Annotated in this window: 60 protein-coding genes (2 of these 60 cut by a window edge); 19 read left to right on the top strand and 41 right to left on the bottom strand. The window is 56.5% G+C overall.

The annotated features are described in order from the left end of the window. The 7 genes from ACMWKK_RS12500 to hinT form a co-directional block, all read right to left on the bottom strand. Positions 1-1,281, bottom strand: partial view of an NAD(P)/FAD-dependent oxidoreductase gene (locus ACMWKK_RS12500; protein ID WP_032639686.1) — the 5' portion only. Its footprint begins 24 nt before the window's first position; only the first 1,281 of its 1,305 coding nucleotides appear in the window; it begins with the start codon at positions 1,279-1,281; the stop codon falls past the left edge of the window. Positions 1,282-1,519: 238 nt separating this feature from the next. Beyond that, complete coding sequence (gene ycfP, locus ACMWKK_RS12495) at positions 1,520-2,062, bottom strand: alpha/beta hydrolase YcfP (protein WP_112781863.1); 543 nt, start codon at positions 2,060-2,062, stop codon at positions 1,520-1,522. A 34-nt stretch (positions 2,063-2,096) separates the two neighbouring features. Then, positions 2,097-3,122: a beta-N-acetylhexosaminidase gene (gene nagZ, locus ACMWKK_RS12490; protein ID WP_047716251.1), complete on the bottom strand. Its 1,026-nt coding sequence runs from the start codon at positions 3,120-3,122 to the stop codon at positions 2,097-2,099. 11 nt (positions 3,123-3,133) lie between these two features. After that, positions 3,134-3,958: a thiamine kinase gene (gene thiK / locus ACMWKK_RS12485; RefSeq protein WP_161656396.1), complete on the bottom strand. Its 825-nt coding sequence runs from the start codon at positions 3,956-3,958 to the stop codon at positions 3,134-3,136. Continuing rightward, a complete protein-coding gene (gene lpoB, locus ACMWKK_RS12480) occupies positions 3,939-4,586 on the bottom strand; it encodes a penicillin-binding protein activator LpoB (RefSeq protein ID WP_045326975.1) in 648 nt (215 codons plus the stop codon). Before lpoB ends, thiK begins: the two co-directional genes overlap by 20 nt. A gap of 10 nt (positions 4,587-4,596) precedes the next feature. Continuing rightward, positions 4,597-4,971, bottom strand: a complete 375-nt coding sequence (locus ACMWKK_RS12475; RefSeq protein ID WP_045326974.1) for a YcfL family protein — start codon at positions 4,969-4,971, stop codon at positions 4,597-4,599. Position 4,972: 1 nt separating this feature from the next. Further along, complete coding sequence (hinT, locus tag ACMWKK_RS12470) at positions 4,973-5,332, bottom strand: purine nucleoside phosphoramidase (protein WP_006809243.1); 360 nt, start codon at positions 5,330-5,332, stop codon at positions 4,973-4,975. 349 nt (positions 5,333-5,681) lie between these two features. On the opposite strand from hinT, the gene fhuE reads away from it, so the two are divergent. After that, positions 5,682-7,871 carry a ferric-rhodotorulic acid/ferric-coprogen receptor FhuE gene (gene fhuE, locus ACMWKK_RS12465; RefSeq protein ID WP_112781865.1) on the top strand — a complete coding sequence of 730 codons (2,190 nt, stop codon included), beginning with the start codon at positions 5,682-5,684 and terminating at the stop codon, positions 7,869-7,871. A gap of 119 nt (positions 7,872-7,990) precedes the next feature. Here fhuE and ptsG read toward each other — a convergent pair whose 3' ends face one another. From ptsG to yceD, 14 genes are all read right to left on the bottom strand, one after another. After that, complete coding sequence (gene ptsG, locus ACMWKK_RS12460) at positions 7,991-9,424, bottom strand: PTS glucose transporter subunit IIBC (protein WP_008500788.1); 1,434 nt, start codon at positions 9,422-9,424, stop codon at positions 7,991-7,993. 297 nt (positions 9,425-9,721) lie between these two features. After that, the gene (locus ACMWKK_RS12455; protein ID WP_045326972.1) at positions 9,722-10,516 is read right to left on the bottom strand and encodes a metal-dependent hydrolase; all 795 of its coding nucleotides are present in this window, start codon (positions 10,514-10,516) and stop codon (positions 9,722-9,724) included. Positions 10,517-10,526: 10 nt separating this feature from the next. After that, positions 10,527-11,531, bottom strand: a complete 1,005-nt coding sequence (gene holB / locus ACMWKK_RS12450) for a DNA polymerase III subunit delta' (protein WP_045326971.1) — start codon at positions 11,529-11,531, stop codon at positions 10,527-10,529. Continuing rightward, positions 11,528-12,169, bottom strand: a complete 642-nt coding sequence (gene tmk / locus ACMWKK_RS12445) for a dTMP kinase (protein ID WP_047716234.1) — start codon at positions 12,167-12,169, stop codon at positions 11,528-11,530. Before tmk ends, holB begins: the two co-directional genes overlap by 4 nt. Next, positions 12,159-13,181: a cell division protein YceG gene (gene yceG / locus ACMWKK_RS12440; RefSeq protein ID WP_045326969.1), complete on the bottom strand. Its 1,023-nt coding sequence runs from the start codon at positions 13,179-13,181 to the stop codon at positions 12,159-12,161. The genes tmk and yceG overlap by 11 nt, the downstream gene beginning before the upstream one ends. 2 nt (positions 13,182-13,183) lie before the next feature. Beyond that, positions 13,184-13,993, bottom strand: a complete 810-nt coding sequence (gene pabC, locus ACMWKK_RS12435; RefSeq protein ID WP_045326968.1) for an aminodeoxychorismate lyase — start codon at positions 13,991-13,993, stop codon at positions 13,184-13,186. 121 nt (positions 13,994-14,114) lie between these two features. Beyond that, positions 14,115-15,356: a beta-ketoacyl-ACP synthase II gene (gene fabF, locus ACMWKK_RS12430; RefSeq protein ID WP_032639670.1), complete on the bottom strand. Its 1,242-nt coding sequence runs from the start codon at positions 15,354-15,356 to the stop codon at positions 14,115-14,117. A gap of 91 nt (positions 15,357-15,447) precedes the next feature. Continuing rightward, positions 15,448-15,684 (bottom strand): acyl carrier protein, encoded by a 237-nt coding sequence (gene acpP, locus ACMWKK_RS12425; protein ID WP_003857954.1) that lies wholly within the window; start codon positions 15,682-15,684, stop codon positions 15,448-15,450. 154 nt (positions 15,685-15,838) lie between these two features. Next, complete coding sequence (fabG, locus tag ACMWKK_RS12420) at positions 15,839-16,573, bottom strand: 3-oxoacyl-ACP reductase FabG (protein WP_045326967.1); 735 nt, start codon at positions 16,571-16,573, stop codon at positions 15,839-15,841. Between the two features lie 12 nt (positions 16,574-16,585). Then, positions 16,586-17,515 carry an ACP S-malonyltransferase gene (gene fabD / locus ACMWKK_RS12415; RefSeq protein WP_045326966.1) on the bottom strand — a complete coding sequence of 310 codons (930 nt, stop codon included), beginning with the start codon at positions 17,513-17,515 and terminating at the stop codon, positions 16,586-16,588. A gap of 15 nt (positions 17,516-17,530) precedes the next feature. Beyond that, positions 17,531-18,484, bottom strand: a complete 954-nt coding sequence (locus ACMWKK_RS12410; protein WP_112781866.1) for a beta-ketoacyl-ACP synthase III — start codon at positions 18,482-18,484, stop codon at positions 17,531-17,533. 6 nt (positions 18,485-18,490) lie between these two features. Continuing rightward, entirely contained in the window at positions 18,491-19,525 is a 1,035-nt protein-coding gene (plsX, locus tag ACMWKK_RS12405; RefSeq protein ID WP_059517976.1) for a phosphate acyltransferase PlsX, read from the bottom strand. An 80-nt stretch (positions 19,526-19,605) separates the two neighbouring features. After that, on the bottom strand, positions 19,606-19,779 hold the full coding sequence (gene rpmF, locus ACMWKK_RS12400; RefSeq protein ID WP_003857964.1) for a 50S ribosomal protein L32: 174 nt from the start codon (positions 19,777-19,779) through the stop codon (positions 19,606-19,608). 16 nt (positions 19,780-19,795) lie between these two features. Next, the gene (gene yceD / locus ACMWKK_RS12395) at positions 19,796-20,317 is read right to left on the bottom strand and encodes a 23S rRNA accumulation protein YceD (protein WP_014883375.1); all 522 of its coding nucleotides are present in this window, start codon (positions 20,315-20,317) and stop codon (positions 19,796-19,798) included. Positions 20,318-20,457: 140 nt separating this feature from the next. Here yceD and ACMWKK_RS12390 point away from each other — a divergent pair, with 140 nt between their 5' ends. After that, the gene (locus ACMWKK_RS12390) at positions 20,458-21,042 is read left to right on the top strand and encodes a Maf family protein (RefSeq protein ID WP_112781867.1); all 585 of its coding nucleotides are present in this window, start codon (positions 20,458-20,460) and stop codon (positions 21,040-21,042) included. A gap of 78 nt (positions 21,043-21,120) precedes the next feature. Here ACMWKK_RS12390 and rluC read toward each other — a convergent pair whose 3' ends face one another. Further along, the gene (rluC, locus tag ACMWKK_RS12385; protein WP_112781868.1) at positions 21,121-22,068 is read right to left on the bottom strand and encodes a 23S rRNA pseudouridine(955/2504/2580) synthase RluC; all 948 of its coding nucleotides are present in this window, start codon (positions 22,066-22,068) and stop codon (positions 21,121-21,123) included. Positions 22,069-22,640: 572 nt separating this feature from the next. On the opposite strand from rluC, the gene rne reads away from it, so the two are divergent. Next, complete coding sequence (gene rne, locus ACMWKK_RS12380; RefSeq protein ID WP_112781869.1) at positions 22,641-25,763, top strand: ribonuclease E; 3,123 nt, start codon at positions 22,641-22,643, stop codon at positions 25,761-25,763. 41 nt (positions 25,764-25,804) lie between these two features. Here the strand turns inward: rne and ACMWKK_RS12375 are convergent, their stop codons facing one another. Beyond that, entirely contained in the window at positions 25,805-26,707 is a 903-nt protein-coding gene (locus ACMWKK_RS12375) for a LysR family transcriptional regulator (RefSeq protein ID WP_404851927.1), read from the bottom strand. Positions 26,708-26,852: 145 nt separating this feature from the next. Between ACMWKK_RS12375 and ACMWKK_RS12370 the strand changes: the two genes are divergently transcribed. Next, a complete protein-coding gene (locus ACMWKK_RS12370; protein WP_406542805.1) occupies positions 26,853-28,067 on the top strand; it encodes an MFS transporter in 1,215 nt (404 codons plus the stop codon). 74 nt (positions 28,068-28,141) lie between these two features. Here the strand turns inward: ACMWKK_RS12370 and flgL are convergent, their stop codons facing one another. From flgL to flgB, 11 genes are all read right to left on the bottom strand, one after another. Further along, positions 28,142-29,095: a flagellar hook-associated protein FlgL gene (gene flgL / locus ACMWKK_RS12365; protein ID WP_045326959.1), complete on the bottom strand. Its 954-nt coding sequence runs from the start codon at positions 29,093-29,095 to the stop codon at positions 28,142-28,144. 14 nt (positions 29,096-29,109) lie between these two features. Beyond that, positions 29,110-30,750 (bottom strand): flagellar hook-associated protein FlgK, encoded by a 1,641-nt coding sequence (gene flgK / locus ACMWKK_RS12360; protein WP_045326958.1) that lies wholly within the window; start codon positions 30,748-30,750, stop codon positions 29,110-29,112. Positions 30,751-30,825: 75 nt separating this feature from the next. Continuing rightward, a complete protein-coding gene (flgJ, locus tag ACMWKK_RS12355; protein WP_024909017.1) occupies positions 30,826-31,779 on the bottom strand; it encodes a flagellar assembly peptidoglycan hydrolase FlgJ in 954 nt (317 codons plus the stop codon). Then, positions 31,779-32,876: a flagellar basal body P-ring protein FlgI gene (locus ACMWKK_RS12350; RefSeq protein ID WP_032639652.1), complete on the bottom strand. Its 1,098-nt coding sequence runs from the start codon at positions 32,874-32,876 to the stop codon at positions 31,779-31,781. Before ACMWKK_RS12350 ends, flgJ begins: the two co-directional genes overlap by 1 nt. Before the next feature lie 12 nt (positions 32,877-32,888). After that, entirely contained in the window at positions 32,889-33,587 is a 699-nt protein-coding gene (gene flgH / locus ACMWKK_RS12345) for a flagellar basal body L-ring protein FlgH (RefSeq protein WP_045326956.1), read from the bottom strand. A 57-nt stretch (positions 33,588-33,644) separates the two neighbouring features. After that, positions 33,645-34,427 (bottom strand): flagellar basal-body rod protein FlgG, encoded by a 783-nt coding sequence (flgG, locus tag ACMWKK_RS12340; protein ID WP_008500810.1) that lies wholly within the window; start codon positions 34,425-34,427, stop codon positions 33,645-33,647. An 11-nt stretch (positions 34,428-34,438) separates the two neighbouring features. Beyond that, entirely contained in the window at positions 34,439-35,194 is a 756-nt protein-coding gene (locus tag ACMWKK_RS12335; protein ID WP_406542804.1) for a flagellar basal body rod protein FlgF, read from the bottom strand. 20 nt (positions 35,195-35,214) lie between these two features. After that, positions 35,215-36,423, bottom strand: coding sequence for a flagellar hook protein FlgE (gene flgE / locus ACMWKK_RS12330; protein WP_112781872.1), 1,209 nt, complete (start codon positions 36,421-36,423; stop codon positions 35,215-35,217). 26 nt (positions 36,424-36,449) lie between these two features. After that, positions 36,450-37,160, bottom strand: coding sequence for a flagellar hook assembly protein FlgD (gene flgD / locus ACMWKK_RS12325; protein ID WP_045326953.1), 711 nt, complete (start codon positions 37,158-37,160; stop codon positions 36,450-36,452). An 11-nt stretch (positions 37,161-37,171) separates the two neighbouring features. Continuing rightward, positions 37,172-37,576 (bottom strand): flagellar basal body rod protein FlgC, encoded by a 405-nt coding sequence (gene flgC, locus ACMWKK_RS12320; protein ID WP_008500814.1) that lies wholly within the window; start codon positions 37,574-37,576, stop codon positions 37,172-37,174. A gap of 3 nt (positions 37,577-37,579) precedes the next feature. Continuing rightward, entirely contained in the window at positions 37,580-37,996 is a 417-nt protein-coding gene (gene flgB / locus ACMWKK_RS12315) for a flagellar basal body rod protein FlgB (protein ID WP_112781873.1), read from the bottom strand. Between the two features lie 157 nt (positions 37,997-38,153). On the opposite strand from flgB, the gene flgA reads away from it, so the two are divergent. From flgA to flgN, 3 genes are all read left to right on the top strand, one after another. Beyond that, positions 38,154-38,813: a flagellar basal body P-ring formation chaperone FlgA gene (gene flgA, locus ACMWKK_RS12310; RefSeq protein WP_112781874.1), complete on the top strand. Its 660-nt coding sequence runs from the start codon at positions 38,154-38,156 to the stop codon at positions 38,811-38,813. 93 nt (positions 38,814-38,906) lie between these two features. Continuing rightward, entirely contained in the window at positions 38,907-39,200 is a 294-nt protein-coding gene (flgM, locus tag ACMWKK_RS12305) for a flagellar biosynthesis anti-sigma factor FlgM (RefSeq protein WP_032639635.1), read from the top strand. 4 nt (positions 39,201-39,204) lie between these two features. Further along, positions 39,205-39,630: a flagella biosynthesis chaperone FlgN gene (gene flgN / locus ACMWKK_RS12300; protein WP_112781875.1), complete on the top strand. Its 426-nt coding sequence runs from the start codon at positions 39,205-39,207 to the stop codon at positions 39,628-39,630. A 59-nt stretch (positions 39,631-39,689) separates the two neighbouring features. On the opposite strand, the gene murJ is transcribed toward flgN, so the two are convergent. From murJ to rimJ, 4 genes are all read right to left on the bottom strand, one after another. Further along, positions 39,690-41,225, bottom strand: a complete 1,536-nt coding sequence (murJ, locus tag ACMWKK_RS12295; protein WP_112781876.1) for a murein biosynthesis integral membrane protein MurJ — start codon at positions 41,223-41,225, stop codon at positions 39,690-39,692. A gap of 129 nt (positions 41,226-41,354) precedes the next feature. Beyond that, the gene (locus ACMWKK_RS12290; protein ID WP_112781877.1) at positions 41,355-42,278 is read right to left on the bottom strand and encodes a Gfo/Idh/MocA family protein; all 924 of its coding nucleotides are present in this window, start codon (positions 42,276-42,278) and stop codon (positions 41,355-41,357) included. A gap of 2 nt (positions 42,279-42,280) precedes the next feature. Then, positions 42,281-42,931 (bottom strand): YceH family protein, encoded by a 651-nt coding sequence (locus ACMWKK_RS12285; protein WP_112781878.1) that lies wholly within the window; start codon positions 42,929-42,931, stop codon positions 42,281-42,283. Between the two features lie 9 nt (positions 42,932-42,940). Beyond that, positions 42,941-43,525 (bottom strand): ribosomal protein S5-alanine N-acetyltransferase, encoded by a 585-nt coding sequence (gene rimJ / locus ACMWKK_RS12280; RefSeq protein WP_045326947.1) that lies wholly within the window; start codon positions 43,523-43,525, stop codon positions 42,941-42,943. Positions 43,526-43,761: 236 nt separating this feature from the next. Between rimJ and mdtH the strand changes: the two genes are divergently transcribed. From mdtH to ACMWKK_RS12235, 9 genes are all read left to right on the top strand, one after another. Further along, the gene (gene mdtH, locus ACMWKK_RS12275; protein ID WP_045326946.1) at positions 43,762-44,970 is read left to right on the top strand and encodes a multidrug efflux MFS transporter MdtH; all 1,209 of its coding nucleotides are present in this window, start codon (positions 43,762-43,764) and stop codon (positions 44,968-44,970) included. A 123-nt stretch (positions 44,971-45,093) separates the two neighbouring features. After that, on the top strand, positions 45,094-45,654 hold the full coding sequence (locus tag ACMWKK_RS12270; protein WP_032639620.1) for a lipoprotein: 561 nt from the start codon (positions 45,094-45,096) through the stop codon (positions 45,652-45,654). A gap of 126 nt (positions 45,655-45,780) precedes the next feature. After that, on the top strand, positions 45,781-46,827 hold the full coding sequence (pyrC, locus tag ACMWKK_RS12265) for a dihydroorotase (RefSeq protein ID WP_112781879.1): 1,047 nt from the start codon (positions 45,781-45,783) through the stop codon (positions 46,825-46,827). Between the two features lie 74 nt (positions 46,828-46,901). Then, complete coding sequence (gene dinI / locus ACMWKK_RS12260) at positions 46,902-47,147, top strand: DNA damage-inducible protein I (RefSeq protein WP_028012694.1); 246 nt, start codon at positions 46,902-46,904, stop codon at positions 47,145-47,147. A gap of 274 nt (positions 47,148-47,421) precedes the next feature. Next, on the top strand, positions 47,422-47,676 hold the full coding sequence (gene bssS, locus ACMWKK_RS12255; RefSeq protein ID WP_003858012.1) for a biofilm formation regulator BssS: 255 nt from the start codon (positions 47,422-47,424) through the stop codon (positions 47,674-47,676). 116 nt (positions 47,677-47,792) lie between these two features. Further along, complete coding sequence (solA, locus tag ACMWKK_RS12250; protein WP_112781880.1) at positions 47,793-48,911, top strand: N-methyl-L-tryptophan oxidase; 1,119 nt, start codon at positions 47,793-47,795, stop codon at positions 48,909-48,911. A 60-nt stretch (positions 48,912-48,971) separates the two neighbouring features. Further along, on the top strand, positions 48,972-49,085 hold the full coding sequence (locus ACMWKK_RS12245; RefSeq protein ID WP_032639612.1) for a YceO family protein: 114 nt from the start codon (positions 48,972-48,974) through the stop codon (positions 49,083-49,085). 208 nt (positions 49,086-49,293) lie between these two features. Further along, positions 49,294-49,860, top strand: a complete 567-nt coding sequence (locus ACMWKK_RS12240) for a cytochrome b (protein WP_112781881.1) — start codon at positions 49,294-49,296, stop codon at positions 49,858-49,860. Position 49,861: 1 nt separating this feature from the next. After that, complete coding sequence (locus tag ACMWKK_RS12235; protein WP_112781882.1) at positions 49,862-50,440, top strand: YceI family protein; 579 nt, start codon at positions 49,862-49,864, stop codon at positions 50,438-50,440. A 41-nt stretch (positions 50,441-50,481) separates the two neighbouring features. Here ACMWKK_RS12235 and ACMWKK_RS12230 read toward each other — a convergent pair whose 3' ends face one another. After that, positions 50,482-51,531: a rhodanese-related sulfurtransferase gene (locus tag ACMWKK_RS12230; RefSeq protein ID WP_045327124.1), complete on the bottom strand. Its 1,050-nt coding sequence runs from the start codon at positions 51,529-51,531 to the stop codon at positions 50,482-50,484. A gap of 221 nt (positions 51,532-51,752) precedes the next feature. On the opposite strand from ACMWKK_RS12230, the gene ACMWKK_RS12225 reads away from it, so the two are divergent. From ACMWKK_RS12225 to ACMWKK_RS12215, 3 genes are all read left to right on the top strand, one after another. Next, positions 51,753-52,679, top strand: a complete 927-nt coding sequence (locus ACMWKK_RS12225) for a Kdo(2)-lipid IV(A) acyltransferase (RefSeq protein ID WP_112781883.1) — start codon at positions 51,753-51,755, stop codon at positions 52,677-52,679. Between the two features lie 142 nt (positions 52,680-52,821). Then, complete coding sequence (mdtG, locus tag ACMWKK_RS12220; RefSeq protein WP_112781884.1) at positions 52,822-54,039, top strand: multidrug efflux MFS transporter MdtG; 1,218 nt, start codon at positions 52,822-52,824, stop codon at positions 54,037-54,039. A gap of 97 nt (positions 54,040-54,136) precedes the next feature. Further along, entirely contained in the window at positions 54,137-54,511 is a 375-nt protein-coding gene (locus ACMWKK_RS12215) for a MysB family protein (protein ID WP_023311118.1), read from the top strand. 6 nt (positions 54,512-54,517) lie between these two features. Here ACMWKK_RS12215 and ACMWKK_RS12210 read toward each other — a convergent pair whose 3' ends face one another. Further along, positions 54,518-54,745, bottom strand: a complete 228-nt coding sequence (locus ACMWKK_RS12210) for a YceK/YidQ family lipoprotein (RefSeq protein WP_112781885.1) — start codon at positions 54,743-54,745, stop codon at positions 54,518-54,520. Between the two features lie 84 nt (positions 54,746-54,829). After that, positions 54,830-55,715: the 3' portion of a glucans biosynthesis glucosyltransferase MdoH gene (gene mdoH / locus ACMWKK_RS12205; protein ID WP_045326937.1), read on the bottom strand. 1,643 nt of this gene lie beyond the right edge of the window; 886 of the gene's 2,529 nt are visible here — the last part of the coding sequence; its start codon lies off the right edge, out of view — the gene reads right to left on this strand; it ends in the stop codon at positions 54,830-54,832.

The raw sequence follows: 55,715 nt of genomic DNA, 5'->3' as shown, positions 1-55,715 counted from the left end.
GATCACGCGGTTGATTCTGCCCACCAGCATCATCAGCCCGGTTTTAAAGTAGCCGTGCAGCGCAATCTGATGCATTCGGTACAGGGAGATATACACGAAGCGGGCAATGCGCCCTTCTACCATCATTGAGCCGCGCATCAGGTTGCCCATCAGGCTGCCGACGGTTGAGAAGTTTGACAGTGACACCAGTGAACCGTGGTCTTTGTAGACATAGGCTTTCATTGGCTTGCCTTTGTACTGCGCCAGAATATTGTGCAGCACCAGGCTTGCCATCTGGTGAGCGGCCTGCGCGCGCGGCGGCACGAATCCTCCCTCAGGACGGGCACAGGAGGCGCAGTCGCCGATGGCAAAGATTTCAGGATCGCGCGTGGTTTGCAGCGTAGGCTCCGTCACCAGTTGATTAATGCGGTTGGTTTCCAGGCCGCCGATATCTTTCATAAAGTCAGGGGCTTTGATGCCCGCCGCCCAGACCATCAGATCCGCTTTGATGTACTCGCCGTCTTTGGTGTGCAGGCCGCCTTCGTCGGCGCTGGTCACCATGGTCTGGGTCAGTACCCGCACGCCCAGCTTGGTGAGTTCATTGTGCGCCGCACCGGAAATACGCGGAGGCAGCGCAGGCAGAATGCGCTCACCGGCTTCAACCAGCGTGACGTTCAGCGCGTCATTTGTTAACCCTTTGTAACCGTAGCTGTGCAGCTGCTTCACCGCATTGTGCAGCTCCGCAGAGAGCTCAACGCCCGTCGCGCCGCCGCCGACAATAGCGATATTCACCTTACCGTTTGCACCCATATTGCTGGTGTACTTCAGGAACAGGTTCAGCATTTCCTGATGGAAACGACGCGCCTGGTGCGGGTTATCGAGGAAGATACAGTGCTCTTTCACGCCCGGCGTGTTGAAATCGTTGGAGGTACTGCCCAGCGCCATGACCAGCGTGTCATACGCCAGCTTGCGCTCGGGAACTAACAGCTCCCCTTTTTCATCACGCAGTTCTGCCAGAGTGATGGTTTTGCTTTCACGGTTGATGTCCACTACCGAGCCCAGCTGGAACTGGAAATGATGGTTGCGCGCGTGCGCCAGATAGCTGAGCGCGTCCACGCCCTCATCCAGAGAGCCGGTCGCCACTTCGTGCAGCAGCGGTTTCCACAGGTGGCTGTGGTTACGATCCACCAGCGTGATTTTGGCTTTTTTACCGCGACCCAGCTTCTTACCCAGCTGCGTAGCCAGCTCCAGCCCGCCAGCACCACCGCCTACAATCACTATCTTTTTCAATGGCGTAGTCAACGTGACCCCCTCAAATTATTAACCAATTGTTAATTAAAAGTTATAAAAATAACCCTTAATTAACAACAGGTTACAGCACTGAAACCATTCAGGTGCATTGAGAATACCACGTCAGGCGCATTGGTCATACCAAAATTGATATGCATCAAGTTTTGATGGCTTAAAAGTAGACAATTCTGGGTAAAAAGAAAGCCCGGCACGCTTTCGCGGCCGGGCTTAGATGCCTGCTCACACGGGGTTAACCCAGCGTTTTAAACGCTTTGATACGCTGCAGGTGCGGGGAGATGTTTTTGAACTTGTGAGTCTGCTCTTCGTCCCAGACGATTTCATAGTAATGATGCAGCAGTTCTGCTGACCGGTGGCTGTTGAGCGCCTCATCATTACGCGACAGGATGACCAGACAGCGGTCACGGTTTTTCTCACGAAAATTGCTGACGCACTTGGTCGCAATGTCGGCATACTCTTCCGGGCGGTCGATCTTGCCTTCCATGTTTTCGTTCGGGAAAAGGTTGGGATTGAATACCACCTGGCGGATGTCGCACAGGAAGCCAATCCGCTCCGCCCAGTAGCCGCCCAGCCCCACGCCGCAAATCAGGGGGCGATCGTCGACGTTGAGCTGCAGCATCTTGTCCACCTCTTTAAGCAGATGCTGCATATCATGCTTCGGATGGCGCGTGCTGTAGCTGATTAACCGTACATCCGGATCGATAAACTGCAGCTGCAGCACCTTCTCATGATTACCAGGACTGTTTGAGTCAAAACCGTGTAAATAGATGATCATCGTCTTCTCACCACGCTACGCCTTCCGGGAGGGTTTACAGGCTGGCTTTATGTGCCTGCCAGCGCTCATTCAGGTCTTCAAGCCGGGCGTTGACCGTCTTCCAGCGCGCCGAATCCATCAGCTCCTGACGGCTAAATGAACCTTTATGATACAATTGTGTAACACGCTCTGCATTGATCGGCGACAGGTTATCCAGCACGCTAACGGCACCTTTACGATTATTGCAGACCAGGATCATATCGCAACCCGCATCCAGCGACGCCTGACCGCGTTCAGCGTAGCTGCCCATAATCGCGGCGCCTTCCATCGATAAATCGTCAGAGAAGATCACCCCATTGAAGCCCAGCTCCTGGCGCAGAACGGTTTTCAGCCAGTGCGGAGAGCCGCTGGCTGGGCGCGGGTCAACGTCGCTGTAAATCACGTGCGCGGGCATAATGGCATCCAGCTTGTTATCGGTGATAAGCGATCTGAACACCGACATATCTTTGGCGCGAATTTCCGCTTCCGGGCGCGGATCGCGCGGGGTCTCTTTATGGGAATCCGCCGTCACCGCTCCGTGCCCCGGGAAGTGTTTCCCGGTGGTTTTCATCCCGGCATCGTGCATGCCGTCAATGAACCGGGTCGCCATGGCCAGCGCAATACGCGGATCGTCATGGTATGAACGCTCGCCGATGGCAGCGCTGATATGCCCTACATCCAGCACCGGGGCGAAGCTGATGTCGATATCCATGGCAATCATTTCGCTGGCCATCAGCCAGCCGGCCTCCTGTGCCAGCTTGCCGCCCTCTTCCGTGCCGAGCAGCGCAGCAAAAGACTGGGCGGCGGGCAGGCGGGTAAAACCGTCGCGAAAACGCTGCACGCGTCCGCCTTCCTGATCGACGGCGACCACCAGATGATTGCGCGACGCGGCGCGGATCTGACGCACCAGCTCGCGCAGCTGCGCCGGATCGTGATAGTTGCGGGTAAACAGGATCAGGCCACCCACCAGCGGATGCGCCAGAATTTCACGCTCCTCCGCATCCAGCTCAAACCCTTCTACATCCAACATGACTGGACCCACATCCACCTCTCTTATCCTTTCGTTTGTAACTGACGCCAGGCATCGTCTGCCAGCGCAATAAATTGTTTGTCTCTGGACTGCCGATAGCGCATTTCAAACCAGCCCGCCATTAACATGACGACCCAGAGTCGCCAGCGTTTGACCTGACGCCTCAGCAGGTCGGGATCAATATGCGCTACCCGGGCGTAGTCACCGATGAGCCTCTGCCGCGCGGCATCGCTCTCTGCCCACACTGCCGCCAGCTCCAGCGCCACATCGCCATCCCCGGCATATTCCCAGTCGACAAGCCTGACGCCTGCTGGCGTATGAATAATATTTCCGGCATGAACGTCCATATGCAGCGGCGAGAGCCGAATCGGCTGCGGCTCGCCGGTTTTACGCAACCGCCTGAGAAGCGCCAGCCACGCGGGCGTGCGTCTGTCAGGCGAAGCCTGCTGCCAGTAACGTTCAAGCAGCGGGTATAGCGTGATCCGCCATCCCAGACGCCGCTGCCGGTGCAGATGATACAGCATTGCCGCAAGCTCGGGCGTGTCCGGCAGCGCGCTTTTAACGTCACCGTCCAGATAGTCGACGGCCATCCAGCCCTGGCTGAAAAAACGTGGGGCAGGCACGAGATCTGACGGAAGACGCTTCAGGGCGCGAAACTGACGACGGAAGTGGGAGGCTGGCGCGTCGGGGTCGTGATGGTGCCGCAACACCAGACGTCGTTCGCCATGGGCGATAATGCAACTCGCGCCGCCAAGCCCGGAGTGGGCCTGCGGCGCGATAAGGCGGTACTGAGGAAAAAAGCGCGTCAGAATCTCTTCACGCGTGCTGTCATTGTTGCGTAACCGCACCTTTACCTGACCAGATAATTTCGCCTGTCTGAACCAGCATCAGCTGCATCTGCAGGGCTGGTGTGTTCACGTTACCGGTGGCGTTAGAGTAAAGCACATACTGCGCGCCAACGTTACGGGCAATGCCGATCGCCTTGCTGCGCGTGCCCAGGCTATCCTGCGGCGACAGGCCCAGCTGCTGTTTGGCTACCGCGAGCTGCTGAGCCGAGACCAGCGTAAACTTGCCGTTGTTAGCCAGCGCATTGCGCAGGGTTTCCGTCGCTTCGCCCGCGTTCAGCGAACCGTTGGTGCGGTTGTTCACGCTGTCGACCAGCAATACGCTGCCCGCCGTCACGCCCTGTGCCTGCAGCATTTTGCCGACCATAGGCTGCATCGCCCCGTTCCAGTCGTAATGGCGAACGCGCGGCGTAGGCTGTGACGTCTGGTCCGGATGCTCAATCGGGCCTGGCTGTGCCGGTATTGACGGTACGGACGGCACGGTTGGCTGCGGCTGCGTTGGCTGCGTCGGCTGTTCCGTACCCGGCTTCGCCTCTTCCACAGGCGCAGGCTGTTCAGTTCGGGTCACACACCCTGCCAGGAACAGAGCGAAAGCTGTGACGAGCGCATAGCGGCTCAAATTTTTAATCAAGATTCACCCCTCAGAGATAAAGATAAAGTCTCACCTTATGTGCACCCAGATAGTTGGCGCTGCCATAGAGCGTTACCGACGATCTGGCCGGAATGGTGACGCTGCGCGGCGCCTCCAGCGGATGCATTTCGAGACCTCTTACGTCATACCAGAAAAAACGGTAGTGGACCGTCACGGGTTCGTGTCTTTCATTAAAGAGCGTAGAGGAGGCAGATGAGTTGATTTCACTGATGGTCAACGCGGGCTGTTGCGCCGTGATGCCTGCCGCAAGCACGGAAGATTCCATGACCAGCGTCTGTTCATCATTCACGGGGATCGCCGGACGCGAGCTGCATCCCACCATCATCATCGCCATTACCAGCGCTGCAATACGCCCTTTAAGCATGTCAAAGACCTTTATGTGCCAGCATCGGTCCCAGAGGACGTCCACCCAGCAGATGCATGTGAATATGGTAAACTTCCTGACCACCGTGACGGTTGCAGTTCATGATCAGACGATAACCGTCTTCTGCAATCCCTTCCTGTTCAGCAATTTTCGCGGCCACCGTCAGCATACGACCTAACGCCACTTCGTGCTCGGTTTTTACGTCGTTTACAGTCGGAATCAGAATATTGGGAATGATAAGGATGTGCGTCGGCGCCTGAGGGGAAATGTCCCGGAAAGCCGTCACCAGTTCATCCTGATAGACGATATCCGACGGAATTTCGCGACGGATAATTTTACTGAAAATCGTTTCTTCAGCCATGACCTTTTCCTTTTTTGTTTAATCTGGCGCAATGCGTCCGCTGTAAACACACTCTCTGAATGAGCGTGTGACACAATTCAAGAGTATGAGCGAGTTTCTCCTGTCCTTTCAACCTCCTCCCTCGATTTCTTTCCTGAATGGCCATCAGCTGACTGAAGAGTGACCGCTCGCGGAGCTAAACGGGCTGAAACATTATTTCAGATCGGGTCGACACATCTGTTTACAGCATTAATAGCAATGCGTATATTTCGCATTTGCATTTTCATGCGCATTTTTAACATAGAAAACGACGCCAGCCCGTTACTGCGGGACTGACGCATCCCCCCTTCACCGTTATAAGGGTTTGATCATGTCTTTCATTACTCACTCCAGGGATGGGCAACATCAGCCTGCCGCAACGCCTTCGTTGCTGGCAGCCTGCATCGCTATGGCATTGACGCCAGCCGCCTCTTTCGCTGCATCAGCGACTGAAGACACCGTTGTCGTTGACGGCGGTTTTGACAATACACAGGATCCTTCCGCAAGCCAGGAGCAGGATTACAGCGTAAAAACCACGACTACCGGCACCAAACTGTTGCTGGTTCCCCGCGATATCCCGCAGTCCGTCAGCGTGATTAGCCAGCAGCGCATGGCCGATCAGAACCTGCAATCTATCGGCCAGGTGTTAACCAACACCACGGGCGTGACGGCGCAGGTCCAGGACAGCGACCGTACCGTATTTTACTCGCGCGGATTCTTCGTCAGTAACTACGCCTATGACGACCTGCCCACCTCCATCAGCGAGGTGTGGAACTTTGGTGATACCGCCGCCGATACCGCCATCTACGACCGAATCGAAGTGGTGCGCGGCGCAACCGGCCTGATGTCCGGTACGGGCAACCCGGCTGCGTACGTCAACATGGTGCGAAAGCATGCGGATAGCAGTGAATTCAAAGGGAATGTCTCGGCCAGCTACGGCAGCTGGGACAAGCAGCGCTACGTGCTGGATCTCCAGGCTCCGCTGGTGGAGTCCGGTAAGGTGCGGGGCCGCCTGATTACCGGTTATCAGGATAACGACAGCTTCGTGGATAACTATCACTACCGAAAGAAATTCCTCTACGGCGTGATGGATGCGGACGTCACCGACAGTACGACCCTCTCTGTGGGATATGAGTATCAGGAAAGCAACACCGACAGTCCCACCTGGGGCGGGCTGCCGACGTGGTACAGCGACGGAAGCAAAACCGATTACAATCGTAGCCAAACCGTTGCACCAAAGTGGGCTTATTCGGATAAGGACAGCACGCGCATCTTTGCTAACCTGACCCAGCGCTTCGACAACGGCTGGGAGGCGCACATTAACGGCATGCATGCTGAAACCAACTTCGACAGCAAGCTGATGTATATGTCCGGCTATCCGGATAAAGAGACCGGCGCGGGCATGGTGGGCTATGGCGGCTGGAACCGTGGCGAACGTAAACAGGATGCCGTGGACGCGTTCCTGCGCGGCGATTTCGACCTCTTTGGCCGCCAGCACGAAATGATGTTCGGCGGCAGCTTCAGCCGCCAGCGTAACCATTATGACAATTCAATGCCTGACGCGGTTTACGGCATGGTTGATGTGGGCAACTTTAAGAACTGGAACGGAAACATTTCCGACCCGCAGTGGACGCCGTGGAAGCTCTACAGTCAGGACGATATCCGCCAGTCCTCAGCGTATACCTCAGCCCGCTTCTCGCTGGCCGATCCGCTGCATCTGATCCTCGGCGCGCGCTATACCAATTATAACATTCGCTATAATCCGGCAGGCTCTCCGGACACCCGTCTGCAAAGCACCAAAGATGACGTAACCCCCTACGCGGGCCTGGTCTACGACATCAATGAAGACTGGTCGACCTACGTCAGCTATACCTCTATCTTCCAGCCGCAGGACAAGCGGGACGCCAGCGGACGCTATCTCGACCCCACCACGGGCAAAAGCTACGAAGCCGGTGTGAAAGCAGACTGGTTCAACACCCGCCTGACCACCTCGCTGGCAATATTCCGCATTGAACAGGATAACGTGGCGAGCAATACCTATACCTACATGCCGAGCGGCGAATCCATTTATGAATCGCTGGACGGCGTGGTCAGTAAAGGGATCGAGTTCGAGCTGAACGGCGCGTTAACCGATAACTGGCAGCTGACCTTCGGCGCGACGCGCTACATTGCTGAAGATAAGAACGGCAACGCGGTAAGTTCCGATCAGCCACGCACAACCATGAAGCTGTTCACCCGTTATCAGCTGCCTATGCTGCCCGCGCTGACCGTAGGCGGAGGCGTAAACTGGCAGAACAAAGTGTGGACGGATGTGGATGGCGCGCCGGCGGGCCGCAGCCGTGCAGAGCAAGGGAGCTACGGGCTGGTTAACCTGTTTAGCCGCTATCAGGTCACCAAAGATTTCGCCGTTCAGGCGAACGTCAACAACCTGTTCGACAAGGAGTACTACGATTACGTCGGCTCTTATGTGGTTTACGGCGCGCCGCTGAACGTCTCGGTGAGCGCGAGCTACGACTTCTGAGCGTTAAGCCGGGCCTGCCCTTCACGTAGGCCGGGTAAGGCGCAGCCGCCACCCGGCATCACAAACCGCACTAATAAAAAAGGCAGCCATTCGGCTGCCTTAGTCTCCCCGGTCACAACTTAGTTGTTGCGGATGTACTCATCCATTTCGGTTTTCAGGTTATCGGATTTGGTACCGAAGATTGCCTGAACACCAGAACCTGCAACAACCACGCCCGCTGCGCCCAGTTTTTTCAGACCCGGCTGGTCCACTTTCGCTACGTCGGCAACGCTCACACGCAGACGAGTGATACACGCGTCCAGGTTAGTGATGTTCTCTTTACCACCGAACGCGGCAACCAGTGCTGGCGCCATTTCGCTGGTCGCACCTGCTTTGCTGTCTTCAGTTGCATCTTCACGGCCTGGGGTTTTCAGGTCCAGTGCTTTGATCAGCACGCGGAAGATGGTGTAGTAAACAACGGCATAGCACGCACCGACGATTGGGAACAGCCACAGTTTGCTGCTGTTACCAGACAGAACGATGAAGTCGATCAGGCCGTGAGAGAAGGACGTACCGTCACGCATACCCAGCAGGATACAGATTGGGAACGCCAGACCCGCCAGAATCGCGTGGATAACGTACAGGATCGGCGCAACGAACATGAAGGAGAACTCGATCGGCTCGGTGATACCGGTCAGGAACGAGGTCAGCGCTGCGGAGATCATGATACCGCCCACTTTTGCACGGTTCTCTGGTTTAGCAGAGTGCCAGATGGCAATCGCAGCAGCCGGCAGACCGTACATTTTGAACAGGAAGCCACCAGACAGTTTACCTGCAGTTGGGTCGCCCGCCATGTAACGTGGGATATCGCCGTGGAATACCTGACCTGCCGCGTTGGTGAATTCACCAATCTGCATCTGGAATGGAACGTTCCAGATGTGGTGCAGACCGAATGGCACCAGGCAACGCTCGATGAAGCCGTAGATACCAAACGCCACAACCGGGTTCTGGTAAGCAGCCCACTGAGAGAAGGTCTGGATCGCGGAACCGATTGGTGGCCAGATGAAGGACAGGATCACGCCAGTGAAAATCGCTGCCAGACCAGAAATGATCGGAACGAAACGCTTGCCCGCGAAGAAGCCCAGATACTCAGGCAGCTTGATGCGATAGAAGCGGTTGAACATATACGCTGCAATCGCACCGGAGATGATACCGCCCAGAACACCGGTGTCAGCCAGGTGTTTCGCGGCAATCTCTTCTGCCGGTAAATGCAGAACCAGCGGCGCAACCACAGCCATGGTTTTCACCATGATGCCGTAAGCTACCACTGCAGCCAGCGCAGATACGCCGTCGTTATTGGTGAAGCCCAGAGCCACACCGATCGCGAAGATCAGTGGCATGTTAGCAAAGACAGAACCGCCTGCTTCGGCCATCACGTGGGACACTACGGCTGGCAGCCAGCTGAAGTTAGCAGAACCGACACCCAGCAGGATACCTGCGATAGGCAGTACGGATACTGGCAGCATCAGCGATTTACCGACCTTTTGCAGGTTAGCAAATGCATTCTTAAACATAATTGAGAGTGCTCCTGAGTATTTGTGCTTTTTTTACGCTTTCACGCATTGGCCCGGGGGGAGTACCGTGCCGTGGACAGGACATCTAAGCGCCCTTTATTTATTACACAGAGTAAAATAATTCCCTCTGAGTTTGTTTGACGGCTATCACGTTTCAGCTTAAGGCGGTCGAAAAACTTGCAGTTATTTACAAAAAGCATGTCTGGATGTGTCTAAAAACACCCTCACCGCCCCAAATGAGGCGGTGAACTTTACTCGCTTTGTTTATTAATTACGAGCCTAAAAAAAACAGGTGTATCAGACAGATTGCAGGCGGGCGGGGTCAATATGGAACAGCGTGGAGAAGTTTTCCGTCGTGACGCGGGCCAGCTCTTCGATGCTGACGCCCTTCAGTACGGCCATGTACTCCGCCACGTCTCTCGTCATCGCGGGCTGGTTCTCTTTACCGCGATGCGGAACCGGCGCCAGATACGGAGAATCGGTCTCCACCAGGATGCGATCGAGTGGGACATAACGGGCAGCATCACGCAGCTGCTCGGCGTTACGGAACGTCACGATCCCGGAAAACGAGATATAAAACCCCAAATCAAGCAGCTTACCCGCCGTTTCTCTGTCTTCTGTGAAACAGTGTAGTACGCCACCGCAATCCGTCACGTTTTCTTCCCGGAGGATCGCCAGGGTATCCGCTCGCGCATCGCGGGTGTGGACGATAACCGGCTTGTTCAGCTCGCGGCCAATACGAATATGGTTGCGGAAGGACTCCTGCTGGCGCGGTTTGGTTTCCGGCGTATAAAAATAGTCCAGCCCGGTCTCGCCCATTGCCACTACGCCCTCTTCTGCCGCCAGTCGGCGCAGATCCTCAACGTCGTACGCCTCGTCCTGATTCAACGGGTGCACGCCGCAGGAGAACACCACGTTATCGCGAACGCCCACCAGCTCGCGCATGGTGCGATACCCCGGCAGCGTCGTCGCCACCGCAAGGCAGAATTTCACATCGCGGGCAGCGGCTTTTTCCAGCACGTCATCCACGTTTTTATGCAGGGATTGATAATCCAGGCCATCAAGATGGCAGTGTGAGTCGACTAAAAACATAATGTCTCTCTCAGAGATGGGAAACCGGCGGCGTAACGCCGGGTTGCAGGTAGTGTTCAATACGCAGTAACTGGTCGGTCAGTAAAAGCTCGCGATTAAGACCCGTCACGGTTAAAAGCTGTTCACGGCTGTGGCAAACTTCATGAAGCACCGCGCGCAGAATCGCCCCTGAGAGGCGGTTCGCCAGCGTATTGACCAGCGGCCACGCGTCCGGATTGGTCAGCAGCGTTGCCCCCTGCTGGATTTTAAGCGCATCCAACAGCAGGGAGGCCAGCCAGTGCAGACGCTCCACCACCCGATCGCTGTTCAGCGCGGGCAGTAAACTGAGCCAGTCACGGTTATCGAGCGCCGCTTCGACGGCCCGGCAAAGCGTTTCTCGCTCTGACCAGACGTCAGGTTGCAGCAGCGCCAGCGCCGCCGCGGGCGCACCGCTGCTCAGGCGTAACGCGGTCAGCGCGCTTTCTTGTGACGTTGTCACCTCGCGCGCAAGCCAGCTCAGCGCCCACGATTCCTGAGGCACCGCCAGGTGATGAAGACGACAGCGGCTGCGCAACGTCGCCAGCAAGCGTCCCGGGTCACGGCATGAGAGGAAGAACCACGTTTTTACCGGCGGCTCTTCCAGGGTTTTTAGCAGGGCGTTAGCCGCCGCCTCGGTCAGCAGCGTTGCGTCTTTAAGCCAGACCACCTTCGCGCCGCCCAGCCGCGCGTGTTCATACAATTTTTCACTGACTTCACGCACGGCATCAATACCGAGCGCGCTTTTGCCCTTCTCAGGCTCAAGCGTATAGTAGTCAGGATGCGTGCCCGCCTGCATCAGCTGGCAGCCGCGGCATTTGCCACAGCTCTTGTGCCCTTCCGGCTGCTGACACATCAGAAAACGGGCGATGGCGTAAATCAGCGCATCGTCGCCCATTCCCGGCAAGGCCTGAATCAGTAACGCATGATGCCCCCGACCCGCCTGATAGCTGCCGATCAGCTGTTCAAAGTGCGGGCGCAACCATGGATACCATTTCATGCCTGCTGCTCCTGCACCCACTGCGTAACGGTTTGCTGAATGTCACGCGTAACGTCGTCCAGGGATTGCGTTGCGTTGATGGTGCGAATGGAGCTGTCCTGTGCGGCCAGTTCAAGATAGCGCGCGCGGGTGCGGTTAAAGAAATCAAACGACTCCTGTTCAATGCGATCCAGCTCGCCGCGCGCGCGGGCGCGCTTGAGGCCCACTTCCGGGGTCACATCGAGATAGAGCGTCAGGTCGGGGCGAAAATCACCTAATACGGCATTGCGCAGCGTTGCCAGCATGGTCTGGTCAATACCGCGACCTCCGCCCTGATACGCCTGAGTGGACAGATCGTGACGATCGCCAATTACCCACTTGCCGCTGGCCAGGGCAGGCTTAATCACCGTCTCAACCAGCTGAACGCGTGCCGCGTAGAACATCAGCACTTCGGCTTTGTCAGTGATAACCTCGTCGCCGACGGATTTAATATCCAGCACCAGGCTGCGCAGCTTTTCAGCCAGCTGCGTGCCGCCCGGCTCGCGGGTGAATACCATGTCCACCACGCCAAGCGCGTTGAGCGTATCCACCACCACGTTGCGGGCGGTGGTTTTACCCGCCCCTTCGAGTCCCTCAATGACAATGTATTTACTGCGCATTTTTTTCCTTAAGTGCCTTCAGATAGTCCTGAACGGAGCGATTGTGGCTGGCAAGGTTGGTGTTAAAGGTATGCCCCCCTTTTCCATCAGCCACAAAATAGAGATACGGTGTTTTCGCCGGATGCGCGGCGGCGTTGAGCGACGCTTCGCTCGGCGTGGCAATCGGGCCTGGCGGCAGGCCGCTAATCACGTAGGTATTATACGCCGTTGGCGTCTCGAGATCTTTCCTCGAAATCTTTCCGCTGTAGCTCTCGCCCATGCCGTAAATAACGGTAGGGTCGGTTTGCAGACGCATGCCGATGCGCAGACGGTTGATAAATACTGACGCCACGCGATCGCGCTCCGCTGGCACGGCCGTCTCTTTCTCGATGATCGAGGCCATGGTCACGAACTGGTTCCGATCGCTGTAAGGCAATCCTTCCATTCGGCCTTCCCAGGCGGCATCGACGGCGGCGACCATTTTTTTGTGCGCCCGCTTCAGGATCGCCACATCGGTCGTGCCGGCCGTGTACATCCAGGTGTCGGGCCAGAACCAGCCTTCCACCCATTCCGGGTGTTCAAGCTTCAGCGCTTCAGCTACCGTCTGATAGCTGTCGTCTTTTAACGTATGTTTGATATACGGCGCATCGCGCAGCTGTTTGAGGTAATCGCTCAGGCGCATCCCTTCCACAAACCGCAGGGGGAACTGGGCTTCTTTGCCGCTTTCCAGCAGCTGCAGCATCTCTCTGACGGTCATTCCCGGCGTAAAGCGATAGGTCCCGGCCTTGAAATGTGACAGCTCCGGTTCAACGCGCAATAGCCACTGGAATACCCGTGGACGATTAATGATCTTGTCGCCATAAAGCTGTTCCCCAAGCGCCTGACGGCCGGTTCCTGCTTTCAGGGTAAAGATCGTTTCGTCTTTAACCAGGATCTTGCTGTTCGCCAGCTGGCGAACTTTCCATACGCCAGCTCCGCCAGCGACGCCCAGCGCAACGATGAGGATAAGGACAAAGCGCAACATTTTTTTCATGACTATCTGGTTTGCTCACATATCGGGGCTAAAAACTGAAACAGCTCGCGCGAAGACCAGCGTTGGTGGCCATACGCACGGACCGGTACAACAGGCATCAGCGCATTGCAAATGATGACTTCATCCGCGGTCTGTAGGGCGGCTTCTCCTGCGCTAACTTCGACAACGCGAAAGCCAGAGCGTGCCAGCCGATCCAGACAAAACTGACGCATTAATCCATTTACGCCAGCGTGTTCCAGCGACGGCGTAAACACCTCTTCCCCCTGCCGCCAGAATAAATTAGCCGCACAGCATTCCGTAATGAACCCTTCGCTGTCAAGAACCAGCGCCTCATCGGCGTCTGTCTGTTCAAGTTGAGTACGAATGAGCACCTGCTCAAGGCGATTGAGATGCTTAAGCCCGGCCAGCATCGGGTTTCGTCCCAGCCGTATTGGGCTCAGCGTCAGCGTGACGCCGTCCTCTCGCCAGCGAGAGTAGTGCGCGGGATAAGCAGAAACGGAGAGAATACGCGTGGGGTTAAGACACGCTGCGGCGCTGTAACCCCGGCCACCGCTGCCGCGGCTGATGATAACCTTGAGTACGCCGCCAGGCTTGCCGGATGCGAGCTGGCACATTTCCTGGCGCAGTGCGTCCCAGAGCGTAAAGGGGATCATTAGCGTTTCACAGGCATGCTGCAGGCGACGAATGTGCGCCTCAAGCAGGCAGACCTCGCCGTCCAGAATGCGCGCCGTCGTAAAGCAACCATCACCGAACTGTATCGCCCTGTCGCTGGCAGGCAGCGTGTCCTGCTCAAGGCCATTGATTAAAAACATGGTGGCTCCTTATGCGTGGGCGTTTAGTCTGGCAGGATGTCATGCAGCCGACAAGAAGATTAGGCTGAATAAAAAAAGGCCCGGCAAGCGGACCTTTTTAAACGCTATCGGGACGTCAGGATCAGATCTTTTTGAAGATCAGAGAACCGTTGGTGCCGCCGAAGCCGAAGGAGTTACACAGGGTGTACTCCATACCGCTAACCTGACGCGCTTCGTGAGGCACGAAGTCCAGATCGCAACCTTCATCCGGGTTATCCAGGTTGATGGTTGGCGGCACAGCCTGATCGCGCAGCGCAAGGATGGAGTAGATGGACTCTACCGCACCCGCCGCACCCAACAGGTGACCGGTCATGGATTTCGTCGAGCTGACCAGTACGCGGCTGGCAGATTCGCCGAAGATAGACTTAACCGCCTGAGCTTCCGCTTTATCGCCTGCAGGCGTAGAGGTACCGTGCGCGTTCACGTAGCCAATTTGTGCTGGGGTAATACCCGCATCACGAATCGCGTTTTCCATCGCCAGCGCGGCACCCGCGCCGTTCTCAGGAGGAGACGTCATGTGATACGCATCGCTGCTCATACCAAAGCCAACGACTTCAGCATAAATTTTCGCACCGCGTTTTTTCGCGTGTTCGTACTCTTCCAGTACGATCATGCCCGCCCCGTCGCCCAGCACGAAGCCGTCACGGTCTTTATCCCACGGACGGCTCGCCGCCTGCGGATTATCATTACGGGTAGACAGCGCACGCGCCGCACCAAAACCGCCAACACCCAGTGGGGTACTGGCTTTTTCAGCACCGCCCGCAACCATAGCATCTGCATCGCCGTACGCAATAATGCGCGCGGCCTGGCCGATGTTATGTACGCCAGACGTACAGGCGGTCGCGATAGAAATGCTTGGCCCACGCAGGCCGAACATGATGGTCAGGTGACCCGCCACCATGTTAACAATCGTGGACGGAACGAAGAACGGGCTGATCTTACGCGGGCCGCCATTCATCAGAGATGTATGGTTTTCCTCAATCAGGCCAAGACCGCCAATCCCGGAGCCAATAGCGGCGCCGATACGGGTTGCGTTCTCTTCCGTAATCTCAAGGCCAGAATCCTGCATGGCCTGAACGCCAGCGACAATTCCATATTGAATGAAGGCATCCATCTTGCGCTGTTCTTTGCGCGAGATGATCTCTTCACAGTTAAAATCCTTTACTAAGCCAGCAAATTTCGTTGCATAGGCGCTAGTATCGAAATGGTCGATTAGGCTGATGCCGCTCTGACCGGCAAGGAGAGCTTTCCAGGTGGACTCTACGGTATTGCCGACAGGAGACAACATGCCAAGTCCGGTCACAACTACACGACGCTTAGACACGTTTGTCCTCCAGGGAGGGATAAAAAAAGAGATTCGTGGGACTAAAAAAGATAAAACTCAGGCGGTCGAATGACCGCCTGGAGATGTTCACTTACGCCTGGTGACCGTTGATGTAATCAATGGCAGCCTGAACGGTGGTGATCTTCTCAGCTTCTTCGTCCGGAATCTCAGTATCAAACTCTTCTTCCAGAGCCATTACCAGCTCAACGGTGTCAAGAGAATCTGCGCCCAGGTCTTCAACGAAGGAAGCGGAGTTCACAACTTCTTCCTGCTTAACGCCCAGCTGTTCGCCGATAATTTTCTTAACGCGTTCTTCGATAGTGCTCATACTCTTAAATTTCCTATCAAAACTCGCTTTCGCGATGGTTTTCGTAGTGTATAAAATGTTGAAAAATTTGCAACTAAATCCCGGCAGTTCTTACCACGATTTTACGTTATTTTGAGGCCATTCGCCCTAATAACGCAAATATTTTTGATCGTGATTAAACCATGTACATCCCGCCGTTGACGTGGAGGGTCTCACCAGTGATGTAACCCGCTTCGTCAGAGGCTAAAAATGCAACCGCACTGGCGATTTCTTTTGGGTCGCCAAGACGACCCGCCGGAACTGCCGCCAGCGTACCCGCACGCTGATCGTCCGTCAGCGCACGCGTCATGTCCGTTTCAATAAAGCCCGGAGCAACAACGTTTACCGTAATACCGCGGGACGCAACTTCACGCGCCAGCGACTTACTGAAACCGATCAGACCCGCTTTCGCCGCAGCGTAGTTAGCCTGACCAGCATTTCCCATGGTACCAACCACAGAACCGACAGTGATAATACGACCATGACGCTTTTTCATCATAGCGCGCATTACCGCTTTTGACAGACGGAATACAGATGACAGGTTGGTTTCGATGATATCGTTCCACTCGTCGTCTTTCATTCGCATTAACAGGTTATCGCGAGTGATCCCGGCATTGTTTACCAGAATGTCCACTTCGCCAAACTCTGCGCGAATATTTTCCAGAACAGATTCGATAGATGCAGGTTCAGTCACATTCAGTACCAGACCTTTACCGTTCGCACCCAGATAGTCGCTGATGGCCTTAGCGCCATTCTCGCTGGTTGCTGTACCAATCACCTTCGCGCCGCGCGCAACCAGTGTTTCAGCAATTGCACGCCCGATACCGCGGCTTGCGCCAGTGACCAGGGCGATTTTTCCTTCAAAACTCATGGTATTCCTCTTTTATTGCGAGAGTGCCGCTGACATGGCTTCCGGCTCGTTAATCGCCGAGGCTGTCAGGGTGTCAACAATACGTTTTGTCAGGCCGGTGAGGACTTTACCTGGGCCGACTTCATACAGATGCTCAACGCCCTCCGCGGCCATAAACTCAACGGTTTTGGTCCACTGTACCGGGCTGTAGAGCTGGCGAACCAGCGCATCGCGGATCGCTTCCGGCGTGGTTTCGCATTTCACATCGACGTTGTTCACAACGGAAATCGTCGGTGCGTTAAACGTAATTTTTTCGAGCTCAACCGCCAGCTTCTCAGCAGCAGGCTTCATCAGTGCACAGTGGGACGGCACGCTGACCGGCAGCGGCAGCGCACGCTTAGCACCGGCTGCTTTACAGGCCGCACCCGCACGTTCAACCGCTTCTTTATGACCGGCAATAACCACCTGGCCCGGCGAGTTGAAGTTTACCGGAGAGACAACCTGACCTTCAGCAGACTCTTCACACGCTTTTGCAATGGCCGCATCATCCAGACCGATGATGGCTGACATGCCGCCCGTGCCTTCTGGCACCGCTTCCTGCATGAATTTACCGCGCAGCTCCACCAGGCGTACCGCGTCAGCAAACGCGATCACACCGGCACACACCAGCGCAGAGTATTCGCCCAGGCTGTGACCGGCGAGCAGGGCTGGCGCTTTACCGCCCTGCTGCTGCCAGACGCGCCACAGCGCAACGGAGGCGGTCAGCAGCGCGGGCTGCGTCTGCCAGGTTTTGTTCAGTTCTTCGGCCGGCCCCTGCTGGGTCAGCGCCCATAAATCATAACCCAGTGCATCAGAAGCTTCACGGAAAGTCTCTTCAATGACCGGATAGGTTGCTGCCATTTCAGACAACATCCCAACGGTCTGAGAGCCCTGGCCCGGGAACACAAAAGCAAATTGCGTCATTTTTTATTCCTTATACTAGAAACGAACCAGCGCGGAACCCCAGGTGAACCCGCCACCGAAGGCTTCAAGCAAGACCAACTGGCCCCGTTTGATTCGTCCATCGCGTACCGCTTCATCAAATGCGCACGGTACCGACGCCGCAGAGGTGTTGCCGTGACGGTCCAGCGTCACCACAACGTTATCCATCGACATGCCCAGCTTTTTCGCGGTCGCACTGATGATACGCAGGTTCGCCTGGTGCGGCACCAGCCAGTCAAGCGCGGAGCGCTCAAGGTTATTCGCTTCCAGCGTTTCATCGACAATGTGCGCAAGCTCAGTCACTGCCACCTTGAACACCTCGTTCCCTGCCATGGTCAGGTAGATCGAGTTATCCGGATTCATGCGATCGGCGTTAGGGAGCGTCAACAGTTCGCCATAGCTGCCATCAGCATGCAGATGCGTAGAGATGATGCCCGGCTCTTCGGACTGCCCCAGCAGCACCGCGCCCGCACCATCACCAAAAATAATGATCGTTCCGCGATCGGTCGGATCGCAGGTACGCGCCAGCACGTCAGCACCGATTACCAGCGCATATTTAACGGCACCGGATTTCACGTACTGATCGGCAACGCTCAGCGCATAGGTGAAGCCTGCGCACGCGGCAGCGACGTCAAACGCCGGGCAGCCTTTAATACCGAGCATGTTTTGCACCTGGCACGCCGCGCTTGGGAAAGCATGCGTGGCAGACGTCGTGGCAACCACGATCAGGCCAATCTGTTCTTTATCAATGCCCGCCATCTCGATAGCACGCTGTGCGGCTTCGTAACCCATGGTCGACACGGTTTCGTCTGGCGCGGCAATACGACGTTCACGGATACCTGTGCGCGTGACAATCCACTCGTCAGACGTATCTACCATTTTTTCCAGATCGGCGTTGGTACGCACTTGTTTTGGCAGGTAGCTGCCGGTACCTAAAATCTTCGTATACATGTACGCTCAGTCACTTTTAGCTAATACAGATTCCAGGCGAGCGGCAATCCGCTGAGGGACTTGTCGCTGCACCGCCTGCACTGCCTGTTCAATCGCGACAGCAAATGCTCGCTGATTGGCGGCGCCATGACTCTTAATCACGATGCCGCGCAATCCTAACAGACAGGCGCCATTATACTGGTCGGGGTTGAGGTGACTGAATCGCCGCGTCAGGCTTTTTTGTAACCAACGCTTCAATAAAATCAGCCACCAGGCGCTTTTTTTGCCTTCTCCCTGAGATTTCAGCAGAGAAAGAAACATGCGCACGACCCCTTCCATGGTCTTCAACGTGACGTTTCCGGTGAAGCCATCGCACACCAGAACATCCGTTTTCCCCGTCAACAACTCATTGGCTTCGAGATAACCAATATAGTTGATGGAGGGAACCTGTTTGAGCAATTCAGCCGCTTCGCGAATGCTGTCCAGGCCTTTGGTCTCTTCTTCACCAATGTTCAGTAACGCAACACGGGGCGTGTTGATCCCGACCACTTCTTCTGCCAGCACCGCTCCCATCACGGCAAACTGGGCCAGCATAGTACTATCACAGTCGACGTTAGCGCCCAAATCGAGCACTACCGTCTTGCCCTTCTGCTGATGCGGTAACACCGTCACCAGCGCCGGGCGCTCAATACCGTCAATCGGTTTGAGCAGCAATTTCGACAGCCCCATCAGCGCGCCGGTATTCCCCGCGCTAACGCAAGCCTGGGCTCGCCCCTCTTTCACCAGCTCCAGCGCTATCCGCATCGAGCTGCCACGACTGTTGCGAATCGCCTGCGAGGGTCGGGCATCACTGGCAATAACTGACTGCGCAGGAATAATCTGCAGACGTGAACGTTGTTCAAAGTCAGCTTTTGCGAGTAATGGCGTGATTGTGTCGGGATTGCCGACTAAAAGAAGTGTGAGTTGCGAATTAGAATTCAGTGCCTGCAATGCTGCAGGCACTGTCACGGAAGGGCCAAAATCTCCCCCCATGACATCTAACGCCAGGGTTAGACGTGTCAAGGTATCGTCGCAGCCTGGTTCGGTAAATTCCCCGCTTGCACGGGGAAATCCTCACTAAGCCTAATCACGCTTGCGCGTGATTACTTAGTGATAACCTTGCGGCCGCGGTAGAAACCGTCAGCGGTGATGTGGTGACGCAGGTGTTTCTCACCAGAAGTCTTGTCTACAGACAGGCTGGTAACTGCAGTCAGCGCGTCATGGGAACGACGCATGCCACGTTTGGAACGGGTTGGTTTATTCTGTTGTACGGCCATGGACCTTACTCCTCAATTACTTACGCTTTAAGCTGGCTAATACGGCAAATGGGTTTGGTTTTTGCGCTTCATCAGGCAGTTCCCCAAAGACCATGTCCGCCTCGGACACTTCACAGTGTTCAGAATCATGCACCGGAACCACTGGCAAGGTGAGGATGATTTCATCTTCAACCAAAGCCAGCAGATCGATTTCACCGAATTCGTTAACCTCAATCGGCTCATACGCTTCCGGGAGTGCTTCAGCCTGTTCGTCAGAACGAACCGGACTGAAACAATACGTTGTGTGAACATGCTGTACAAACGGTTTCCCGCAACGCTGACACTCGAGCGTTACCGTCACCTTTGCATCACCGGTTAAAACGGCGAGACGCTGGTTGTCGATAGCGAACGACATGGAGCATTCTACATCACTGTCCACACTGACTACGGATTCGGCAATACGCTCAGCCTGATCGGAAGTATAGATACCTTCGTAATCGAGGCGTTTTTGAGCCGTACGAACCGGATCAAGAGTCAGGGGTAATTTTACCTTTTGCATAGGGCGCGCATATTAACTTTGTAACGTCATAGAGTCAAAGAAAAAGGCAACCAGAGCTGCCTTTTGCCAATTATTCGCACACATTGCGGCCTGTAGTTTAAAATGGCTGGCATCGATACGCTATATCTGGTGATAAAAATATGCCAAATCTCGTCCTTGCTTCCACGTCTCCCTACCGCCGAATGCTGCTGGAAAAGCTCGGGATCCCGTTTGAATGCGCCGCGCCAGAGGTGGATGAGACGCCACAGCCGGGTGAATCACCGCGTCATCTGGTGACGCGTCTTGCCAAGGAGAAAGCGCAGTCGCTGGCCGCACGCTACCCTTCGCATTTGATTATAGGCTCCGATCAGGTTTGCGTGCTGGACGGCGAAATCACCGGCAAGCCCCATACTGAGGAGAACGCCTGCCAGCAGCTGATGCGCGCGCGCGGTACTATCGTGACCTTCTATACCGGCCTTGCCCTCTATAACTCCGCATCTGGCCATCTGCAAACCGAGTGTGAGCCGTTCGACGTACACTTCCGTCATCTCAGCGAGCAAGAGATTATGGATTACGTGCGCCGGGAACGGCCGCTTAACTGCGCGGGGAGCTTTAAAAGTGAAGGATTGGGAATTGCGCTGTTCGACAAGCTGGACGGTCGCGATCCGAATACGCTGGTGGGGTTACCGCTGATTGCACTGTGCCAGATGTTGCGCAGAGAAGAGTGTAATCCGCTGACGGTGTAACTTTGCCCAGCGGCGCTTCGCTTGCATGGGCCTACGGGTTTCGTAGGCCGGGTAAGCGCAGCGCCACCCGGCAAAAAATCAGCCGCGCAAAACCTTAAGACAGCGTTTCAACTGCTCATCCAGCGGCGCTTCAATACGGATCGCTTCACCGGTATTCGGATGGGTAAACTTCAGCGCTGCCGCATGCAGGAACAGTCGCGACAGGCCCGTCCCTGCCAGCTGCTTATCAAACTCGCGGTCGCCATAGCGGTCATCAAACGCGATGGGGTGCCCTGCAAACTGCGTATGCACGCGGATCTGGTGGGTACGGCCGGTCACCGGGCTGCAGCGCACCAGCGTGGCAAACTCATAGCGCTCTTCAACCTTAAAGCGCGTCTCAGACGGTTTCCCTTCCTGGCTCACGCGAACAATACGCTCACCGCTTTGCAGAATGTTCTTCAGCAGCGGCGCCTGAACCACTTTTACATGGGACTGCCACTGGCCGCGCACCAGCGCCAGATAGTCTTTCTGCATCCCTTTCTCACGCAGCTGTTCATGCAGCGAACGCAGCGCGGAACGCTTTTTCGCCACCAGCAGCACACCTGAAGTGTCGCGGTCAAGACGGTGCACCAGCTCAAGGAAGCGCGCTTCCGGGCGCAGGGCACGCAGCCCTTCGATTACGCCGAAGCTCAGACCGCTACCGCCATGAACGGCCGTTCCTGACGGTTTATTCAGCACCAGAATATGGTCGTCTTCGTAAAGAATAACATCGCTCAGGGCCGCCACTTTCTGTAGCTTCGGTGAAACGGTCTCTTCTTCACGCTCTGCCACGCGCACCGGCGGAATACGCACTTCATCGCCCGCCTCGAGCTTGTACTCGGGCTTCACGCGCTTTTTGTTGACCCGCACCTCGCCCTTACGCAGGATGCGGTAAATCATGCTCTTCGGTACCCCTTTCAGTTGGGTACGCAAAAAGTTGTCGATACGTTGCCCCGCGTCATCTTCGGCGATAGCAACCATTTTTACGGCTGGAGTCTCTGTTTTCATGGTTGGCGATTCTAAATATCGTCAGCCATTAGCGCCACTCATTTTTCTATGCTTATATTTACTTTTATCCGGGCACTCTTCGGTTTCGCGCAATCGATTTGGTGGTTATTAAACCAATCACCACCTTGAAGTGAAAAAACTGTGAGTAACCGGGTGATAATTGGTAAAAGTCATCTTGCTATAACCCGGCGAGCAGTGGAATAATGAAGCCGTTTTCCGTGTTAAATCCTGGTTACGTAAGGATGTCGACGGAATGACCAATTTTGCCTGACCGATCATCCACGCAGCAATGGCGTAAGACGTATTGATCTTTCAGGCAGTTAGCGGGCTGCGGGTTGCAGTACTTCCCGGTATAAGGATTGTTCTCTGGAGAGTTCTACCCAGGCAATTCCCCTGATAATTGCGCTGTGTTTCCGTATGAAATACAGGCAACCGACACTCTGCGCCTCTTAAGCGAGCGACAACCGTGAGGTTGGCGACGTGAACAGACACGAGGCCATCGGTTCATACCCCGGAAAGCGTCACCTTGCCCGCAGCTTTGTCGTCAATGTAAGAATAACGAGTAAGTTACGATGAAAAGAATGTTAATCAACGCAACTCAGCAAGAAGAGTTGCGTGTCGCCCTTGTGGATGGGCAGCGCCTGTACGATCTGGATATCGAAAGTCCTGGACACGAACAGAAAAAAGCGAACATTTACAAAGGTAAAATCACCCGCATTGAACCAAGCCTTGAAGCTGCATTTGTCGATTACGGTGCTGAGCGTCATGGTTTCCTCCCTCTGAAAGAAATCGCCCGCGAATATTTCCCTGCAAACTACAACGCCCATGGCCGCCCAAACATCAAAGATGTTCTGCGTGAAGGTCAGGAAGTTATCGTTCAGATTGATAAAGAAGAGCGTGGCAACAAAGGTGCCGCACTGACTACCTTTATCAGCCTGGCAGGGAGCTATCTGGTACTGATGCCTAACAACCCGCGTGCGGGTGGCATCTCTCGCCGTATCGAAGGTGATGACCGTACCGAGCTAAAAGAAGCGCTGGCAAGCCTTGAGCTGCCTGACGGCATGGGGCTTATCGTGCGTACCGCAGGCGTTGGCAAATCCGCCGAAGCGCTGCAGTGGGACCTGAGCTTCCGTCTGAAGCATTGGGAAGCTATCCAGAAAGCTGCGGAAAGCCGCCCTGCTCCGTTCCTGATCCACCAGGAAAGCAACGTGATCGTGCGTGCCTTCCGTGACTACCTGCGTCAGGATATCGGCGAGATTCTGATCGACAACCCGAAAGTGCTTGAGCTGGCGCGCCAGCACATTGCCGCGCTGGGCCGTCCGGATTTCACCAGCAAAATTAAACTGTACACCGGTGAAATCCCGCTGTTCAGCCACTACCAGATCGAATCCCAGATTGAGTCCGCCTTCCAGCGTGAAGTGCGTCTGCCGTCCGGCGGCTCTATCGTTATCGATTCCACTGAAGCGCTGACCGCTATCGATATCAACTCCGCTCGCGCAACGCGCGGTGGCGATATCGAAGAGACCGCCTTCAACACCAACCTCGAAGCCGCTGATGAAATCGCCCGCCAGCTCCGCCTGCGCGACCTGGGCGGTCTGATTGTTATCGACTTCATCGACATGACCCCGGTTCGTCACCAGCGTGCGGTAGAAAACCGTCTGCGCGAAGCGGTGCGTCAGGACAGGGCGCGTATCCAGATTAGCCATATCTCCCGCTTTGGCCTGCTGGAAATGTCCCGCCAGCGTCTGAGCCCGTCTCTCGGCGAGTCCAGCCATCACGTCTGTCCGCGCTGCTCCGGCACCGGTACCGTACGTGATAACGAATCTCTGTCTCTCTCTATTCTGCGTCTGATTGAAGAAGAAGCGCTGAAGGAAAATACCAAAGAGGTTCACGCGATTGTGCCTGTGCCGATCGCCTCCTACCTGCTGAACGAAAAACGTGCAGCGGTCAGCGCTATTGAAGCGCGTCAGGGCGGCGTTCGCTGCATCATCGTGCCAAACGATCAGATGGAAACCCCGCACTATCACGTGCTGCGCGTCCGCAAAGGTGAAGAGACCTCCACGCTCAGCTACCTGCTGCCGAAGCTGCATGAAGAAGAGATGGCTCTGCCATCCGATGAAGAGCCCGCCGAGCGCAAACTGCCAGAGCAGCCTGCGTTAGCGACCTTCATCATGCCTGAAGCACCGCCGGAAGCGGCCCTGGAAAAACCTGCGGCCAAGCCTGCAGCGCAGAAACCTGAAGCCGCAGTGGCGAAAGCCCAGCCGGCACAGCCGGGTCTGCTGAGCCGCTTCTTTGGCGCGCTGAAGAAGATGTTTGCTGGCGAAGAAGAGGTTCAGCCAGAGCAGCCGAAAGAAGAGCCAAAAGCAGCCAAGCCTGAGCGTCAGCAGGACCGCCGTAAGCGTCAGAACAACCGCCGCGATCGTAACGACCGCAGCGACCGTAATGACCGTAGCGAGCGTCGTGACAACCGTGACAATCGCTCTGAGAATGGCGAAGGCCGTGAGCAACGTGAAGACAACCGTCGTAACCGTCGCGAGAAACAACAGCAGAATGTTGAAGATCGTGAAATTCGCCAGCAGGCGGGCGATGAGTCTGAGAAGAGCAAACAGCGTGATGACCAGCAGCCGCGCCGTGAACGCAGCCGTCGCCGTAATGACGAGAAGCGCCAGGCACAGCAGGAAGTCAAAAACCTGAACCGCGTAGAGCCTGTTGAACAGCAGGACGGCGAGCAGGAAGAACGCACTCAGGTTATGCCGCGTCGTAAGCAGCGCCAGCTTGCTCAGAAAGTTCGCTTCGCCTCTAAAGTAGCCGAAGAGTCAGCCGTTGTCGCGGTTGAAACCCGCGAGAGCACCACCGGTACACAAGTGGCGAAAGTCGATCTGCCAGCGGTTGTTGATAACAACGTAGAGCAGGATGACAACGGTGAAAACCGTGATAACGCCGGCATGCCGCGCCGTTCACGCCGTTCTCCACGTCATCTGCGCGTCAGCGGCCAGCGCCGTCGCCGCTATCGTGATGAGCGTTACCCGACGCAGTCTCCAATGCCGCTGACCATTGCCTGTGCTTCACCAGAAATGGCCTCCGGTAAAGTCTGGATCCGCTACCCGGTTGCGCGCCCGGAGCAGGTTGTAGAAGAACAGCCTGTAACCGAAGAGGTGATTGCCCCTGTCGCCGCGGTTGAAGAGGTGGTGACAGAAGCGGCAACCGTGGTTGAGCCTCAGGCTCTTGAAACGGAAGCCCCTCACGCAGTGGAAGTTGAAACCACTCACCCTGAAGTGATTGCCGCGCCGGTTGAAGCCGCTCCGCAGCTTATCGCTGAAGAAGATGTCGCGGTGGCTGAAGAAGTCGCTGAAGAAGCTGAACCGGTCGCCGCGGTCGAAGACAGCGCTGAAACCGTCGTCGAAACCACTCCTGAAGAAGTCGTTCAGGACGTTGAGATTCAGGTTGAACCGGTTGTTGAAGAAGCAAAAGCGCCGGAAGTGAAGCCTGAGCCGGTTGTTTCTGCGCCAGCCGCTGCCCACGTGGCGACAGCACCCATGACGCGCGCCCCGGCGCCGGATTACGTGCCTGAAGCCCCGCGTCACAGCGACTGGGTACGCCCGGCCTTCAGCTTCGAAGGTAAAGGCGCTGCAGGCGGCCACAGTGCAACGCATCAGGCAACTGCACCGGCGACCCGTCCGCAGTCCGTCGAATAACGACGCTGAAAAGTAAAAAGCCGACCCTCGGGTCGGCTTTTTTATGCCTGCTTCATGGGCGTTCTCATCCCGGTAACCTCCGGCATGACCTGCCGCATCAGCTCCAGAAAACGCCGCAAGCGTGCCGGATAATAGCGGGACCAGGGATAAACCAGGTGAACCGGTAGCGCCGCCGGCTGCCACTCCGGCAGCAAATGTACCAGCCGCCCTTCCCGAAGATCCTCCTGTACCGTCCAGCTGGAGATCACCGCCACGCCAAGGCCGGTGAGCGCCGTATTACGTGCGACATACAGGCTGTCGGTGCTGAGGCGTGGGGTAATCGCAATCCGCGCGGTGGCGGGCGAGGCATGGTGAAAAAGCTCTACGTGGCGCTGATAGAATGAGCTGATCGCAATCCAGGGAAACTGTTGCAGATCTTCCGGCGTATTCACCGCCGGAAAGCGAGCCAGCAGCGCCGGAGACGCCACCACCGAGCGCGGCACTTCGGCCAGCAGCACGGACACGGTTGCCGGATCGACCTCCATGCCCACCCGAATGGCGCAGTCGAGGTTATCACCCAGGAAATCCGCCGACCGATCGTTGAGCATCCACTCGATCGAAAGCTGCGGATAGCGTTGCAAAAATTCGGTTACAGGTTTCAGCAGCTGATCCTGACCAAACGCGTGCGGTGCCCGCACCCGCAGCACGCCTACAGGCTCGTCTTCCGTCTGCCCTACCTCATCTTCGAGCGCCAGCCAGCTGTCAATCACCCGGCGGGCGTGCTGATAGCAGCGCTCGCCGTCGTCCGTCAGCCGCGTGGTGTGGGTGGTGCGCAACATCAGGCGCACGCCCAGCATGCTCTCGAGCGACTGTAATCGTCTGCTCACCGTGGCCTGGGTTGTGGCCAGCTGACGTGCCGCCGCAGAGAGGGAACCCGCTTCTACAATGCGCACAAACGTCCGCATTAGCTCCACTCTGTCTATACGCTCAGCTCTTTTCATCTTCTTTTCAATTATACGTTCAACGTATAAGCGTTTTACCACCGGGCCCGCTACCGTCGCAAGGCGTCCTGATAAAAAATAGCGCCACACAACGTATGAGGAACATCTGATGAACACAACAAACGCCGCCCATGCCGTGAGCCGCTGGGTCATCTTCATGCTGGCGATCGGGGCTGGCTTCAGCGTGGCATCTATCTATTACGCCCAGCCTCTGCTGCCGCTGATGGGGGCCGATCTGCATCTGAGCATTGAAGGTATGGGCCTGGTGCCAACATTAACTCAGGCAGGCTACGCGCTCGGCATCCTGTTCCTGCTGCCGCTTGGCGATCGCCACGACCGCAGGACGTTAATTCTGATAAAGAGTGCCGCGCTGGCGCTGTTTCTACTCGGCTGTAGCCTCACCGGACAGATCCACTCCCTGCTGCTGGCAAGCCTGCTTATCGGCATGGCCGCCACCATGGCGCAGGATATTGTCCCTGCCGCGGCCATTCTCGCGCCGGAAGGCAAACAGGGGAAAACCGTGGGCACGGTTATGACCGGGCTGCTGATGGGGATCTTGTTATCAAGAACCGTGAGCGGCGTGGTGGGCGAAGCGTTTGGCTGGCGCGTTATGTACCAGCTGGCGGCGGCGAGCATTGCGTTCGTCGGCGTGATGATGTGGCTCGTACTTCCCCGCTTTGCCATTCACTCCACGCTGAGCTACCCCGCGCTGATGCGCTCAATGGAACACCTGTGGCGTCGTTATCCGGCGCGGCGCCGCGCGGCGCTGGCCCAGGGTTTCCTGTCGATTGCCTTTAGCGCCTTCTGGTCAACGCTTGCGGTCATGCTGCTGGAACGCTATCACCTTGGCAGTGCCGTCGCGGGAGGTTTTGGGATTGCCGGCGCCGCCGGTGCGCTAGCCGCCCCGCTGGCAGGCGGGTTAGCAGACAGGCTGGGGGCAGGAAAAGTCACGCAGCTTGGTGCCGTCCTGGTAACCGTCTCCTTCGCCCTGATGTTCCTGATGCCCGCGCTGAGCGTTCATGGACAGCTGATGCTGATCGCCCTCTCCGCCGTCGGGTTCGACCTGGGCCTGCAGTCGAGCCTGGTCGCCCACCAGAACCTGGTGTACAGCCTTGAACCGCAGGCGCGGGGTCGTCTCAACGCCCTGCTCTTTACGGTGGTCTTTATCGGGATGGCGCTGGGTTCCGCGTTGGGCAGCAATATCTACTCGCTGGCCGGCTGGACGGGCGTGGTCGCGCTGGCGACCGTCTGTGGCGCCATTGCGCTGGCAATCCGTCTTATTGAAAGCGCGCGTATTGCCTCGGCACCGGCGGAAGCTGCATAAAAAAATGCCCAATCCACACGGATTGGGCAGTAAAACATGCCCAGTTTCAAGACATGCTCTAAGAGGTCAAGATGTTATTTGTTCAGCTGGAACAGAGACATGCCCTGCATATCACTAAACGCTTTATAAGACGCCTGCAGGGCCGCCTGCTGCATGGTGTAAGAGGAAATTGCCGCATTCCAGTCAACGTCCACAAGGTCGCTCATTTGCGAAGTCTGAGAGAGTGACCGGTCGTTACTCAACGTGTTCAGTTTATCCAGTTCGTTAAGCTTGGTACCCAAATCAGCCCGCACGGTTAATACATTATCGAGCGAGTTACGTAGCCCCCGGTTAGCAGCATCAATAGCGGCATTTTCCTGGTCGACCTTTGTTTGATCGTCCCCAACGGGGGTGTTCAACGAGGCGATCGCGTTATCCAGTATTTTGAACAAATTCTTTTCCGGTGTTCCACCACCCGGCTCCGGTGTTGCATTACTGGTAAACGTGGCGAAAACCTCTGTACCCGTGTGGCTGATCTGCATATTTCGCGCAGAATCCACCTGTTGGTTAACCGGGGTAGCACCACCGATATAATTGCCGCTGGTTTGGTCAAAAGCGACATTTTCCGTCTTGTAGCCAGCGAAGATATATCGTCCATTACCGTCAGTGCTGTTGGCGAGGTTCATCAACTGATCGCGGATGCCTTGCAGGTCCGTCGCCAGAGATGCCCGATCGCTGTCACTCAATGTCCCGTTCCTTGCATAGACGACTTTTTCCTGAGCGCTCTGAATGGCCGTTGTAACCTGTGAAAGGACGCTTTCTTCAAGAGATACTTTCTGCGTTGCAAAGGTACGCGCAAGATCGAATTGGCTATTCTGCGCCTGAGCCTGAGACAGAACAATCGCCTGCGACGCCGCAATAGGATCGTCCGACGGACGATTGACGCGCTTACCGGTGGTCATTTGTTCGCCGTAACTCAACCATTTGCTTTGGGAATCGGTGATCCCCCGCATGTTCTGGTCGTACATCATCTGGGTGCTAATACGCATTGTTCACCTCAACCTTAACGAATATTGATAATTGCGTCGAAGAGCGTGCTAGCAGTTTGTAAAACCTGCGCGTTGGCAAGGTAATACTGCTGGTAACGCTGCAAATTGCCATACTCTTCGTCGAGGTTTACCCCTGAGATAGACTGCTGCTGCTTGGTTAACTGCGTTTCCACATTCGCTTTCGTCTGGCTACTCACCTTCAGTGACGCCGTTGAGCTACCGACTGTACTGACAAGAGAGGCATACGCATCGTTGAAGGTTTTATTTCCGCCCACCACTTTCGCGTTTTGCAGGTCAAGCAGTTTTTGGCCGTTACGGTTGTCACTTTCGCCGCCGTTCTGCACCGAGGCCATCGCCAGCTTGGACTCGTCGCTGATCGCCAGATCCATGTTCATGATGACGTCGGAAACGGGCTTCACGGTGAAACTGTCTTTGGTATTTGCCGTGCCGCTTACGTTCACGTTAAGGCCATCAAACGACAGATTTCCACTGGCATCCGGGCTCATCGTAAAGCTGGTTTTGTCCGAAGTACGGGTGATGGTCCAGTCGGTGCCGTTAAACTGCAGCTGATAGTCCGTTGCCTGAACCTTGGTGCTATCCGCTACGGCGGCAGTGACGGTCGCCGTACCGCTATTTTTGCTGTTTGAAAGCACAGCTGGCGAACCAAAATCGAACAGCTTACCGCCCGCGTCGCCATTCGCATCAAATCCCGCTTCATGCTGCGTGTTCATCGCATCGGCAAAGGCCAGCGCCATCTGGTTCAGGGTATTACGCGCCTTATCCAGATCTTCAGAGCGAAACGTCAGTAACCCCCCTAACGAGCCGGTGGTGACCATCTTCTCAGGGATCTCAACATTCCCCGCCACGTCATCGACGTAGGCGATAGTGGTACGGGACGGATCCGCGCTGGACTTCACGGCCGCCAGCTGGTTAGCTTTGCTGCCCTGCACCAGGCTGTAACCGTTGCCGAAAGAGATGTTGTACGTGCCGCCATCCTGAACAGAGACTTCCACACCTACGATTTTGTTCAGCTCGGTAACAAGCTGATCGCGCTGATCGAGCAGATCGTTCGGCGATGCGCCCGCACCGACGCCGGTCAGGCGGGAAATCTGATCGTTCAGATTCGCAATCTGCTTTGCATAGTTGTTGATCTGCGAAACGCTGGCACCGATCGCAGTATTGACCTGCGCATCCTGGTCGCGAAGATACTGATCGTTGGTTTTGAACTGATTGACCAGACCACCCGCTTTACCCAGCACCGTCTGACGTGCAGCCGGGTCTTCGGCGTTGCTCACCAGGGTTTGCAGGCTTTTGAAGAAGTCCTGCAGGGTGGTGGAGAGCGAGTTGGTGGTATCGGACAGCACATCGTCAATTTTTGACATCTGCTGGTAGCGCGTCGTCAGGCCGCTGCTCTGCGTCTGCGCGGCGCGCAGCTGGTTGGTAATGAAGGCGTCATACTCACGCTGGACACCGGAGACATACACCCCGTTACCCACCCAGCCACCGCCGGTCAGCGTGCTGTTAGAAGCGCCCAGCACCGTGGTCTGGCGGGTGTAACCTGCCACGTTATAGCTTGAAATATTATTACTGACGGTATTGAGTGCCGACTGCGCAGCACTGAGGCCACTCATGGCGCTGTTAATCAAACTGGACATGGGGGTTCCTTTTATACGTTCAGACACGAGTCCTGATGAAGGTTATCGGCAACCTCCACCGGGACTTGAGAACTTTCAGAACAGATTTTCAATATCTGTGCTATAGGCTTTGCTGACCTTCTCGCCCATCGATTTCAGCTGCTGGATCATGCTGGTGAGCTTGCGGGCATAGTTCGGGTCAGTGGCGTAGCCCGCGTTTTGCAGCGCCTGAGCGCCCTGCTCCGCCGTCGCCGCCTGGGTCACGGCGGTATAGCGCGGATTTCGGCTCAGCAGGCCAACGTAATCGGACAAGGCTTCCAGATAGGAGCTGTAGACGCGGAATTTGGCTTTCACCTTCACCGCCGCACCGTTCTCGTATTCGGTGGTGGTGATCTCCGTTGTCGGCCCCTTCCAGCTGGAGGTGGCCTTCACGCCGAAGATGTTGAAGCTCGGCTCGCCGTTTTCCTTGCGGATCTGGCGCTGCCCCCAGCCCGACTCCAGCGCGGCCTGGGCCAGAATCAGGTGATGCGGCACGCCGCTCTGTTCGCTGGCAAGGCGCGCAGGCAGAGAAAGCTGCGCCAGGAAGTCTTTGCTGTCACCGGAGAGCGGCTCATCGCCGCTGCCCGTGGCTTTCGGCATCGCTTTACGCACCAGCTGCGTCAGGGCCTGATTCTGATAACTGGTCACCGTTTCCAGGTCGAACTTCATCGGTACCTGCTGCGGCTGCTCCTGAGGCTGAATGCCCTGCGCGGCTTCGGTCTGTTTGACAATCATGTCAGCCAGACCGAGGCCTTTACCGGCGGTCATCTGCTGCGCAATCTGCTGATCGTACATGCTGGTGTACAGACGCGTTGAATCACTGCTGAACATCCCGTCTTTCGGCAGGGTTTCACGCATGCTTTTCAGCATCATCTGTACAAACATCCCTTCCACCTGGCGGGCGACCGGGCGGATGTTTGCCGCCGGGTCTTTTCCTGCTTTGGTTTTCAGTTCGTTCAGCGACTGGGCGTCCCAGGCGGCACTGGTCAACAGTTTGCTATCGGTCAGCATTAGATGATTTCCAGTTTGGCGCGCAGGCAGCCGGCGCTTTGCATGGATTGCAGGATGGACATCAGGTCCATCGGCGTTGCGCCCAGGGCGTTCAGGGCACGCACCACGCTGTTCAGGTTGGCGCTGGAGCGCACGCTCTGCAGTGACCCGCCGCTCTGGCGCAGATCGATCTGCGTTTGTGGCGTCACCACCGTCTGTCCTCCGCCAAATGGCGTATTCGGCTGGCTCACGTTCGCGGAGCGGTTTACCGTCACGGAGAGGTTCCCCTGCGCCACGGCGCAGCTGTCGAGCGACACTTCCCGGTTCATCACCACCGAGCCGGTACGGGAGTTGATGATCACCTTCGCATCCTGAACCGGAACGTTCACTTCCATATTCTGGATATCCGCCAGCATGCGCACCTGGTTGCTGCTGCCGGTGGAGGTGCGGATCTGCACGGTGCGCGCATCGAGCGCCGTGGCATTACCGTAGCCGCGGCTGCGGTTGATGGTATCGGCAATCTGCTGCGCCATCGTGAAGTCTTCATTATTGAGCTGAAGGTTGATGGTATTGCCCGTACCAAACTGGGTCGGCAGCTCGCGCTCAATGATCGCCCCGTTGGTAATACGTCCGCCGTTGAGCTGGTTCACCTGCACGCTGCTTCCGCCTGCGGATGCTCCCGCACCGCCGACCAGAATGTTCCCCTGCGCCAGGGCATAGACCTGGCTGTCGACACCCTTCAGCGGGGTCATCAGCAGCGTACCGCCGCGCAGGCTTTTGGCGTTACCCATAGAGGAGACCACCACGTCAATGGTCTGCCCCTGACGCGCAAACGCCGGGTAGGACGCGGTAACCATCACCGCGGCCACGTTTTTCAGCTGCATGTTGGTTCCCGCCGGCACGGTAATGCCGAGCTGGGAAAGCATGTTGTTCAGGCTTTGGGTGGTGAACGGCGTCTGGGTGGTCTGGTCACCCGTACCGTCCAGCCCCACCACCAGCCCGTAGCCAATCAGGGAGTTTTCGCGCACGCCCTGAACGCTGGTGAGATCGCGAATACGGTCAGCCTGGGCAAACGTTGCCACCAGCGCGAGCGCCACGGCGAAGATCGATTTAAACATGGTTCACCTCGCTTACATCGGCGATAAATTAAGGAAGAAGCGCTGCAGCCAACCCATATTTTGCGCTTCATTGATATAGCCGTTACCGACGTACTCAATGCGCGCATCCGCCACCTGGGTGGACGGAACGGTGTTGCTGCCGCTGATGGTGCGAGGGTTAACCACGCCCGAGAAGCGAATGAATTCAGTGCCCTGGTTGATGGCGATCTGTTTTTCACCCACAACGTGCAGGTTGCCGTTAACCAGTACCTGGTCAACCGTGACCGTCAGCGTGCCGCTGAAGGTATTGCTGGCGTTCGCACCGCCTTTCCCGTTAAAGGTGTTGCCGCCGGACGCGTTCATATCAGCACGCGCGTTGCCAAACAGCCCTTCGAGATAGCGTGGCACGGTATCGAAGCCAAAATTGGTTTTGCCATCGCGGCTGGCGTTCGCCGACGAGCTCTTGCTCGCGCTGACGTTTTCCTGCAGCACAATGGTCAATGTATCGCCGACGTTACGCGGGCGGCGATCTTCAAACAGCGGCTGATAGCCGTAATTTATCGGCTGCGCGGTCTGGAAAATGGAGCCGTTTACCACTGGCGCGGGGCCGGGAACGGGTTGGGCAGTCGTCGCACCCTGGACCAATGGTTTAGACGGGATCAAAGCACACCCGCTGAGGGTGACGGCCAGAACAGTCAGTATCGGATAACGAAACGCCGCGTTTTTTTGCATTGCCTTCATCTTCGAAAACAGGGAGCCGGCGCGGCGTTGACCGCACCGGGCTACACCTTAGAGTTGCGTCAGTTTCTGCAGCATCTGGTCGGTCGTCGACACTGCTTTACTGTTAATTTCATACGCGCGCTGGACCTGGATCATATTCACCAGCTCTTCAGCCACGTTTACGTTGGACGTTTCAACATAACCCTGGTACAGCAAACCCGCGCCGTTCAGGCCCGGGGTGCTCTCATTCGGCGTACCGGAGGATTGCGTTTCGGTGTAGAGGTTCTCACCAATGCTTTCCAGACCGGTATCGTTCATGAAGGTCGTCAGGTTGAGCTGCCCCACCTGAACCGGCGCCGCCTGCCCCTGCTGGGTGACGCTCACCACGCCGTCACGTCCAATGGTGATGCTCAGGGCGTTCGCCGGGATGGTGATCGCCGGCTGCACCTGGAAACCGCCCGCCGTCACCAGCTGGCCGTTCTGATCGACCTGGAACGAGCCGTCGCGGGTATAGGCTGAGGTTCCGTCAGGCAGCTGCACCTGGAAGAAGCCCTGGCCTTTGATTGCCACGTCTTTGCTGTTGTTGGTCTGTGACAGGTTGCCCTGGCTGTGCAGACGCTCGGTCGCCACCGGACGCACGCCGGTACCGATCTGCAGGCCGGAAGGCAGCGTCGTCTGTTCAGAAGACTGCGCGCCCGGCTGGCGGATGGTTTGATAAAGCAAATCTTCGAAAACGGCACGCTGACGCTTGAAACCATTGGTGCTCACGTTTGCCAGGTTGTTGGCAATCACGTCCATATTGGTTTGCTGGGCGTCCAGGCCAGTTTTCGCGATCCATAAAGAACTGATCATAAGGAGTCCTGTTAACTCATAGACAGAAGTTGGTTAGCCTTGCCCGCGTTTTCATCCACGCTGCTGATGATCTTCATCTGCATTTCGAAACGGCGGGCGCTGGCGATCATGTCGGTCATGGCTTCGACCGGCTTGACGTTACTGCCTTCCAGAACGCCGGACATCACGCGGATGCTCGGATCGGCCTGTAACGTGGCGCCCCGCGTCGCCTGCGCTGCCTGGGTCAGACGGAACATGCCGTCGTCTCCGCGCTGCACGTCTTTGGCTTCCGCTTTAACCAGCTTCAGACGGCCGACGGGCGCAACGGTGTTGGCCGGGTCGCCCGGGTTCAGCGCCGAAATGGTGCCGTCCGCGGCGATAGTCAGCTCAGAGCCTTCCGGCACGGTCAGCGGGCCCGCTTCGCCCATCACCGGATGACCCTTAATCGTCAGCTGGCCCGTCGCGCTCACCTGGATATTCCCGTTACGGGTATAGCCTTCACTGCCGTCCGCCGTTTGCACCGCCAGCCAGCCGTCCTGCTGCAGGGCAACGTCCAGCGGGCGTGAGGTGTAGTCCATCTGCCCGGGCGTCATATCTGCGCCCGGGGTCGATGCCGTCACCAGCGTGCGGGTCGGCAGGGAAAGCCCTTCCACCGGCACCGCGCGCAGCGCATTAAGCTGAGCGCGAAAGCCCGGCGTCGAGGCGTTTGCCAGGTTGCTGGCGGTAACGGCCTGCTGGTTGAGCGTCTGGCTTGCCGCGCCCATCGCGGTATATATTGCGTGATCCATTGCGCCTTCCCGTTAGCCGCTTAACGCAGGTTAACCAGCGTGTTGAGGATCTGGTCCTGGGTTTTGATGGTCTGCGCGTTCGACTGATAGTTACGCTGCGCGACAATCATGTTCACCAGTTCTTTACTCAGGTCCACGTTGGAGGCTTCCAGCGCGCCGTTGGTCAGCGTACCGAAGTTGCCGCTTCCCGCCGTGCCCAGCAGCGCCACGCCGGAGGACTGGGTCGCCGACCAGACGTTATCGCCTTCCGATTTCAGGCCTTCGTTGTTGGCAAAGTTTGCCAGCACGATCTGCCCCAGCACCTGAGTCTGCTCGTTGGAGTAGTTCCCGACTACGGTGCCGTCATCGTTGATCTGGTAGCTCACCAGGTCGCCAGGCTTGAAGCCGTTCTGGCTGGTCGCCACGATATTGTTCGCACCGGTGTTCTGCTGCATGGAGTTAGCAAAACTCATGGCGAAGGTCGCAGGGGTCGCACCCGGAATGGTTCCGGTCGTGATGTTGATGCTTCCACCGCCGGTCAACGTGCCGTTATTGTCGAAGGTCAGGGTGGTAGCCAGCGCCGCCGGGCTGCCTGCCACGCTGCCGTCCTGGGCATAGACTTTCCAGGAGTTGGCCGGGGCCGCATCTTTAACGTAAAACAGGTTCATGTTGTGCGCATTACCCTGGCTGTCAAAGACGGTGACGGTGCCTTTTTTGTTGTAGGTGTCCGGGTTGGTCGGATCAAAGGCGGTCGTCGGTGCGGTATCGGTGGAGTTGAGGTTAATCTGCTGGGAAGCCGTGGTGGTGGACTTCGCCGCCATCAGCGTGGTCGGGATGTTGATCGCCTGCGGGTTTGCACCGGTCTGAACCGTTGACGGCGTCCCGGCCACCGGATAACCGGTTAATTGCATCCCCTGCATGTTCACCAGGTTACGGTTCTCATCCAGCTTGAACTGGCCGTTACGGCTGTAGAACACCGAGCCGTTTGCATCGACCATACGGAAGAAACCGTTCTGGCTGATGGCAACGTCCAGACCGCGACCGGTATTGGTGGTGGTGCCGTCGGTAAAGTCCTGAGTGATGCCCGCAACCTTCACGCCCAGGCCCACTTTGGAACCGGCAAACATGTCTGCAAAGGAAGCAGAACCGGATTTAAAACCATAGGTCGCGGAGTTGGCGATGTTGTTGCCAATGACGTCCAGGTTGGTGGCCGCAGCATTCAGGCCGCTGACCGCTTGAGAAAAGGCCATGACTTACTCCTGATAAGTGTTAAGGCTTAGATAATCTGCCGAACTTCGTCGAGTGTGGTGGAACCCGAGGTTCCCAAATCCAGTTTGCTGCCGTCGCTTCCTTTAATCACGCCCTGTACCAGCGCGAACTGCAGCGGCTGCGCGACCAGCTGGGTCGTCCCGTTGCTGGCGCTGATGGCCACCTTGTAGGAACCGTTTGGTGCTTTCGTGCCGTCGGTCAGGCTGCCATCCCAGGTAAAGGTATGAACGCCCGCCTTCAGCTCGCCGATGTCGATGGTGCGGACCACGGCACCGGTCGAGTCGGTGATCGTCGCGGTCACTTTGTCAGCGGCCTGCTGCAGTTCAACGCCAAACGGCGTGGTGGTCGTTGTGGTGTTGCCTTCGGTGGTGCTGGTGCCCGCCAGAATCGTGGTGCCCGGGATCATCACCCCGTGGCCAATCAGGCTGGCGGCCTGCAGAGACTGGGCGCTGTTGATCTGGCCGGAGACGGAACCCAGGGTGGTGTTGAGTTTCTCAATGCCGCTGACGGTACTGATCTGCGCAAGCTGCGTGGTCAGTTCGTTGTTCTGCATCGGGTTAGTGGGATCCTGGTTCTTCAGCTGCGCCACCAGCAGCGTCAGAAAGCTGCCCTGCAGATCGGCGGCATTACTCCCGGTCAGGGAGTTAGACCCTGTCGAACTCTTCGTGTTATTAACACCCGTGTTCGTGGGATCGTTCATATTGACGGCAATGGACATGCGTGTCTCCTTTACTGGCCGAGAGTGAGTGTTTTGAGCATCATGCTCTTCACGGTATTAAGCACTTCGACGTTGGCCTGGTAGCTGCGGGATGCCGACATGGAGTTCACCATTTCCCCCACCACATCTACGTTCGGCATTTTCACGTATCCGCTGGCATCCGCGAGCGGGTTACCCGGCTCATACACGAGCCTGTCCGGCGCCTGGCTCTCAACCACATCAGAGACCTTTACGCCGCCCGTTGCCGCGCCTGGCGCAGCGTCGACCTGAAAGACAACCTGTTTGGCACGATAGGGCTGACCGTCGGGTCCGGTTACGCTGTCGGCGTTGGCCAGGTTACTGGCCGCCACGTTCAGACGCTTGGACTGGGCGGTTAACGCCGAACCGGCAATATCAAAAATATTCAACAAGGCCATCTATCAGTTCCCCCCCTGCAGGACGTTCATCATGCCTTTGATTTGTCCGCCGAGTACGGTCAGGCCCGTCTGGTATTTCAGGCTGTTATCGGCAAACTGCGTACGCTCCCGGTCCATATCCACGGTGTTACCGTCGAGTGAGGGCTGATCGGGAATGCGGTAAAGTAAATCGGTCGCTGGCGCGGTCATCGCCTGAGCAGGAATATGGCGAGAAGACGTCATGGCAAGTGCAACACCCGTTCCTTCGGCACGTCCACGCTCCATCACCTTTTTGAATTCACTGGAAAAATCAATATCGCGCGCCTGAAACCCCGGGGTATCGGCGTTAGCGATGTTGGCGGCTAAAATCTCCTGCCGCTGGGCGCGTAAATTGAGCGCTTCCTGCTGAAAACGTAACGCGGCGTCGAGTTTATCGAGCATGTCTCCTCCGCTGATGGCAAAATTTCAGTTCACAGCTTAAATCTCACCCGGTCTCCCCTATCGACGGAATAAGCGCAAAATGCGTCGCTATTTATTCCGTTGATGCAAAACCGCTGCAGGTAGAATTCATTCAACTCTGGAAACGGTGGAACTTGCGATGCAAACGTTAAAACGTGGCCTGGTGGCAACTTTCTTGCTGTTTAGCCCGCTGGTGCAGGCTGAAGGCTTGCAGGATCGGCTGACGGCTTTTTTTGCTGAAAAGCTGGCGGGCTTTAGCGATGAGGTTAACGTTACCGTGCGCACGCCGCCGAATCTGTACCCGACCTGCGACCAGCCGTCATTCAGCGTGACGGGGACCACCCGGCTGTGGGGGAATGTGAACGTGCTGGCACGCTGCGCCGGTGAAAAACGCTATTTACAGGTTGCCGTTCAGGCGACGGGCAATTATGTTGTTGCCGCCGTGCCGATTGCGCGCGGCAGCGTGCTGCAGCCGAACAGCGTGACGCTGAAGCGCGGCCGCCTGGATCAGCTCCCGCCCCGCACCATGCTGGAAATGAACCAGGCCCAGGACGCCGTCAGCCTGCGCGATGTTGCACCCGGCCAGCCGATACAGCTCTCCATGCTGCGTCAGGCATGGCGGGTAAAAGCGGGTCAACAGGTGATGGTGGTGGCCAACGGAGATGGCTTTAGCATCAACAGTGAAGGGAAAGCGTTAAACAATGCCGCGGTGGCGCAAAACGCCCGCGTCAGAATGTCCTCAGGCCAGGTGGTGAGCGGAACCGTCGATCCCGATGGGAATATTCTGATTAACCTATAATCTTTTTAAAGATTTTGCGGCGCGTGCCGATAAATATTCCACTAATGATGATGTCAGGCGCAAACGCCGCGAACCCTCGATGAGGACAACACTATGAGCATTGATCGTACATCAGCCCTGAAGCCGGTAAGCGCTGTACAGCCTCGCGAAACGAATGACGCTCCTGCGCAGAAAACGCGTCTGGAAAAACCGTCAACGTCCAACAGCACCAGCGTAACCCTGAGCGACGCACAGGCAAAACTGATGCAGCCAGGCACCAACGATATCAATATGGAACGTGTTGAAGCGCTGAAAACGGCTATTCGTAACGGTGAGCTGAAAATGGATACCAGCAAGATTGCTGATGCCCTGATTCAGGAAGCTCAGAGTTTCTTACAGAGTAACTAACCGTATGAGTCGACTGTCAGAAATACTGGACCAAATGACGGTTGTCCTGAACGACCTGAAAACGGTAATGGACGCTGAGCAGCAGCATCTCTCTTCCGGTCACATCAACGGCAGCGCGCTGCAGCGCATTACTGAAGACAAAAGTTCGCTCCTGGCAACGCTGGATTATCTTGAGCAACAGCGTCGCGCTGAGCAAGATGCTAAGCGCAGCGCCAATGACGATATTGTTGAGCGCTGGCAGACCATTACCGAAAAAACCCAGCACCTGCGCGACCTCAACCAGCACAACGGCTGGCTGCTGGAAGGTCAGATTGAGCGTAATCAGAAGGCGCTTGAGGTGTTGAAGCCGCATAAAGAAACCGGACTGTACGGAGCGGACGGTCAGACAGCGACGGCGCGTATTGCGGGAGTTAAAAAGATTTCGATTTGAAGCCTGGGCGACAAATCATGCAGTGGGGAGCACCATCAGGTGAACTCCCCTTTTGGCGTTTATGCGGTACGGCGGGCAAACTCTTTCACTTTGAAGCCCAGCACCGCGAGCGTAGCAAAGTACGCCACCACCCCGACGCCCACCACGGCCATCAGCCGCATCAGACGGAAGGGCATGGTGCCCTGAGACCACTCCGGCATGACATACATCATGCCGAGCAATGCCGCAGACATCACCAGTACCGCAATAATCAAACGCATCAGGAAGCTCGCCCAGCCCGGCTGCGGCGTGAAGATATCCTGCTTGCGCAGCTGCCAGTACAGCAGTCCGGCATTGAGACAGGCCGCCAGACCAATCGATAGCGACAGGCCGGCATGCTTCAGCGGACCGATAAACGCCAGGTTCATCAGCTGCGTCATAATCAGCGTCACGATGGCAATTTTTACCGGCGTTTTGATGTCCTGACGGGAATAGAACCCCGGCGCCAGCACTTTTACCACAATAAGCCCCATCAGTCCGACCGAGTAGGCAATCAGCGCGCGCTGGGTCATTGCCGCATCGAAAGCGGTGAATTTGCCGTACTGGAAGAGCGATACCGTCAGCGGTTTGGCCAGAATACCCAGCGCCACCGCGCTGGGCAGCGCGAGCAGGAAGCAAAGACGTAAACCCCAGTCCATCAGGCGGCAATATTCATCGTGGTTGCCGCTGGCAAAGCTTTTCGACAGCGACGGCAGCAGAATAGTCCCCAGCGCCACGCCCAGCACCCCGGACGGAAACTCCATCAGACGGTCGGCGTAGTACATCCACGATACCGAGCCGGACACCAGGAAAGAGGCAAAGATGGTGTTGATAATCAGCGAGATCTGGCTGACGGAGACGCCGAGAATGGCGGGCCCCATCTGCTTAATCACGCGCATCGCGCCGGCATCTTTGAGATTGATGCGCGGCAGCACCAGCATGCCAATTTTTTTCAGGTGCGGCAGCTGGTACGCCAATTGCAGCACGCCGCCGACGGTGACCGCCCAGGCCAGCGCCAGCACGGGCGGGTTGAAGTGCGGCGCGGCGAACAGGGCAAAACCGATCATGCTGACGTTAAGAAACGTCGGCGCAAACGCCGGCACCGAGAAGCGGTTCCAGGTATTGAGGATGGCCCCCACCAGCGAGGCCAGCGAGATGAGCAGAATATAGGGGAAAGTAATGCGCAGCAGCTGCGAGGTCAGCGCAAATTTATCAGCCGTATCGGCAAAGCCCGGCGCGGTCACCATAATCACCCACGGCGCGGCCAGCATCCCGACGACGGTCACCACCGCCAGCGCCAGCGTCAGCAGGCCGGAGACATAAGAGACAAAGACGCGCGTGGCGTCCTCACCCTGCTTGCTTTTATATTCCGCCAGAATTGGGACGAATGCCTGAGAGAACGCCCCTTCTGCAAAAATACGACGCAGCAGGTTCGGCAGTTTGAACGCGACGAAGAAGGCGTCCGTGGCCATCCCTGCACCAAATACCCTTGCCACAATGGCATCGCGCGCAAAACCGAGCACGCGGGAAAACATGGTCATCGAGCTGACGGCCGCCAGCGATTTTAATAAGTTCATTAACGTGAATTTCCAGAACCATACGGATGTATAGGCCGGGTAAGCGCAAGCGCCACCCGGCAAAGCCAACAAGCGGCGCTTAGTCTAACCGGATTTCAACGAATTACTATCCGCAGATGTTACAGCGGGTTATTCGCTCATGGCCTCACGCCAGAGCCTTTCCACAATGCGCTGGGCAAGAATGGCCTGTTCGCCAGACGTTTCAGGAGCCGTCTGATTTTGCACGCAGGTGATAAAGTGGCGGGCGCATCCTGCGAAACCGCGCTGCTCGAGGGTGCTCTGCCAGCCCGGCGCCGGGAGCGTCACCACGCCGTTCCCCTTCTCTTCCCGCCACTCGCGCATGTCGGTAATGTCGTACAGCGCGCCGTCGGTCACCGCCTGCACGGATTCACGCTGACTCCCCGCGCGACGGTGCATGCTGGTGGTAATCTGAAGGTGCTCAACGGCAAAGTGGTGTTCCGCATAGACCATCTGCCCCTGGTCGTTCGTCACCAGGGTACCGCTTTTCAGCAGCGCTTCGCCGTTGCCCAGCCACAGCGCCGTATCCACAACGTGCAGATAGTCATCCAGCAGAGTAAAGCGCAGATCGTTTGGCCCAATGCTGTCGGTGCGGTGCTTATCCATCCTAAGCGAAGCGAGCGTGCCCGACTGCGCCTTCAGCTGCTGATAAAGCGGCGCGAAGCGGCGGTTGAAGCCCACCATCAGCGTCAGTTTTTTGCGCGTTGCCAGCTCAATCAGCCGTTCCGCATCCAGGACATTTTCCGCCAGCGGTTTATCCACGCAGACGTGAACGCCCGCGTTGAGCAATTCGCTCACCACCTGGTAGTGGGTGGCCGTTGAGGTGTGCACAAAGACCGCATCACAGTCGCGGGCCAGATCCTGAAGCGATGCCGCATACGGCATACGCCAGGTGTCGCAGATCCGTTCTGCCTTTTCTCGGGTGGGGGACCATGCCCCTTGCAGGGTCCAGTCCGTCGCAGCACCTAAAACAGGCAGCCAGGCTTTTTGCGCGATGCCCCCCAGCCCCACCACGCCTACGCGTAATTTTTTCACGGTTAGTCTCCCAGATGTGCCAACAGGGCATCCAGACGCTGCTTCAGCCCGGCGACCTCTTCTTCCAGCGCCTCTACGCGCGCGGCAAGCGTGTCGTTGCCTGCTGGAGATCCCGCGTCATCCTCCGCGGTAGCGGCCTCGACGTCGCCGCTGAAAAGATGCATATAGCGGCTTTCGCGCTTGCCCGGCTCGCGCGCCAGACGCGCCACGTAGGGGCCGTCTTCACGCCCGGCGAGCCCTTCCAGGGTCTGCTCGACTTCCTGCATATCGCTGAACTCGTGCATACGCGACGCGCGCGTGCGCAGTTCGCCCGGGGTCTGCGCCCCGCGCAGCAGCAGGGTGGTGATGACCGCCACTTCCGCACTGCTGAGCTTGAGGTCGCCAAATTCGGAGTTACAAAAGCGCTGCTCGTATTTGGTTACGCGGTTGCCGAAGCCGCTGACGGTGCGCAGATAGTGGCGTTTTACCAGTGCATCCAGCACGTCCTGAACGTCATGCTCGCTGAGGTTCATCACCGGCTCGCGGTTGGTTTTCTGGTTGCAGGCCAGGGTGACGGCGTTGACGGAGAGCGGATACTGCTCCGGCGTAGTGACCTGTTTTTCGAGCAAGCACCCAATCACGCGCGCTTCTGTAGCGTTTAGCTGATACTTCATCTTTTCTCCTTAACGACCTGCGGTCCAGTCCCGGGTGGTTAACGCCGTCAGAACGTGGTCGCGCCACTCTCCGTCTATCAGCAGATAGTCTTTGGCGTAACCCTCTTTCTCAAACCCTAAACGCGCCAGCAAATTGCCGCTGCGCTGGTTATGCGGCATATAGTTCGCCATAATGCGATGGATGTGCTGCGTGCGTTGCATATAGCGGATCGCCACCGTCAGCGCCTCGAACATCAGCCCCTGCCCCTGCCATTTTTGGCCGATGGAGTAGCCAAGGTAGCAGGCGTGAAACGACCCCCGCACCACGTTTGAAAAATTGGCGATCCCGATAATCTCTTTCTCTTCTGGATCCAGCAGCGCAAAATAAAACGCGCTGCCCTGCTTGTGAAATTCCGCGATCATGCTGAGCCGCGCCTGCCAGCCGGAAGGGTAACAATGGCTCTCGTCCCGAACGGGTTCCCAGGGTTTTAAAAACTGGCGATTCTCGGCGTAATAATCCGCCAGACGCCAGGCATCACGCTCGTGCACCAGACGAACGACCAGCCTGTCCGTTGTCAGACGCACTTTTGGCACATTACTGCGATAGCCAAACATCGATACCACTCCTTCCCGTCACTTCTGCTCACCCATTAGCTTTACTATACCTGCGCCTGCGCCGTCTGTGAAAACAGTGACATACCATTTTGCCCTCTTTTCGCCATTTTCGATGAGAACTCTCTATCAAAGCACCCTTTTGATAAAAAAATATTGTCACCTCCAGGGGTGGGAAAACGCGCGGCGACACCGCAGAATGTTAGCGTGCTCACCTTCTTATTTTCCCTGGAGGGAAAATGTCCCGCGTATCACAGGCCAGGAGCCTGGGTAAATATTTCCTGCTCGTCGATAACATGCTGGTCGTGCTCGGCTTTTTTGTCGTTTTTCCGCTCATCTCGATCCGCTTTGTCGATCAAATGGGCTGGGCGGCACTCATGGTTGGCATTGCCCTCGGGTTACGCCAGTTTGTCCAGCAGGGTCTGGGCGTCTTTGGCGGGGCCATTGCTGACCGCTTTGGCGCTAAGCCGATGATCGTCACCGGTATGCTGCTGCGCGCGGCAGGGTTTGCCACAATGGCGGTCGCCCAGGAGCCCTGGCTGCTCTGGTTCTCCTGTTTCCTCTCCGGTATCGGGGGTACGCTGTTCGATCCGCCACGCACCGCGCTGGTGGTGAAGCTGATTCGCCCGCAGCATCGTGGTCGTTTCTTCTCGATTCTCATGATGCAGGACAGCGCCGGGGCGGTTGTCGGCGCCCTGCTGGGAAGCTGGCTGCTGCAGTATGACTTCCGTCTGGTCTGCGCCGCTGGCGCGGTGCTCTTTATCCTCTGCGCGCTGTTCAACGGCCTCTATCTTCCGGCCTGGAAACTGTCGACGGTGAAAGCGCCGGTGCGCGAGGGGCTTGGACGCGTTATGCGTGACAAGCGTTTTGTCACCTACGTGTTGACCCTGACCGGCTATTACATGCTGGCCGTGCAGGTCATGCTGATGCTGCCAATCATGGTTAACGACATCGCGGGCACGCCTGCTGCCGTTAAGTGGATGTACGCTATCGAAGCCTGTCTGTCACTGACCCTGCTTTACCCTATTGCCCGCTGGAGCGAGCGGCGTTTTCGCCTGGAACATCGCCTGATGGCCGGCCTGTTTCTGATGACGCTGAGCATGATGCCGATCGGCCTGGTGAACTCTCTCCAGCAGCTGTTTACGCTGATTTGCACGTTCTATATTGGGTCGATCATCGCCGAGCCTGCCCGTGAAACGCTGAGCGCCTCCCTTGCGGATGCGCGTGCCCGCGGCAGCTATATGGGCTTCAGCCGACTGGGGCTGGCGCTTGGCGGCGCATTAGGCTACGCCGGCGGCGGCTGGCTGTTTGATGCCGGCAAAGCGCTGAACCAGCCCGAGCTGCCGTGGATGATGCTCGGCGCGGTGGGCTTTATGACGCTGCTGGCCCTCTGGTGGCAGTTCAGCCAGAAGCGCAGCGCGAGCGGGATGCTCGAGCCGGGCGCCTAGCCTTTCCCTCGGGCGGGAACCTTCCCCGCCCCACTTCTCAGTTTTTTCTGCTGGTTTCTGCTATTTCACACTGACATACTGGCGCAACAGGACAGAAGCGCCGATTTTTCGTTGAGGAACACTATGAAGAAAATTGTCTTAGCCGCGGCATTAGTCGTCAGCGGCCTGCTGGTTGGCTGTAACCAGCTCACGCAATATACCGTCAGTGAACAGGAAATTAATCAGGCGCTGGAAAAGCATAACAATTTTTCTAAAGACATTGGCGTGCCGGGGCTGGCGGACGCGCATATCGTGCTAACGAATCTGACCAGCCAGATCGGACGTGAAGAGCCAAACAAAGTCACCCTGGCCGGCGATGCGGCTCTCGATATGTCATCTCTCTTTGGCAATCAGAAGGCCAACATCAAGCTCAAGCTGAAGGCACTCCCGGTGTTCAATAAAGAGAAAGGGGCCATTTTCCTGCAGGAGATGGAAGTCGTCGATGCGCAGGTTTCGCCGGACAAGATGGCACCGGTTCTGCAAACCCTGATGCCCTATCTGAACCAGTCGCTGCGCAATTACTTTAACCAGCAGCCCGCGTACGTCTTAAGTGAAGATAAAAGCAAGGGTGAAGCTCTGGCGAAAAAATATGCGAAAGGGATAGAAGTGAAGCCGGGAGAAATTATCATTCCTTTCACCGATTAACCTGAGGGGCGCTGCGGCGCCCTTTTTTTTCCGGAAAAGTGTGCAAACGAAAACGTTTCCGCTTATGATTTGTGTCCGGCAAAAACAGCCATCCTTATGACTGATTCCTGACAAGCCGGAGCTTCCATGACTGTACAACCCCAGGTTTTAAAAATCCGCCGCCCAGACGACTGGCATATCCATCTGCGCGATGGCGATATGCTGAAAACCGTCGTGCCTTATACCAGCGAAATTTATGGCCGCGCGATTGTCATGCCTAACCTGGTGCCACCGGTCACCACCGTCGATGCCGCAATCGCCTATCGCCAGCGCATCCTGGATGCCGTGCCTGCGGGGCACGATTTCACCCCGTTGATGACCTGCTATCTGACCGACTCGCTGGATCCGAACGAAGTGGAGCGCGGATTTAACGAAGGCGTATTTACGGCAGCGAAACTCTACCCGGCGAACGCCACCACCAACTCCAGCCACGGCGTCACCAGCATTGATGCCATCATGCCGGTGCTGGAACGCATGCAAAAACTGGGCATGCCGCTGCTGGTTCATGGTGAAGTCACCCATGCCGAGATTGACATCTTTGACCGTGAAGCCCGCTTTATCGAGACCGTGATGGAGCCGCTGCGCCAGCGCCTGCCCGCGCTGAAGGTGGTCTTTGAACATATCACTACCAAAGATGCGGCAGAGTACGTGCGTGACGGTAACGATCTTATCGCCGCCACCATTACGCCGCAGCACCTGATGTTTAACCGTAACCATATGCTGGTAGGCGGGGTGCGCCCTCATCTGTACTGTCTGCCCATCCTTAAGCGCAACATCCACCAGCAGGCGCTGCGCGAGCTGGTGGCCAGCGGGTTCTCCCGCGCGTTCCTCGGCACCGATTCCGCGCCTCACGCCCGCCACCGTAAAGAGGCGAGCTGCGGATGCGCAGGCTGCTTCAATGCCCCAACGGCCCTTGCCAGCTACGCGACCGTATTTGAAGAGATGAACGCGCTGGACCATTTTGAAGCATTCTGCTCCCTTAACGGCCCGCGCTTCTACGGCCTGCCGGTCAACGACACCTTCATCGAACTTGAGCGCAAAGCGAGCCACGTTGAGGAGTCTATTGCGCTGACGGATGATACGCTGATCCCGTTCCTGGCGGGCGAAACCGTTAACTGGACGGTAAAACGTTAAAAAATCAATGCCCCTTGTTGTCAAACCGACAATATACCTGTATAAATAAACAGTATATTACACAGGGGGCATTTATGCGTATTGAAGTCACCATTGCCAAAACTACCGTTCTGCCTGCCGGCGCGCTTGATGCGCTGGCCGGCGAATTATCCCGTCGTATTAACAACACCTTTCCCGACAACGCGGGTGCCGTCACGGTGCGCTACGCCGCGGCAAACAACCTCTCCGTCATGGGTGCTGCGAAAGAAGATAAAGATCGCATCAGCGAAATCCTGCAGGAAACATGGGAAAGCGCAGACGACTGGTTTATCACAGATTAACACTGCTCCCTCATTGTGTTTTTTTGCCGGGTCGCCCCGGCTTTTTTTTGCCTAAAAATACGGTAAGTTCAAATTAATTCGGTATCTTCTTTAAGAATCGTGAACAAGATGGTGTTTTATTGTTCGAACAATCCTAAAAAGCAGAAAAATGTGTTGCCACCTGTTTATTTTTCCCGTCGGAACCCTTATTACTTGGTATACTGAAGATGCTTTCAGAAAAACATGCATTGAACCTCAAAGCCGTTGTCTTCTAACACGCATTAAGGGGGTTATAATGGAAAAGAATAGTGAAGTGATCCAGACCCATCCACTTGTCGGCTGGGATATCAGTACCGTAGATAGCTACGATGCGCTGATGCTGCGTTTGCACTACCAGACCCCAAATCAACTTAACCGTGACGAAGCGGAAGTTGGACAGACGCTGTGGCTAACAACAGACGTCGCCCGTCAGTTTATTTCTATTTTAGAGGCAGGTATTGCAAAAATAGAATCTGGCGACTATCAGGAAAATGAGTATAAACGGCACTAAGCTTATGCCCACTTTTCTCTCTACAGGCACCCTCGCGGTGCCTTATTTATTTCTCCCTTGTCTAAGCCCGCGTTGTTAATTACTCTGCTAACAAAACGTCAGTTTAAGAGATGCATATGAGATACGACTTAATCATTATTGGTAGCGGCTCCGTGGGCTCTGCCGCCGGTTATTACGCGACGCAGGCAGGGCTGAAGGTCCTGATGATCGATGCCCATCTTCCTCCTCATTCGGAGGGTAGCCACCATGGCGATACTCGCCTCATGCGCCATGCGTATGGAGAAGGCGAGCGCTACGTACCGCTGGTGCTTCGCGCCCAGACGCTGTGGGATGAGCTGGCGAAACAGACCGAAGAGCGCATTTTCGAGCGTACCGGCGTCGTCAACCTGGGTCCTGCCCATTCTGAATTTCTCGCCAGCGTCGAGCGCAGCGCGAAGGCCTTTAATCTGGACATGGAGAAGCTGGACGCTACGGGTATTACCGCGCGCTGGCCTGAAATTACCGTCCCGGACGATTACATTGGCCTCTTTGAAGCCCACTCCGGCGTGCTGCATTGTGAAACGGCGATCAAGACCTGGATCGATCTTGCCGCGAAGGCCGGCTGTGGACAGCTGTTTAACTGTCCGGTGGAGGCCATCACCCATGACGAGAACGGCGTCACGGTCACGACGATTGACGGCGACTATTCCGCAGACCGCCTGCTGGTCAGCGCGGGAACCTGGGTTACCCACCTGCTGCCGGACCTGCCGATCCAGCCGGTGCGCAAGGTCTTCTCCTGGTTCCAGTCAGACGGTCGCTACAGCGCGCAGAATAAATTCCCGGCCTTCACCGGCGAATTGCCGAATGGCGATCAGTTCTACGGTTTCCCTTCCGAGAAGGACGCGCTGAAAATCGGTAAACACAACGGGGGCCAGGCGATCTCCTCCCCTGAAGAGCGCAAACCCTTCGGCGCCTTCCCACAGGATGGGTCAGAAGCCTTCACGTTCCTGCGCACGATCCTTCCGGGCGTCGGTGGCCTGCTTTATGGCGCAGCCTGTACCTACGACAACACGCCGGACGAGGACTTTATCATTGATACGCTGCCGGGGCATGACAACACGCTGATCATCACCGGGCTGAGCGGTCACGGCTTTAAGTTTGCTTCCGTGCTCGGTGAAATCGCCGTGCAGTTTGCCCAGGGCATTACGCCGCAGTTTGATCTGACGCCGTTCTCCCTCTCTCGTTTTAACGGATAATCCGCCGCGGGCTCCGGACGTGCCGGGGCCCGTTTCATTCACACGGCACTACGGGGCGTTATGCGCAGGATCGTTAACTTTCTGATGAACAATATTCGCGAGCATTTTATGCTCTATATCTTGCTATGGGCGCTGCTGGCCATTATTGATTTTGTTTACATTGTATTTTACTGAAAAGCCGGATTGACAATAATTGACGTTAATTTATATTAGTTGAAACTCTTAATTTCATCTTGCCCGACCTCACTGAATTACATTAGCCGATCCTTTTCAAAATCGCTGATATAAATAAAATAACAGTCCATATACCGTTTTTTCAGTTGCAATATTTCGCCGCCCCGTTCATTTTTAAATTTCTGTTAATCTGAAAATGGACATTCTAATGCAGTTGCGTAACGCCCCCCAACGCTACGGAATAATATCCATAGGTTTGCACTGGATATTTGCTCTTGCCGTCTACGGTATGTTTGGACTTGGACTCTGGATGGTCACGCTCAGCTATTATGATGGCTGGTATCATCAGGCACCGGAGTTACATAAAAGCATTGGCGTCCTTCTGATGCTGGGGCTGGTTTTCCGCGTCATCTGGCGGCATATTTCCCCGCCGCCCGCCGCGCCGAAGACCCACAGCAAACTGACCCGCATCAGTGCGGTCGCCGCGCATATTGCTCTCTACGCGCTGCTGTTTGCCATCCTGATTAGTGGCTATCTCATTTCGACGGCTGACGGTAAGCCGATCAGCGTCTTTGGACTTTTTGACGTCCCGGCCACGCTCAGCGATGCGGGCGCTCAGGCGGATACGGCTGGGGTCGTTCACCTCTGGCTTGCGTGGAGCGTCGTCATTCTGTCCGTACTGCACGGGCTTGCCGCCCTTAAACACCATTTTATTGATAAAGACGATACGCTAAAGCGCATGCTTGGCCGCTCGTCAGCTGACTCTGGAGCATAAAATGAAAAAACACCTGCTGGGTATCGCACTGGGTTCTCTGTTATTTACCGCCGGTTCCGCCGTGGCGGCAGATTATAAAATTGATAAAGAGGGCCAGCACGCTTTCGTCAATTTCCGTATTCAGCACCTGGGATATAGCTGGCTGTACGGCACCTTTAAGGATTTTGACGGCACGTTCACCTTTGACGATAAAAATCCCGCGGCCGATAAGGTCAATGTGACCATTAATACGAACAGCGTCGACACGAACCATGCAGAGCGCGATAAACACCTGCGCAGTGGGGAATTCCTGAATGTCGCGAAATTCCCGCAGGCGACCTTCACCTCCACGGAGGTGAAAAAAGACGGCGATAAGCTGAATATTACCGGCAACCTGACGCTTAACGGCGTAACAAAACCGGTCACGCTTGATGCTAAATTACTGGGTCAGGGTGACGATCCGTGGGGCGGTAAACGCGCAGGATTTGAAGCGGCGGGTAAAATTCACCTGAAAGATTTTAATATCACAACGGATTTAGGCCCGGCATCTCAGGACGTTGAGCTGATTATTTCCGTTGAAGGTGTGCAGCAGAAATCATAATAGATTCGCCCGGCAGGCTTTCGCCTTGCCGGGCGTGATTATCATTCCGGGTCAGGGATACCCAGTTTGGTATTCAGACGGCCGCGTGATTTATTGAAAATCTTGTTGCCATTTTCACGCCCTGCCCGACGGCGACGCTGCTCTTCTTCCGGCAGGACGCTCTCTTCGCTGCACAGCTCGCTGCAGCAGCCGTTAAACTTCTCGGCACAGGCCGGACACTGAATGAACAGCAGATGACACCCGTCGTTCTTGCAGTTGGTATGGGTATCGCACGGCGCGCCGCACTGATGGCACTGGGCAATCACATCCTCTGAGATTCGCTCGCCCATACGCTCGTCAAAAACAAAGTTTTTCCCGATAAAGCGTACAGGTAGCCCCTGCTCGCGGGCGCGGCGGGCATACTCGATAATGCCGCCTTCAATGTGCCAGACCTTATTAAAGCCGTTGTGCTTCATCCACGCGCTGGCTTTCTCACACCGGATACCGCCGGTGCAGTACATAACGATCTTTTTATCTTTATGTTCCTGCATCATCTCAACCGCTTTCGGCAGCTGTTCGCGGAAGGTATCGGCGGGGATTTCCATCGCGTTCTCGAAATGCCCCACTTCGTACTCGTAGTGGTTACGCATATCGATGAACACGGCATCCGGATCGTCCAGCATCGCATTGACTTCCGCGGCCTTCAGGTATTCACCGACATCCGCCGGGTTAAACTCAGGATCGTCGATACCGTCCGCCACGATGCGCTCACGCACCTTCATGCGCAGCACCCAGAAGGATTTCCCGTCATCATCCAGGGCAATGTTCAGGCGCAAGCCGTTAAGGGCCGGGTCAAACTGATAAAGCACGTCACGGAAGGCGCTGACCTTGCTTTCCGGTACGCTAATCTGCGCGTTGATGCCTTCACGGGCAAGGTAGACGCGGCCGAAGACGTTCAGCGCGGTGAACGCCTGATAAAGCGCATCGCGGGTCGCCTGCGGATCGTCGATGGTGAAGTACTTGTAGAACGAGATGGTCGTGCGCGGTTCGGTTTCAGCCAGCATACGCGCTCTTAACATCTCATTCGATACGCGGTTATGTAACACTGGCATGGTGTACAGTCCTGGATCGTTAGAGAGAATGAAAAAATCGGTCGGCATCATATAGCAAACAAAACCAATTTACATCCACACAATTTACGCTACATTTCACACTCCCTGATTAATCAGGCTAAACAATTGCTGTATTCGTGCACGCTTCGACAGCAGATATTTTGGCTACGTCTCAAAAAATGAGACACTAGCAAAACAGGACGTTTATACACAGGAAAGACATGACCCAGTTACCAAAATTTACTGTCGCCCTTTTGCATCCCCGCTATTGGTTGACCTGGCTTGGCATCGGCTTTTTATGGCTACTGGTACAGCTTCCCTACCCCGTTATTTTCCGGTTGGGTAAATCTCTGGGCCGTTTCGCGCAACTGTTTATGAAGCGCCGCGCCGCCATCGCGTACCGCAACCTTGAGCTGTGTTTTCCGCAGATGAGCGAATCAGAACGGCACGATATGGTCACGAAGAATTTCGAATCCGTCGGGATGGGGCTCATGGAAACCGGTATGGCGTGGTTCTGGCCGGACAAACGCATGGCTCGCTGGAGCGAGGTAACGGGAACCGGTATGGATCCGGTGCACACGCTTCAGGCCAACCAGACGGGCGTTCTGCTGATCGGCGTCCATTTTCTGACGCTGGAAATCGGGGCGCGCATGTTCGGCATGCAGGCGCCCGGCATAGGCGTTTATCGCCCTAACGATAATCCGGTCATCGATCTCATCCAGACCAACGGCCGCATGCGCTCCAACAAAAGCATGATCGACCGGAAGGATCTGAAGGGGATGATCCGCGCGCTGAAATCCGGTGAAGTGGTCTGGTATGCTCCCGACCACGATTATGGCCCACAGGCCAGCGTATTTGTTCCCTTCTTCGCCGTTGAAGAGGCCGCCACCACAACCGGAACCTGGATGCTGGCGCGCATGTCAAAAGCGGCCATCGTGCCATTTGTTCCCCGCCGTAAGCCGGATGGGACAGGCTACGAGCTGATGATGCTGGAGCCGGAGCTCGCGCCGCCGCTCGACGATGCGGAAACCACCGCGCGCTGGATGAACAGCGTCGTGGAGAAGTGCATCATGCTCGCGCCGGAGCAGTATATGTGGCTGCACCGTCGCTTTAAAACGCGACCACAGGGCACGCCGTCCCGCTATTGATCCTCATGCGGCCCCGTCCGGGCCGCATTCCATTTTAGCTTTAAAAGCTCACCCGCATTGCGGCAATCATAACCCAGGCGCATAATTAGCAGGCTTATTACCTTATGCTTCAGGTGCTCTGCACCTCATTATGCGGATAGTTATGTCACCCTCAGATGCCCCCATAAACTGGAAGCGTAACCTCACGGTTGCGTGGCTTGGCTGTTTTCTTACCGGCGCGGCGTTTAGCCTGATCATGCCCTTCCTGCCGCTCTACGTCGAACAGCTGGGCGTGACGGGCCACGGCGCGCTCAATATGTGGTCTGGCCTGGTCTTCAGCATCACGTTTCTCTTTTCCGCGATGGCCTCGCCGTTCTGGGGTGGCCTGGCCGATCGCAAGGGTCGAAAAATCATGCTGCTGCGTTCGGCACTGGGGATGGCCATCATCATGGCGCTGATGGGCGTGGCGCAAAACGTCTGGCAGTTTCTGATCCTGCGCGCGCTGCTGGGCTTGCTGGGGGGATTTATTCCCAACGCGAATGCCCTGATTGCCACGCAGATACCCCGCCAGAAAAGCGGCTGGGCGCTGGGCACGCTCTCCACCGGCGGCGTGAGCGGCGCTCTGCTGGGGCCGCTTGCCGGTGGATTGCTGGCGGATAACTACGGCCTGCGTCCGGTCTTTTTCATCACCGCCAGCGTGCTATTCCTGTGCTTTATCGTCACCCTCCTCTGTATTCGTGAAAAATTCACGCCCGTCGCCAAAAAAGAGATGCTCCACGCCAGGGAGGTGCTGACCTCGCTTAAGCATCCCAGACTGGTGCTCAGCCTGTTCGTGACGACCCTGATTATTCAGGTGGCGACCGGTTCGATTGCCCCGATTCTGACGCTGTACGTGCGGGATCTGGCGGGTAACGTGAGCAGTATTGCATTCATCAGCGGGATGATTGCGTCCGTGCCCGGCGTGGCGGCGCTGCTGAGCGCCCCGAGGCTGGGCAAGCTGGGGGATCGCGTCGGTCCGGAAAAAATCCTGATCTGCGCGCTGGTGATTTCCGTCCTGCTGCTTATCCCGATGTCAATGGTGCAATCGCCCTGGCAATTGGGCGTCCTGCGCTTTTTGCTCGGTGCCGCCGACGGCGCGTTACTGCCCGCCGTACAGACCCTGCTGGTCTATAACTCCACGAACCAGATCGCCGGGCGTATTTTCAGCTATAACCAGTCATTCCGCGATATCGGTAATGTCACCGGACCGCTGCTCGGTGCCGGGATCTCCGCCAGCTTTGGTTTTCGCGCCGTTTTTATCGTGACGGCCGGCGTGGTGCTGTTCAACGCGATTTATTCATGGTTCAGTCTATCCCGCGCGCTACGGCCCGCGACAGAATAAGGTGAAAGCCTGACGGCTTATTTTCGCTTTCATACTTGCAGAATCTGATATTCAGCTATTCTTTCCCTGAAACCTTCTGGAAAACAGGGAGACACCCATGACCATGTACGCCACGCTGGAAGAAGCGATTGATGCCGCTCGTGAAGAGTTCCTCGCCGATAACCCCGGCGTTGAGGAAGAAGATGCTGACGTTCAGCAGCTTAATATCCAGAAATACGTTCTGCAGGATGGGGATATTATGTGGCAGGCCGAATTCTTTGCCGACGAAGGCGAAGAAGGGGAATGTTTGCCGATATTAAGCGGTGAAGGTGCGCAGGCCGTTTTTGATGGCGATTATGATGAGATCGAACTGCGGCAGGAATGGCTGGAAGAGAACACCCTGCACGAGTGGGATGAGGGTGAGTTTCAGCTCGAGCCGCCGCTGGATACGGAAGAAGGTCAAACCGCAGCCGATGAGTGGGACGAGCGTTAACTGACGCTACTCGTAAGGGCCATGGCTGACGTCAATGGGCAGTAAGAGGGTGTCAAAAATCAGCGAGAACGGCAGATCGAGCACGGTCAGGTAGCGCCATGCGGAATCGCGGGCATCCCACTTCACGCCCGGGTAATACTGATTCCCATGGCCCTGCCCTGGTATGGTGCGGCTGATGATGCTGCCGCAGCCGCTCAGCAGGCACGCCATCAGTACGACGATGAGTATTCTCATGAGTTACCTCTAAAAAAATACCGGCGATTAAGCCGGTATTTTATCTGGCGGGAGGCGTTTCGCTTACCCGCCCTGCTTAACAACCTACTTCGCCTTCAGCGCCAGCGGATTAAGCTTCACGTCCTTATAGTAGTTCACCCACGAAGAGTATCTCTCCGGAGCGGACCACACGCGGTAGTGAAGACGCGCCATTGTCACCGGATCGCTCAACAGCACCAGTCGACGGTCGCGGCTGAGTTTCTCCGGCGTCTCGTTAAGCGCCTGCTCAACGTGACGATCGCGGGCAATCTCCAGCACCTGGCTGGCACGGTGACGCGCCGTCGCCATTGCCGTTGCCAGGGCGTTGAATGACGGGTTAAACACGGCGTGCATAAAGCCATCATCCAGCGAGCGATTGCGGTTCTGTTCCAGGTAACGATCGGTATCCACCAGCACCTGCGGCGGGGAGTACTCTTCCGGGATCAGGAACAGCTTCCAGCGCTTGGTTCGCAGCCCCACCGTTGAACGGCTGGAGATCACGGACACAAACGGCGACAGGATCAGCGAGAACACAATCGGTGCCAGCCAGAACAGGAAGCGCAGATCCAGCCAGGCCATCCCGGCCGCCCACACCAGACCCAGCAGCAGCTGAGAACCGTGGCGCATAAAGGCCTCACCCCACGGCGTGGAGTCGTCGTCACGCTGCGGTGAGTTCCAGACCACTTCCCAGCCCAGGAACGCGCTGACCACAAACACGGTGTGGAACAGCATACGTACCGGCGCCAGAAGCACCGAGAACAGGACTTCCAGCAGCAGTGAAAGGGTCACGCGGAAGAAACCGCCGTACTCTTTCGAGCCTTTGCACCAGATCAGGATGATGCTGAGCAGCTTAGGCAGGAACAGCAGCACCATGGTGGAAGCAAACAGCGCAATCGCCAGTTCCGGACGCCACTGCGGCCACACCGGGAACAGCTGGCGCGGTTGCAGGAAG

It is taken from the genome of Enterobacter sp. 01-M-03-SI-ECC, from assembly GCF_047530215.1.
GTDB lineage: Bacteria > Pseudomonadota > Gammaproteobacteria > Enterobacterales > Enterobacteriaceae > Enterobacter > Enterobacter chengduensis.
Note: the sequence above shows the minus strand (reverse complement) of the source record. Positions and strands in the feature narration are given on the sequence as shown.

Coding starts and splice junctions, on each gene's coding strand:
- flgG (WP_008500810.1), bottom strand. CDS start 34,427: ATGATCAGTTCTTTATGGATCGCGAAAACTGGCCTGGACGCCCAGCAA.
- rimJ (WP_045326947.1), bottom strand. CDS start 43,525: ATGTTTGGCTATCGCAGTAATGTGCCAAAAGTGCGTCTGACAACGGAC.
- pyrC (WP_112781879.1), top strand. CDS start 45,781: ATGACTGTACAACCCCAGGTTTTAAAAATCCGCCGCCCAGACGACTGG.
- flgK (WP_045326958.1), bottom strand. CDS start 30,750: ATGTCCAGTTTGATTAACAGCGCCATGAGTGGCCTCAGTGCTGCGCAG.
- ACMWKK_RS12475 (WP_045326974.1), bottom strand. CDS start 4,971: ATGCTTAAAGGGCGTATTGCAGCGCTGGTAATGGCGATGATGATGGTG.
- rpmF (WP_003857964.1), bottom strand. CDS start 19,779: ATGGCCGTACAACAGAATAAACCAACCCGTTCCAAACGTGGCATGCGT.
- mdtH (WP_045326946.1), top strand. CDS start 43,762: ATGTCCCGCGTATCACAGGCCAGGAGCCTGGGTAAATATTTCCTGCTC.
- ACMWKK_RS12245 (WP_032639612.1), top strand. CDS start 48,972: ATGCGCAGGATCGTTAACTTTCTGATGAACAATATTCGCGAGCATTTT.
- ACMWKK_RS12230 (WP_045327124.1), bottom strand. CDS start 51,531: ATGCCAGTGTTACATAACCGCGTATCGAATGAGATGTTAAGAGCGCGT.
- ACMWKK_RS12455 (WP_045326972.1), bottom strand. CDS start 10,516: ATGTTTTTAGTCGACTCACACTGCCATCTTGATGGCCTGGATTATCAA.
- ACMWKK_RS12410 (WP_112781866.1), bottom strand. CDS start 18,484: ATGTATACGAAGATTTTAGGTACCGGCAGCTACCTGCCAAAACAAGTG.
- solA (WP_112781880.1), top strand. CDS start 47,793: ATGAGATACGACTTAATCATTATTGGTAGCGGCTCCGTGGGCTCTGCC.
- murJ (WP_112781876.1), bottom strand. CDS start 41,225: ATGAACTTATTAAAATCGCTGGCGGCCGTCAGCTCGATGACCATGTTT.
- rluC (WP_112781868.1), bottom strand. CDS start 22,068: ATGAAAACAGAGACTCCAGCCGTAAAAATGGTTGCTATCGCCGAAGAT.
- flgH (WP_045326956.1), bottom strand. CDS start 33,587: ATGCAAAAAAACGCGGCGTTTCGTTATCCGATACTGACTGTTCTGGCC.
- flgE (WP_112781872.1), bottom strand. CDS start 36,423: ATGGCCTTTTCTCAAGCGGTCAGCGGCCTGAATGCTGCGGCCACCAAC.
- tmk (WP_047716234.1), bottom strand. CDS start 12,169: ATGCGCAGTAAATACATTGTCATTGAGGGACTCGAAGGGGCGGGTAAA.
- yceG (WP_045326969.1), bottom strand. CDS start 13,181: ATGAAAAAAATGTTGCGCTTTGTCCTTATCCTCATCGTTGCGCTGGGC.
- ACMWKK_RS12370 (WP_406542805.1), top strand. CDS start 26,853: ATGAACACAACAAACGCCGCCCATGCCGTGAGCCGCTGGGTCATCTTC.
- ycfP (WP_112781863.1), bottom strand. CDS start 2,062: ATGATCATCTATTTACACGGTTTTGACTCAAACAGTCCTGGTAATCAT.
- ptsG (WP_008500788.1), bottom strand. CDS start 9,424: ATGTTTAAGAATGCATTTGCTAACCTGCAAAAGGTCGGTAAATCGCTG.
- hinT (WP_006809243.1), bottom strand. CDS start 5,332: ATGGCTGAAGAAACGATTTTCAGTAAAATTATCCGTCGCGAAATTCCG.
- dinI (WP_028012694.1), top strand. CDS start 46,902: ATGCGTATTGAAGTCACCATTGCCAAAACTACCGTTCTGCCTGCCGGC.
- ACMWKK_RS12210 (WP_112781885.1), bottom strand. CDS start 54,745: ATGAGAATACTCATCGTCGTACTGATGGCGTGCCTGCTGAGCGGCTGC.
- flgA (WP_112781874.1), top strand. CDS start 38,154: ATGCAAACGTTAAAACGTGGCCTGGTGGCAACTTTCTTGCTGTTTAGC.
- ACMWKK_RS12240 (WP_112781881.1), top strand. CDS start 49,294: ATGCAGTTGCGTAACGCCCCCCAACGCTACGGAATAATATCCATAGGT.
- flgD (WP_045326953.1), bottom strand. CDS start 37,160: ATGTCCATTGCCGTCAATATGAACGATCCCACGAACACGGGTGTTAAT.
- bssS (WP_003858012.1), top strand. CDS start 47,422: ATGGAAAAGAATAGTGAAGTGATCCAGACCCATCCACTTGTCGGCTGG.
- flgL (WP_045326959.1), bottom strand. CDS start 29,095: ATGCGTATTAGCACCCAGATGATGTACGACCAGAACATGCGGGGGATC.
- mdtG (WP_112781884.1), top strand. CDS start 52,822: ATGTCACCCTCAGATGCCCCCATAAACTGGAAGCGTAACCTCACGGTT.
- fabG (WP_045326967.1), bottom strand. CDS start 16,573: ATGAGTTTTGAAGGAAAAATCGCCCTGGTCACTGGCGCAAGCCGCGGT.
- flgN (WP_112781875.1), top strand. CDS start 39,205: ATGAGTCGACTGTCAGAAATACTGGACCAAATGACGGTTGTCCTGAAC.
- fhuE (WP_112781865.1), top strand. CDS start 5,682: ATGTCTTTCATTACTCACTCCAGGGATGGGCAACATCAGCCTGCCGCA.
- ACMWKK_RS12215 (WP_023311118.1), top strand. CDS start 54,137: ATGACCATGTACGCCACGCTGGAAGAAGCGATTGATGCCGCTCGTGAA.
- ACMWKK_RS12350 (WP_032639652.1), bottom strand. CDS start 32,876: ATGTTTAAATCGATCTTCGCCGTGGCGCTCGCGCTGGTGGCAACGTTT.
- ACMWKK_RS12235 (WP_112781882.1), top strand. CDS start 49,862: ATGAAAAAACACCTGCTGGGTATCGCACTGGGTTCTCTGTTATTTACC.
- ACMWKK_RS12270 (WP_032639620.1), top strand. CDS start 45,094: ATGAAGAAAATTGTCTTAGCCGCGGCATTAGTCGTCAGCGGCCTGCTG.
- ACMWKK_RS12335 (WP_406542804.1), bottom strand. CDS start 35,194: ATGGATCACGCAATATATACCGCGATGGGCGCGGCAAGCCAGACGCTC.
- holB (WP_045326971.1), bottom strand. CDS start 11,531: ATGAAATGGTATCCATGGTTGCGCCCGCACTTTGAACAGCTGATCGGC.
- flgJ (WP_024909017.1), bottom strand. CDS start 31,779: ATGCTGACCGATAGCAAACTGTTGACCAGTGCCGCCTGGGACGCCCAG.
- flgM (WP_032639635.1), top strand. CDS start 38,907: ATGAGCATTGATCGTACATCAGCCCTGAAGCCGGTAAGCGCTGTACAG.
- pabC (WP_045326968.1), bottom strand. CDS start 13,993: ATGTTTTTAATCAATGGCCTTGAGCAGGACACGCTGCCTGCCAGCGAC.
- yceD (WP_014883375.1), bottom strand. CDS start 20,317: ATGCAAAAGGTAAAATTACCCCTGACTCTTGATCCGGTTCGTACGGCT.
- ACMWKK_RS12225 (WP_112781883.1), top strand. CDS start 51,753: ATGACCCAGTTACCAAAATTTACTGTCGCCCTTTTGCATCCCCGCTAT.
- flgB (WP_112781873.1), bottom strand. CDS start 37,996: ATGCTCGATAAACTCGACGCCGCGTTACGTTTTCAGCAGGAAGCGCTC.
- fabD (WP_045326966.1), bottom strand. CDS start 17,515: ATGACGCAATTTGCTTTTGTGTTCCCGGGCCAGGGCTCTCAGACCGTT.
- flgC (WP_008500814.1), bottom strand. CDS start 37,576: ATGGCCTTGTTGAATATTTTTGATATTGCCGGTTCGGCGTTAACCGCC.
- ACMWKK_RS12285 (WP_112781878.1), bottom strand. CDS start 42,931: ATGAAGTATCAGCTAAACGCTACAGAAGCGCGCGTGATTGGGTGCTTG.
- rne (WP_112781869.1), top strand. CDS start 22,641: ATGAAAAGAATGTTAATCAACGCAACTCAGCAAGAAGAGTTGCGTGTC.
- ACMWKK_RS12375 (WP_404851927.1), bottom strand. CDS start 26,707: ATGCGGACGTTTGTGCGCATTGTAGAAGCGGGTTCCCTCTCTGCGGCG.
- acpP (WP_003857954.1), bottom strand. CDS start 15,684: ATGAGCACTATCGAAGAACGCGTTAAGAAAATTATCGGCGAACAGCTG.
- ACMWKK_RS12390 (WP_112781867.1), top strand. CDS start 20,458: ATGCCAAATCTCGTCCTTGCTTCCACGTCTCCCTACCGCCGAATGCTG.